Genomic DNA, 56,636 nt, shown 5'->3' with positions numbered 1-56,636 from the left:
GAATACCCCGGCGCTGCTGAGTACCGGACGGCGGGGTGGAAGGACGCCCAGGTCGAGGTGTACGGGGACGAGATTGCGTGCCCCGACCTTGCCGACCGCGAGCAGCCGTAGTGAACCGGCTGGGTCGGCGGCCTACAGCTTGCCGACCCAGCCGTCCACGGGCGGGCGCTCCCCGGCCTCGTGGGCGTAGCTGATGACGTCGCCGACCCGCTCGGCGTCCTCGTCCCGGCCCTGCTGCTCCAGGTCGTAGGTGAGCACGCCGAGGGCGGGGATGGTGTCCTCGGTGATCTCGCCGGTGGCGTATAGGCGGCTGATGGCGCCTCCATCACGGTGCTCGCGGAGGATCTCGCGGACCTGGGCGTCGTTCACAGCGGTCATGCGGTCAGCGTAGGGAAGGCCAGGACGCGCGGCGGGGGATTCGGTCAGACTGGTTTGCGTGAAGATGCCCCGAGTTGAGTGCGAGTTCTGCCGACGGCACATCGCGGCCGGGATAGTGGCTGGGCGGCCCACCAAGGGCCGTCTGTGGCGGCATGACCCGACCGAGCGGCCCGAGATATTCGGTGATGCCCTCGTGTCCTGCGCGGGCTCCCTGGCGATCGTGGACCTGCCCCGTCCCGGCGAGCAGCTCGAAATGTTCCTCGTCGAAACCGAGCAGGCCGCCGACGTCGAGGAAATGGCCCTGTTCTGAGCGTCCGGTCCCCGGCAGTGCTCCCTCCCGCCGGGGACCGGCTCAGCCCGCCGAGGTGTCGCCGAGCCGGATCTGCCTGCCCTGAGTCTTCCGCAGGATGGCGCCCTCGTAGGCGCGCGAGACGCCTTGAAATCCGGGCAGAGTGACAGCGAGCGAGGCCGCCCTTGCGAGTTCCTGGACGGCTTTCTCTATCGGGGTCGGCTGCGAGATCGGCATCTCCAGGGCCTTGAACTCGTCGTCGCTGAGCGCCCGGGGCGTGTCGTCGCGAAGCACGGTGAGGCGTGGTTCGTCGATGCTCGGCGTGAACAGGACCGACGTCGTCCAGGCACAGCCGCCCCAAGTGCTCGCTTTGCCCTGGACGTCGGCGAGGACGGCTCCGCCCAGGCTCCAACGCACGACGGCGGTGTACCACTCGTGATCACCGATGCGGTACGCCTGCATGCTTTCGATCTCGCCGAAGCGCACCTTGGACGTCGACCATCCGACCGCCGGGACAACCGCGTTCTCGCCTGCGAGCCCGGTTGAGACGGTGCACGGGAACGACCCGTCCAGGGGAAGGGCGAGGGTCTCGTGGGCCGCCTGAAAGACGGCTTCCGTCACGTTCCGGGACGTCAGGATGCGCACCGCGAGGGCCTCGTCCGGTGTGGCCGGCTCCGTGAACTGGTCGGCCACCTCGTCCATGCTGATCAAGTGCACGAACCGCCCCTCCAGACCGGCGAGGTCCTCGTCCATAGGGGACGGGTAGGGGGCGCCCTTGCCGAAGTCGTTCGTGTTGGCGCTGACGAAGTAGACCGTCACGTCCGGGTGTTCACGCGCGTACTCCACGGCGGACAGCCAGATCGCCGCGTCCCGGAAACCTGTCTTGAAGCCCTTCGCGGTCTTGCACGGGGCAAGATTGTTCGCCTCGCGGACTGCCGCCTCCCGCAACACCTGCTCGCTCGTCTTGACCTCGTCCACGACCTCCCTCCACTTATTCCGCCAGTGGATGCGTACCTCGTCCGCCTCACAAGGGCCGAGCGGCACCTCCAGCGGCAGCGGATAGACCTGCCTGAGAGCTTCAACGGCCTGGGCCGCCGCGTCGTACTTCTCGCGGTACTTGATGGCCTGCTGAGCGGTCAGTTCCTCCAGCACCATCCACGGGACCGCGACCTGCTCGGCTTCGAGAGCCCGGATCGCGCGCAGGAGGTCGGCGCTGCTGCTCTCCGGGCTGAAGGATCGGAGGATACTGGTGTCCAGAATGATCAACGCTCGGCTCCCCGTCTCTCGGCGCTGCGAGATCAAGGATTCCAGGAGCCCGTGCACGCATGCACCGGCTTTCTCGTACGACGTGCGGACTACGCCAGGGCTCCCGCGTCGACGCGGGAGAGGAGCAGGTCGGTCATCTCGGTGACGGGCTTCCGCCAGCGCACCGCGGGCGTCGGCCGGCGCATCGCGGCCGGGTAGCTCTCGGCGGCGTAGTCGTTGGCGAGCCAGTAGACGTGGAAGCCGTGCTCACGCAGCGGTCCGAGGACGTCATCAACCGTACGGTCCTGCTTGGCCAAGAGCCGGGGCGTGACCTCGATGATCAGCTCGGCGTCCCGTAGCCGAGGCAGCAGCGGGATGAGCCTTACCCCTACGGTCCGGGAATGGCGTCGTCGGCCTGCGACTGAACGCCTGCGACTCTGACCCACATCTCAGCCAGACCGATCGCCTGCTGGACGTCTATGCCCTCCGCGTCGAGGTGGTCCAGCAGCCATCGCTGCCACTCGCTGACCGAATCCGGCTCGCGGTTGCTGCGCTGCCGGGCCGCCTCCCGCTCCTTCAACGCGATCTTCAGGCCACCGGCGACCCTCGCCCAGTTGTACGCCTGGTACGTGGCGTACGTGCTGCGGCCAGCGGAACTCTGCACGGTTCTTCCTCCTCAGCGGCTATTTGGCGAGCAACCTACCGAAGAGCCTGCTGCCCCATGAGGGCGGGGACGTGCTCTTGACGATGGCGCTGACCAGGTTGAGAAGCCCCGTCCAGAGCCGATGCCCGTCGGTGGAAATCGCGAAGCGGTGCGAGCGCAGCAGGGAAGCCGACTGGACAAGGAGGGCTGAGAACTCCGTGCCGCCGGTCGGCGCGATACCGGGGCCGGCGGTCCGCAAAGCGTCGAGGATCGCGTCCGCGCGGGCCGTGTGGGGGTGTGCGGTCAGGATGACGGCGGCGGCCGTCCGTTCGGGAGCGCTCGGCGTCCACGTACCGCTCTCCAGTTCCTGTTGGAGAGTTCGCAAGCGTACGGTCGCCTCCCTGAGCGTGCTCGTCATACCTGCGGAGCCTAATTCAGCCAGCACGCATACCTTCGGCCACCCCTTGGCATGTCGGTGTCACTCCTGCGCGTAGCGTGACCCGTGCGACGGAAGGGGAGTCAAGTCATGATCGAGCCAGGCACGTTGGCGATAGTCGCGGCTGTAGTGATCGCTGTGGCTGGGGCCGTCGCTACATGGGCCGGCTGGTGCCGGTGCCAGCGCTTCAAGTTGGCGACATGGTTCGCGGCCGTGGTCACCGGGGTGACGTGGAATTGGGCCTGGGCCCTGGCGACCCTCTTCTTCGTAGCCGGGGGATGGCTCGTGCCGTGCCGGCACATGAGGCGGCGCAGGGTGGTGGAGGAATGAGCGGCGTCCGTCGCGTGCTCGTCACTCATGGGGGAAGGTAGCGGGAAAGTCCCGACGGCGGAGCACCGTTGCTGTCCGGCCCCGCCGCCACGGGATCTCATTCCCGCTCCCCGCCTTGACGCCCGGGACTCGACAGCACGGGCCGTCCCGGACCGCCGGGAACACCGCTGTGGTGCCTAGCCGCCGCTGCGGTCCAGCCAGCGGTTCATCGCTTCGTCGAACTGCTGGTGCCCGCGCAGGACGTTGGCGGCGTGCCGCTTGTTTACCGGCAGGAGCCGGACCCCGTGGCGGCCGAACGGCACGCCCCGCCACGCCTGCGAGGGGGACCACAGCCAGCCCCGGCGGTGGGCGAACCGACGCAGCGCCATTTCGAGGCGCTCGCGCCGGGGCTGCCGCCATGGGGGCCTGCGCGTGTCGTACCACCAGTTGAATGGCGACCAGCCGCCGCGGGGGCAGGGCCGCTTCATGCCGCCGATCCCCTCGTCGTCTTCCTCGCGCATCCGCCAGGCGCGGACTGCGCCCCACTCGACCATGCCGTGCGGGCGGCACGTCTCGCAGTCGGCGACCTTGCAGGCCACGGCATTCACCGCCCTCCGCAAATGGGGGCGGGCCCCCGCGCTCGGGGTTGCGGGGGCCCGTGAGACGGAGAGACCGGGGAAGGTGGCACCGACGGCCGGGGGCATGCGCTAACCCCCGCCGTCCGGACGCATGGCTGCGGCATGACCGCCGGTGCCGTTCTCCCGGTCGCGCGCTTGCTCAGGGCGCGCGGGGCCGGACTGTAGCAGAACCGGCATTCCGTGCACCGGCGCACCAAGGAGATCAAATCCCTTCGCTGGGTGATCAGTTACGACGCACCCTTTGCACCAAATGACCTATAGTGCCCGCCGCACTGCAAGATCCTCTGCAAGGGGCCGGTCATGATCGATGCTCTGGAACTCGTCCTCCTGGCCCTCGCCGGGTACCGGGCAACCCAGCTCGCCATCCACGACACCATCCTCGACCCCGCCCGCGCGGTCGTGTTCGACTGGCACAGCCGCAACGTCGACAGCCCCGTCCGGACAGCGGCCGTCACGCTGATCTCCTGCCCGTACTGCATCGGCTGGTGGATCTCCGGCGCTCTCCTCGCCACCTGGCTCCTCGTCACCGGCCAGTTCGACCAGGCCCCGCTCCTCGTCCACGGCATCGAATGGTTCGCCGTCGCGGGCGCGGCCGTCCTCCTCAACCGCTGGGACGACTCCCGCAAGGACGCGGAATGAGCCGCCCCGACTCCCCCGACCGAGACCTGTCCGCAGGCGGTAGGCGCATCCGCGTCAAGCGGGCCTGCAACGGCTGCGCCCGCTACATCGGCGACGCCACCGACGCCGAGATCGAAGCCTGCGTCACCGGCCGCCCCCTCCCAGACGTCCGACACGAATGCCCGCACTGCACGCCCGGAGGACAGCCGTGACGCGCCCCGACATCGCTGCCGCGGCCTCCCGCTACATCGACCGCAAGACGATTCGAGGGACCCGCAACGCCACCGCTAGCGACGGCAGGCAGGGCCTCGCCTGGCAGATGTACCACGCCACCCCCGAAGTCCGGTTCGCCGCGACCTACATGGCCAACGGCATGTCAGGCGCCACCCTGTACGCCGGCCGCCGCGCCGACGACGGCACGATCGAGCCCGCCCCCGACAACCACCGCGCCAGCGAGATCGTCCAGCAGATCGCAGGCGGCCCCGACGGACAGTCCAAGCTCCTCGGCGCGTTCGGCAAGCACCTCACCGTCCCCGGCGAGGGCTGGATCATCGTCCGCCCCAACAGCGACATCCTGAACCCGCTCGCCCCAGAAGACGGCCACGACTGGCGCGTGCTGTCCACCAAGGAAGTCCGCCAGCAGTCCGGCAAGCTCACCGTCGCCATCGACGGCGAGGACGTCGAGATCCCGGCCGGCGACCCCGAGAACCTCGACCCGGACGCCCCGGTCGCCATCCGCGTGTGGGAGCCGGACCCCGAGGACTCCATGCTGGCCGACTCGCCGGTCTTGTCCTCCTTGGAACTGCTCGAAGAACTCCGGCTGCTGAACGCCGCAGTCAAGGCCATTGCCCGCTCCCGCCTCACCGGCCGGGGCATCCTCCTTGTCCCCAAGGGTGTCCGGTTCCCCACCCGGCCAGGCCAGGGTGAAGCCGAAGACGACCTCATTGAGGTCCTGATGATGATCGCCGAGACGGCGATCCGTGAACCCGAGAGCGCGGCGGCCACCGTGCCGATCGTGCTGGAAGTCCCCGCCGACAGCATCAGCGACTTCAAGCTCCTGACGTTCGAGTCCAACTTCGACGAGCTGGCCATCCGCCTCCGAGAGGAAGCGATCAAGCGGTTCGCCACGGGCTTGGAGATCCCTGCGGAATTGTTGCTGGGACTCCAGGACACGAATCACTGGGGCGCCTGGATGCTTTCGTCCGAGGCCATCCGCATGGGAATCGAGCCGAAGCTCGCCACGGTCTCCTACGCCCTCACACAGCAGTGGCTGCGCCCCCTCCTCCAGGCCGAGAACGTCGAGGACTGGCATCGCTGGCTCGTCTGGTACGACACCGCCGGCCTGCGCGTGCGCACCAACCGCTCCGAGACCGCTCTGCAGGCGTACGACCGCAAGGTCATCTCCGCCAAGGCGCTGCGCCGCGAGACCGGCTTCGAGGAGTCCGACGCCCCCGGCGCCGACGAGGAAGCCGCCCGCAGCCAGACCGACACGGAGGGCCAGGACGAGGAGCAGGCGCCGCCCACCAAGCCGGACCTGCCGGTCGACGAGACGCAGGACGAGCCCGACACCCTGCCCGCCTCCGCCCGCCCCGCCGCTGGCGAGGGACTCCTCGCGGCAGCGGACGGCCTGATCTGGGCCGCCCTGTCCACCGCGGGCGACAAGCTGCTCCGCACACCGGTCTGCCCCCGGCCCGAGCGCGCCAAGGCCCGCGAGATCCAGGCCGCAGCCCTGCACACCGCGCTGAAGGTGGAGCCGGGGCAGGTCGAGCAGTACCGCCTCCTTGATGGCGCCTGGGCGCGCGTCCCGGAGATCGCCAAGCGGTACGGCCTGGACCCCACATGCCTGACGGCCGCGCTCGACGGCTACACCCGCGAGCTGATCGCCGCGGGCATCGAGCACTCCTACGACGTCGTGCCCGCCGTCGTCACCTCCTGCGTGGGACTGGCGGCATGACCCGCCGGCGAGGGAGCAGCACCGTGGCCGAACCACCGTCCCTGACCGTCCACGTCATCCCCGGCCCGGCCCGCGAGGACTGGTGCCCCGCCTGCAAAGCCTGGACGCGGTTCACCGGCGACATCCTGATGCTGACCCCGGACGGCGTGGCCGTGGTCGGCACCTGGACGGCGTGCGAGATCTGCGACGACCTCGACGACCAGGAGGCCACCCGTGGCTGACCTCATGCGGGCGGCGCCCCTCGGCCATTCGATCCCGTCGCATCGCGTGCACGGCTTCTGCTCGCTGTGCCAGGGCCGGACCGTCGCGGAGGAGCTGGCCGCCTGGCAGGTCCGCGAGCAGGAACGCTACGAGGCCGCCGACGACCCGGACGGCCAGGGCGACGTCTCCATGCCGTTGATGGGCGACGTCAGCACCCGCACGTATGCCTGCCCGACGTGCGGCAGCGACGACGCGGTCCTCGACGCGACCTTCCTCGTGACGACCAAGGCCGCCGTGCACCAGGTCGGCCGGTTCGCATTCTGCTTCGCCTGCGAGAAGCCCCAGGAGACCACCCGTGCCTGACTGCCGCCATGACCTCGACCTGTGCCCGGACTGCGGCGGGCTGCGCGTGATCGAGATGACCCGCCTCGACGTCACCGGCATCCGCTTCGACGGCCCGGCCGGTTCCCTCATCCCCGCCGGCCCGGCCACCGTCCACATCGGCCCCGTCCCCGGGTGCCCCAACGTGAGTAACGAGGAGACCGACCGTGTGCGAAGCGACTGACGAGCTGACGATCCAGGAGCCGCCGAAGCAGCACGTCGCTCCGCCCGGTCACTCCCGGGCCGGACACCGCGTGCACGGCTGGTGCTCCCGCTGCCCCGGCCGCGAGCTGTGGGAGGAACTCCTCGCCTGGCGTACGCGCGAGAACCAGCTGCACGACGACGCGGGCACCCAGAGCCCGGACCGTGTGCCGCATCCCAGCCGGGAGGGGGAGGAGGCGAGCAGCTGTGGACGATGAGGAGCTGCTGGCGCTGCTGGAGCAGGCCGAGGAAGACGTAGCCGAGGAGGTTTCGGCCGTTCTGCGGGAGGTCGCCGACGAGTTCGCCCAGGAGCTGGCCGACGCCACCGAGATCGTCGCGGCTCGCTTCTCGGTGTCCCGGATCGCCCGCATGTGGACCAGCAGGATGCCGCGCATCGTGCGGCGGCTGCTGCGGGTGTCGGAGCAGGCCGCCGAGCACACCGCCCAAGCAGCGGACGCGGAACTGCCCCCGGAGTGGGAAGACCTCCCCGGCAGGCACGAGGACGGCCGCGACCTCCCCCCGGCCGTGAGCGAGTACGTCACCGTCACGGAGCACCTGCTGCGCGCAGTCGGTGACCGCCTGGCGGAAGCGGCCCGCGAGGAGTTGGCCGAGGGTGTCGACGCCGGTGAAGACATGGAGCAGCTGAGGGCTCGGCTGCGGGCACGGTTCGACCGCGAGGGCGCCCAGCTCGGCGAGGTCCGCGAGGAGCGCATCGCCCGCACGGAAGCCGGCCGGGCCTGGAACACGGCCACTCTCGGCGCAGCGCGGGACGCGACGGGGCAGCCGGCTCCGATCGTGAAGCAGTGGATCACCCGCCGCGATGACCGTGTCCGCGAAGACCACGCCGACGTCAACGGCACGATCCGGCTCCTGGACGAGCAGTTCACCGTGGGCGGCTTCAAGATGGACGCCCCCCACGACCCGACCGCCCCGGCGTCGCAGGTCGTGAACTGCCGCTGCATCTTGAAGGTGCACCCCGAAACCCGAGCATCGTCCTTCGATTCTCAGGTGGCGTCGCCGACCGGATTTTCAGAAGCAAGGCCCGATGGCCGTACGGCCGCAGCGAACGGGAGCCACCTCATGGGCGGAATGATCGCCCTCATGCCCACCGAGGCCGACGCGGCCCGCCTCGCCCTCGATGGCGGCGAAGCAGCCGAGGAACTGCACCTGACGATGTACTTCCTCGGCGACGACGGCGAGGCTTGGACCGAGGACCAGCGCAACGAGCTGATCGGCAATGTCCGTGCCGCGCTCGCCAACCTTCCCGGCCCGCTCACGGCCCGCGCGTTCGGCGTGAACCACTGGAACCCCCAGTCCGACAGCCCGTCATGGGTGTGGGCCGTCGGCGACGACCGCGACCGCCCCGACACCGCCCCGGCCCTGGAAGAAGTCCGCCAGCTCATCACCGGCGCCCTGGAAGACACCCACGAGCGGCCCGACCTACCTGTGCAGCACTCCCCGTGGAGCCCTCACGTCTGCTCGGTCTACGACGGCGACACATGGCCACTGGAGCAGATGATCGAGCGGCTGGGGCCGATCACCTTCGACCGCGTCCGCCTCGCCTTCGCCGGCGACCACACCGACATCCCCCTCGGCCCCCAGCAGGAGGAGACCATGCCCACCGAAGACGTTGAAGCAGCCGCCGACGTAGCCCAGGACTTCATCCCGCTGACGGTGCGCGGCTGGTCAACCCCCGAACCGTGGGCGATCGCCTACGAAGACGAGGAGACCGGCGACGGCCGGGTCTTCGCGAAGGGCGCCCTGAAGTGGGACCGCCAGCCCAAGGCGCTCCAGCACGCCGACGAGATGCTGATGGGCCACCAGGGCGCCCGCCTCGCCGGTGCCATGCAGAAGGTCAAGCGGGTCGGCAACCGCATCACCGCCTCCGGCGTGCTCTACCTCAACCAGCCGGCCGGCCTGGACGCCGTCCTGCTCCTCGACGAGGGCGCCCCGCTCGGCATCAGCGTCGACCTGGACGACGTCGACGTGGAGTTCGTCGACAAGACCCTCAGCCCGGAAGACGCCGAGTGGCTGTTCGCGTCCGCCCACCTGCCGCAGGCCAGCCTCATGCGGATGGAAGACGGCTCCGTGATGCTGACCGCCTCCACCGCAGCCGAGTGGACCGCCTCCGGTAGTTCCCTGGCCCGCTCCCGCTACGACCTCCAGCTCATCACCGGCCCCAACGGCGCCGTCGCCGCGTCCGCCCTCACACAGGCATTCGCCGGGACCGGCGTGCTCACCGCTGCCGCCGGCGACGCCGACGACCCCGAGACCGGCCTCGTCGTCCACTCGCAGAAGTCCGGCGAGTTCCTGCTGCGCATCACCCGCGCCCGGCTGCGCGGCGCAACGCTGGTCGCGATGCCCGCCTTCAAGGACGCGAAGATCGTCCTTGATCCGATCGACGAGACTGCGGCGGCCGTCCAGCCGTCCATCACCGCGGCGGGGGAGACCCGCGAGCGGGTCATCACCTATGTGTGCACCTCCCCGGCCGCTGTCGGCGCTCGGGACGTCTCCACCGCGATCGGTATCGCCATGAGTACGGCTCGCGGGCACCTCAATGCTGCCGTGAAGGACGGCCGGATCATCCGCCTCGCGCCTGGCCTGTTCTGCGGCCCGTCCACCATGCCCGAAGGCCACGAGGGCGACGTCACGGCGGCGATGTCTGGGAAGCTCGACCTGCCGGTGCACGCTGACCGAGACGCCGACTGGGACGGCGACAAGGCCAGTTCCCGCATCCTGGCGTGGGCCACCGACGACGAGGACAACGTCGACCCGGACAAGCTCGGCTCCGCCTTCCTGTGGCGTGACCCCGACGCTGACCCCGCCACGGCCGCCGCGTACAAGCTGCCGTTCGCTGACGTCTTCGACAGCAACGACGGGCCACGCCTGGAGATCGTCGCGAACGCCGTCTACGCGATCGCCTCCGTTCTGCAGGGCGGCATGGGCGGCGTCGACGTCCCCGACAGCGAGATGGATGACCTGCGGCGCCGTGTCGAGAAGCTCTACGCCCGCCTCGCCGACGCCTTCGACGACGACTCGATCACCCCGCCGTGGGAGGACGAGGAGGAGATCGAGGCCGCGCTGCTCGCCGACCTGGAGGCGTCCGCGTGGCGGGCCATGCAGGACATGCCGCCGATGCCCGCCGAGTGGTTCAGGGAGCCGACCGAGGAGGAACTGCCGCCCGGCTCGGGCGGCGTCCACTACAAGAACGGCCGGGTCTACGGCTGGGTGGCCCAGGCCGGTGTGCCGCACGCGGGATACCCGGGCAAGAAGCTGACCATCGAGAAGCTCGCCCGCGAGGGCCTTGACCTCTCGCACTTTCTGCGGGCGAAGTTCCAGCTCGATGACGGCAGCGAGGTCCGTGTCGGCGCTATGACGATGAACGTGGGCCACCACCGCGACGGCGCCCAATGCGAGAACGCTGCTTGCCAGTTCGACAACAGCGGCACCGTCGGTGCGATCGTCACCGTCGGCATGAACGCCGGCGGCATGTGGTTCGCCGGTGCCGGGGCTCCGTGGCTGTCCGACTGGGACAAGGCCGTCTTCCGGGCCTGCCAGCCCAGCTACCACCTGCGCCCGCGCCAGGGCGGCGGCTGGGAGCTGCGGGCCGTCCTCGACGTGCCCGTACCCGGACACTCCTCGCCGCTCGTCGCCGCGGTGATCGAGCGGTCCAACCTCGCGCTCGCCGCCTCGGCGGCCGGCCCCATGCCGGTCCTGGAGGACGCGTCAGGACAGGATCCGGACGGCGTCCGGACGCCATCCGCGAGCTCGGCGGACACCGCCCCTGACCTGCCCGGACAGCGTCCGGACGGTGCATCCGGGCAGCGTCCGGACGTTGTTGCCGCAGCGGTGGAGGAGATCCTCCTCAGCGATGCGCTAGTGGACCGCTTCCTGGACCGCGTAGCCGAACGCGAGGCCGCCCGGCGAGCTGAAGTCGCGTCCCTGCAAGCCTCCCTCGCGCTCACCCTCGAAGACGTCACCGCGAGCGCCGCACAGAACGGAGCCAGCTGACATGCCGTGCGCCTGCCAGAACAAGAAGAAGTTCGAGGTCGTCACGACCGTCACGGACCCGAAGACCCAGCAGCCGAAGGAGAAGATCGTGTTCTCCTCGCAGCACAAGACCGTCGCCGACAACGTCGCCAAGCGGTACCCCGGCAGCACCGTCCGCGAGTACGACCCGAAGAAGTAGACGCCGTGTACCCGGCCTCGTGGCAGGCCGGGTACGCCGCCCGCCGCACCATCGGCCCCGCCGACCGGAGCGGCAAGCTAATATCGGCAGAAATCGACACATATAGACGACGCTGCTGGTTTTGGGCCGAGCGACTCCAAGATCGATCTTTTGGAGCCCGGCCCCATGGAAGAGTTCTCCCTTCCCGAGGACATCACCGCCCTCAACGACGAAGAGCTGGACGACCTTCTCGACGGTGCCGTCAAGGCGTTCGACGCCAAGGCGGGCAGCAGCACCGTTACCAGCGACGACCTGGAAAGCCTCCGCAAGCTGGCCACCGCGGTCAACGACATCCGCGCGGAGAAGGCCGAGCGGATCGAGGCCGCCGAGAAGGCCGCCGCCGAGATCGAGCAGCTCGCCGCCGCCGTGCGCGGCGACGACGAAGAGGTCACCGCCTCCGACGAGCCCGAGGAGCCGGTCGCCGAGCCCGAGCCGGTTGCCGAGCCCGACCCCAAGCCGGTCACGGCCTCCACGGTCGTCAAGCAGCGCGCCCTCGACCTGTCCCGGGTCCGCGTGCACCAGCCGCGCGTGCTGCCCCCGGACCCGAACCCGCGCCCGGAGATCACCGCATCGGTCGACGTCCCCGGCTACCAGCCGGGCCAGCCCCTCGACATGGAAGGCGTCACCGAGGGCATCATCCGCCGCGCCAACGCGCTCAAGACGGCGGGCGGTGGCGTCGGCCTGTGCGCCTCGTACCGGCTGCCGTTCGACAACAGCCTCATCGTCAACGACAGCTCGTCGGGCACGGAGGGCACCCGCGCGGTCATCCTCGCCGCCGACCAGTCCCGCCTCCCGCAGGGCAACATCGTCGCCAGCGGCGGCTGGTGCGCCCCGTCCGAGACCGTCTACACGCTCACCGACATCGCATGCCCGGAAATGCTGTGGGACGCGCCGGAGATCCAGCTCGCCCGCGGTGGCCTGCGGTTCTTCAAGATCCCGTCCCTGGACGTCGGGTCGATGACGTTCGTCCACACCGAGGCGGACGACATCAGCGGCGCGGTCAAGCCCTGCTTCGTCATTCCCTGCCCGGAGCCGGAAGAGGTCCGCTGTGACGCGGTCGGCGTCTGCCTCCAGGCCGGAATCCTGACCCAGAGGCACTTCCCGGAACTCGTCGCGTGGTACCAGAGGAACACGATGGTCGCGCACGAACTGCGCGTCCGGCAGGTGCTGTTCGAGCAGGCCGTCGCCGCCTCCACTCCGGTCGCGATCGCCCCGACGTTCGGCGCCTTCTCCGCGATCTTCGCGGCGGTCGCTTTGCAGGCCGCCGACATGGTTGAGCGGCACAGCCTGTGCGACTCGATCAACATCGAGGTCGTCTTCCCCTGGTGGGCCCGCGCGATGTTCCTCGCGGACATCGCCCGCCGCAACGGCGTCGGCTGCGACGAGATCGACCCCGCCTGCATCATCAACGCCTTCGCGACGCTCGGAGTCCGTGTCCAGTGGGCGCGCGGCCTCGCCCCGAACGTCCCCGCCGAGATCGGCGGCCCGACCCCGGCCGTGGACTGGCCCCAGACCATCCCCTTCCTGATCCACCCGGCGGGCGCCTTCCAGATCGGGCGCGGCGGCGAGATCTCGCTGGGGGTCATCCACGACTCCACAAAGTTCGCGACGAACGACTACACCGCGGCCTTCTCCGAAGAGTGCGTGGCGCTGATCGATCGTGGCCCGGAGTCCCGCATCGTCACCGTGCCGGTCTGCCCCGACGGCCGCACCGGCGAGCAGCTCGGCATCACCTGCCCCATCGCCTGACCCACCGCCCACACCCAGCGCCGAGACCCGCCCCGGCGGGCTCGGCGCGACCACTATGAGGAGGTGGGCAGGTGCCACCCGCAGGCATGAGGCGCCGCGTAGAGGCCATCCCGGGCCGACCTCTCCCGTACGGCATCCTCGGCGGCTGTACCGACGTCATCGACGTCACCGACGAACACGAACTGCTCGGCGTCGAATGGATGGCACTCGGCTGCTCCCCGGTCCGCGACACGGACTGGTGCCCCGACGAGGAGTCACCGGGCGAAGAGTCCCCCGGATCCCTGCCGGGCCAGAAGGAGTTCTTCCCACCGATCCACGAAGAGGCCGACCCGGTCACTATCTACGCCGGCGTGCAGTGCTCCACCATCGGCTGGTCGTACCGAGAGGCCATCGAACACGTCCGCGCGTCCCTGAAACTGGGGGAGCAGCAGGCCGTCGAGTCCGCGTTCTGGCGGTACACCCTCGCCCCGCGCGCTATCGACCTCACCCCCGACGCAGGGCCGGTCTCGATCGCCCAGGGCGTCGCCGCACTGGAAGGCTGCCTCGCCGAGTCGTACGGCGGCGTCGGCACCCTCCACGTGCCGACCGGCGCCGCCGCCCTCCTCGGCTGCTGCAACATCGCCTACGTCGACGGCAATCGCCTATCCACGCTCGCCGGGAACTGCGTGATCGTCGGCTCCGGGTACAGCGCCGCGAACACCGGCCCGGACGGCACCCCGGCACCCCCCGGCACCGCCTGGCTCTACATCTCCGGGCCGGTCGTCGTCCGCCGAGGCCCCATCGACGTCATCCCCGACCGCGCCGGCGCCTCCATCGACATGCGCGTCAACGACAGGCGCGTCCTGGCCGAGCGCACCTACGTTCCCGCGACGACCTGCACCGTATGCGCGGTGCTCGTCACGACCTGCCCGTGAGGACCGCCATGCCCCCCGAGCTGATCCACGTCCGGCCCACCCCCGCCCTGCGCCGCGACTTCGCTATGTGGGCGGTCGCCCAGACCCCCAAGGTGCGCACCGTCTCCACGACCACCTTCGCCGTACCCGCCAAGCTGTTCACCGAGGTACCCGAACCACTGCTGATCGGCGCCACAGTAGACGGCCACCGGTTCGTGTCGCCCCTGGAGGACGAAGCCAACGGCACACCCCCACCGGGCGAACTCCTCGGCGTCGCCACCCCCGAGACGTTCACGGGCGCAGCGCTGCCGGAGAGGGAGGGGATCCCCGGCCAACCGCTGCCACCCGTCCCCGACGAGGCGTATCCGCCCGACGCCGAGCCGCTGCCGGAACCGGACTTCGCGCCGCTCGAAGACGCACCCGCCGACGGCGAGGGCAGCGACTCAAGCGACCGAACCGCCGAGCAGTCCGGCCCGTACTGCGCCGAATGCGACCGCCCCTTCAAGAGCGACCGAGCCCTCAACAGCCACCGCCGCCAGGCCCATCCGGAGGACTGACCCATGCCGGTCGAGCCTGTTCCCTGCCTGCCGGACGGTGGCGGTGGCACGCCCGGCGCGTGCAACTGCTCGCCGTCCATCGCCACCACCCCGATGTGCCGCGCGGACGGCTCGACTGTCCTCCTCGTCGTCCGCTCTCCATGCACCACGTGTGGCGCCACCGCCCAGGCCCCGGTTGCTATCGGCTGGATCGACCCACTGACCGGAGTGTTCACGCCGGGCACGGCCCCGGCCGACGCAGGCCCCTGCGAGGCGCCGGGCTGCCTGGACACGCTGTGCCGCCAGCGCTGCGACGACACCGACGGCGACGGCGCCCCCGACGCGACGTACAGCGAGCTGTGGTGCATCCACGCCGACGGCTCAGCTGAACTCGTCCTCACCTACCAGGACGACCCGTCGGTGCCCTACACGCCGGTCGCGCCGGTCGACTGCACCTACGGCTGCCCCGAGTCGGAGACGGTGACGCTATGCGACGACAGCGGGCCCTTCCTGCGCCGGTACACCTGGCTCGACGGAACCGCGACATACGTGGACGTCGCGCTCGACGGCACGACCCCACACGTCGTCACCGGCACCGTCGGCGTCTGCGATAGCGGCAATAGCACCCCCGGCGCCTCCTGCGCCGAGCAGACCACCCCCGCGGCCACCGTCGGCCTCTGCCTGGCCGACGGCACACCGATTGCGGTCGTCATCACCCGCGACTGCGACACCGACACCGTCACCCAGAACGGCTGGGTCAACCTCACCACCGGCACGTTCAGCGCGGGCGCCCCACCGGCCGGCGCCATGGCGTGCGGCGACTCCCGCGCGTTCGACCTCGCCGGGCTGCTGTGCGACGTCGACCCCGCTACGGACGAGGTCCTCGGCCTGGTCCTCGTCGAGTACGAGTACAACCCGGACGGCTCCCTCGCCTCGGTGCGCCTCGTCGACCCGGGCACAGGCACGACCTACACCCTGCAAGGCGAGCTGCGGTACTGCCCGGCCGGGAGCGAGCCGGCCGCCGACCTCGACCTGACCGTCCTGTGCGACGTCCAGGCCGACGGCACCGCCGTGCCGTTTCTGCGGGACTACCGGCGCGACCCGGCCACCGGGCAGATCAACGGGCACACGGACTACGGCCTCGACGGCACCCCGTACGTGGTGACCGGCACCGTCGACACCTGCACTGCGGAGGCCGAACCCTGCGGGCAGACCGAGCTGCTGACGCTGTGCGACACGGCGCTCGACGGCACCGCGACGCCGTTCCTACGGCGCCTGACGTACGACTGCGACGGCACGGTCATCGACTCGGCAGACACCGCCCTCGACGGAGCCACGCCGTACGCCATCACCGGCACCGTCGGACAGTGCACCCCGCCCTGCAGCAACACCACCAGCGTGCTCCTGTGCGACCTGCCCGAGGACGGCGACCCAGACCCGACGATCACGGACACCGACCCCACCCCGTACCACGACATCGCCGGGACATCGCCCGTCGCCGGGGGAGCAGCAACCCTGTGGGCGGGTGGCATCCTCAGCATCCCGCCGGACACCACGACCGCCCCGGACGGCTTCCCGCAGCGGGTGCGCTCCTTCGCCGCGCTCGTCCAGGCCCCCCGGCCGGGATGCGACACCGGCCTGGCGACGGTCACCGCGTCGATCCGTGTCCAGCGGACCGGCCCCGATGACGGCTGCGGCGGCACAGGCCGCTTCCAACTCCTGGCAGGCGGCACGTCCCTGGCCATCCAGGGCGTGAGCCCGTCGAGCGTGCCGGTGGGCACCGTGCAGACCCTCACGCTCTCCGCGCAGGTACCGGCCGCCGACCTCGCCGCCGGCGACGTCGCCCTCTTCGGCCTGCTGGAGACCTACCACCGCTCCCCGGCCTCCTGCCCAGGCGGCAGCAACCCTGACGGCGCCCGCATCGGCGGCTGGACCGTCGACGAGTTCACCGCCGACGTCGTGTACGACCAGACCGGATGCGACCCCCAGTTCATCCGCAGCCTGACGGTCGACTGTGAGACGGGGCAGGTCACCGCCGTCACGGACACCACCCTGGACGGCGCCCCGTACACGGTCACCGGCGAGCCGGGGCAGTGCATCCCGGCCAGCACCTCGCCCCCGTCCGAGCCATGCCGGAACTCCAGCTCGCTCCTGCTGTGCGACCTGCCCACCGGCGGCACACCCGATCCGACGGTCACCGACACCGACCCGACGCCCTACTACCCGTTCCCGGTCGCCGACCCGGTTGAAGGCGCCCAAGCCCTGTGGGACGGCAGCACGTTGGACCTACCGCCGGGGGTCTCTCCGCAGCCGGGCACGACCGGCCGCGTCAACAGCCTGGCCGCCATCATCCAGGCGCCGCGCCCGGACTGCGATACGGGCACCGCCCACGTCGCCGTCACCCTCAACGTGCAGCAGACAGGCCCGGACGACGGCTGCGGGCCCACCGGGCACCTGCGCATCTTCAACGGGACGACGCAGATCGCCCTGACTGCCCTGCCAGCCAACACCCCGGCCGGCTACTTCGGCACGCTCACCGTCGAAACCGACGTACCGGCCGCCGACCTCGCCGCGGGCAACATCGCCTTCGCGCTCGCGCTGGACGCCTACGACGACAGCGGAGGCACCTGCCCGGGGGCGCGTAGCACTGGCTGGCAGCTCTCCGCATTCACCGCAGCGGCCACGTACGACCAGGACGAATGCGACACGCAGTTCCTCCGCACGGTCACCGTCGACTGCGACACAGGCACCGTCGTCGCGGTCGAGGACACCACGCTCGACGGCGAGCCGTACACGCCCAGCGGAGAGGTCGGACAGTGCGCGGCGGCCGGCGGCGAGTGCTGCCCGCCCCAGGAGCCGTGCGGGGACACCGAGGTCGAGCAGCTCTGTGACCTGACGTACGACCCGCAGGCCCCCATTCCGACCCCGGCGAGGGACTTCGCCCTGACCGGGAACGTGGTGGCCGCCAACGACGGCACAACCCTGTGGTTCGCCCAGGCCAACCAAGAGGCCAATGGCGTAGCGGAGCTCATCGTCGGCGGGCTGCTCCCGACCGTGATGTACGAGTTCCGGTTCTCGTCCGCGTGGATCGGCGCGGGCAACCCCGACCCGGCCAACAACAACGCGATCTATCTCCTGGAGATCCTGGACGGCACCACGGTGCTCGCCAGCAGGACTCGCAACGTCTCCAACGGGTCCAACGTGTTCCCAGGCGGCGTGCTGACCGAAGACCTGCCGCCCGTGGCGTTCATCGCCCCCGCTACCGGCGCGGTCACGATCCGGTTCACCGACCAGACGACCGGCGGCCCGGTCAACGACCGTGACCTCTTCCTCATGCCCCTGGAGGTGCGGACAGCGGCGCTGACGATCACGCGCACGCCGTTCCTGCGGCGCTTCACCTTCGACTGCGACGGCGGCCTCACCTCGACCCAGGACCTGGGCCTGGACGGCGCCACGCCGTATGTCGTGCAGGGCGAGGTTGGCCAGTGCACAGCTGACGGCGCGACAACTGGGGCGATCACCCCATGCGACGTACAGAACGTCATCGAAGCGTGCCGGTGTGACGACGCCGACGGCGACGGCGTGCCCGAGGTCGGGTACGTCGAGCTGCTGGCCGTCGACTGCACCGGCACCCTCTCCAGCGTCGGCACGTACCTGCCGGACTACTCCGCCCCGTACACGCCGGTCGCGCCGATGGACTGCGACGCAGGCGAAGACCTCGGGGCCGAACCGGCATTCGGGGTCCAGGCCCACCGGACGGAACTCGCGTCCGGCGCCTCCTGGTCAGCGGACGCCTGGCCAACCCTCCAGTCCGTCACGGCCGTCGCCCACGGCGGGACCGGCCTCATCACCACCGCCGAAGGCGCCTCCACCCTGCATCCGGGCGAAGCCGCCACATGGAGCGTCGGCAGGGATACCGACGCCCGCCTCACCGGCCCGCTCGTCATCGCCGCGGACACCGGCACCGTCACGATCACCTACACCACAGGAGTCCAGCTGTGAGCGGATGCGGATGCGGACAGCCCATCATCACCAGCGCCCCGGCCGTGCCACGCGTCGACGTCGAAACGCTGCTCCTGTGCGACGTCCTCGCGGACGGCACGGTCGCCGGCCTGGTCCTGGTCGAGCCGGTCTACGACACCAGCAGTGGCGCCCGCGTCGCCACGCGTACGGTCGACCCGGCCACGGGCGCCGACTACACGGTGCAGGGCACGCTGACGGACTGCGCTGCCACGGATGGAGACTGCGACCAGTTCATCGGGGCGCTCTGCTATCAGGAGCCGACCACTCAGTACCCGTCGTTCACACTGCACAAGTTCAACGACGCCGACCCGAACCATCCCGGCTGCCTGGTCGGGCTCGACGCCCTGGACGGCGACCTGCCGTTCATCCAGTACAACGACCCGATCACCGCGTGGGAGGGCGTCTACACGTCGAACACCGGTACCGCGTCGAACGTTGAGGTATCCGCTCCGGAGCTTGGCGGGTTCATTGACTGGAGCACGTTCAGCCCGCCGATCCCATCGGTTCCCAACGCGGGCATTCCGGCCCCGTATACGGGCACCGCCGTCTTCAACGGGGTCACGGTCACGCTGGACGTCTTCACCGCGTCGGCGATCACCACCGGGTCCCAGTACCTGCGGATGGGCGGCACCGAGCATTTCAAGCTGTCGTTCTCGTCGCCAGTGACGATGAAGTTCGGCACCCAGGGCTTCGCTGACCCGGCGGCAGGCAACGACGAGCGGTTCTGCAACGTGACCGCGACCGGTGTCGTCACCGGGGCCGGTGAGATCCGGACGGCGTTTGGGCTCCGCGACTGCACGACCGGCGAGATGACATGGCGCGACCAGGTCACCGGCGACGAAGTAGACCTGACTCAGGCAGTGGTCGTTCCGTGCCCGCAGCAACAGGACTGCGCCTCTCCGACTGAGCCGACCGCCACGGTCGGCCTGTGCCTGGCGGACGGGACACCGATCGCGGTCACCGTGATCCGGGACTGTGCGGGCACCGTCACCTCCGAGGGCTGGCTGAACCTCACGACGGGCGCCTACAGCGCGGGAGCACCCCCGGCCGGGACCGTCGCCTGCGGCGACAGCCGCTCCATCCAGGTATCCGGCACGTTCTGCGACATCGACCCCGCCACCGGCGACGTCCTCGGCCTGGTCCTCATCGAGTACACCTACGACGACACCGGCGCCATCGCCTCCGTGCGCCTGGTCGACGCGGTCACCGGCGACACCTACACGCCCACCGGCACCGTCACCACCTGCCCGGCCGGCGTGGAGCAGCCCGAGCAGGACGCCGTGGTGCTGTGCGACACCGCCGCCGATGGCACGGTGACGCAGTTCCTGCGGGACTTCCGCCGGGACGAGAACGGCACGATCAGCGGGCACAGTGACTACCTCCTCGACGGCACCGCCTACACGCCGGCCGGCACCGTGGGCGTCTGCGCGCCGCCGTGCCTCAACTGCGAGACGGTCACCCTGTGCGACTCCACCGCCAACTGCGCCCCGGCCTCAGCCGCCGATGCCGACTGGTCGCCGCGCTACCTGACGGCCGCTGACACCGCCGCCCCGGGCGTGATCGCCCTGCGTAAGGACGTACCGGGCGGAGGCTCCGCATTCTGGAGCGGCGGCAGCACCGTCTTTCCGAACGTCGCCGCCGACCCGGACGGCGGGAACGACGGCGTCCACTACGGCATCGCCGGTGTCGTCACGGCCGCCGACTTCTGCCCGGAGTGCATCGGCCCGGACGACCAGGTCACCATCACGGCGTCCGGCCAGGCGCACAACGACGGCCCCGGCGGCGGCATCCTCACGGACGGCCGGTGGCGGATCCTCCGGGACGGCGGCGAGGCAAACGGCGCCGTGCCCCAGCTCGCGCAGACCACCGACTCCAACCGGCCGACCGGGTCCACCTGGTCGTTCACGGCGACGGCCACCGTGCCGTGGTCGGACGTCCTCGCCGGACGAATCGTCCTCACCCTGGACCTGGAGACCCGCAGCAACGGCGCCTACAAGCAGTGGACGGCCAGCGCCTTCGAACTGTGCATCACGCCGGTAACGCCCGCGGCCGGGTGCGGCAACACCTTCCGCCGTACCATCTGCCGGGACTGCTCCGGGGCGATCGTCTCCACCACCGACTACGAGACGGACGGGGTCACGCCGTACACGCCGGTCGGCGCGGTAGGTGAGTGCGTCGCCTGCACTCCGCCCGAGGTGGACGCATGCCAGCACTGCGAGACGGTCCTGCTGTGCGACGAGGGCGCGGACGACCCGGCCACGATCACGGGACAGGGCGTGTCGTCCGGCACGCTGTCCAACGGCATCACCTGGGCGAGCAAGATCACTTCGGCGGTCCCGTCTCGACTGACCAACGCCGACGGGGCGTGGTGGAACTCGACCTACGCGTTCCCGAACCCGAATATCGGCCCGCAGACGTGGACGTTCAACCGGCCGGTTGACGTCGAGTTCAGCGTGTACATCCAGTACGCGGGCACGGCCTTCCCGACGAACAACCAGGTGCAACTCCCGGCCGGGGTCGAGCCCGTGGCGCTGCCGACCGGCTTCACCTACGACGCGGCGACCCGAATCCTGACCGTGGACGGCACGGCGGACCAGACCTGCACCAACCTGACCGCCCCGCGCAAGGCGACGTCCGCGAGGTTCCGGACCGTCGACCCGGTCACCTCGCTCACGCTCCAGTTCCTGGGCATCCGGATCGCCAGTTGCGGCCAGTTCGGGAACTGGGCCTTCGGCGCGTTCGAGGTCGTCCCGCCCGGCCAGTTCCTCCGGACGATCTGCCGGGACTGCGACGGCACGGTCACGAGCGTCACGGACACCACCCTCGACGGGCAGACGCCGTACACGCTCGTAGGCAACCCGAAGCAGTGCCAGCCGCAGACGTGCGGCGGCTGCGAGACGCAGCAGCTCTGCGGCCCGGTTGAGCGGGTCGTCAACGGCAAGTTCGGGGGCGGCACGTCCGGCTGGACACTGACCGGGAACGTCGCCTACGACGGCACCGACCCTGACGCGAGCGGCGGCGCCGGATTCCTGGTGTACTCGCAGAGCGAGGCCACGCCGGACGGTGTCGCCTCGCAGACCGTCACCGCCACGGCGGGCAAGACGTACACCTTCTCTGCTCGGGTCGGCACTCGCGGCAGCGCGAACGCCGCGGCACTGCTCGTCGAGGTGCTGTCGGCTGGCGGGACGGTGCTGTACTCGCAGACGGTGACCCTGCCGGCCGGGTCGACGGCCTGGCCAGCCGCCGGGGTGGTCGGCCCCGTCGACGTCCGCGCCACGGACGGCACGCTCACCCTGCGGTTCACCGACAAGACCGTGAACACGGCCAGCACGGACGTCGCGCTCGACAACGTGTCGCTTCTGGAGACGGTGTCGTTCCTGCGGACGATGTGCCGCAACTGCGACGGCACGGTCACGAGCGTCACGGACACCAAGTTCGACGGCACCACGCCGGTCACCGTGGCGGGCGAGGCTCACACCTGTGCGCCCGACACCCGCCATTGCGAGACCCTCACCCTGTGCGATTTCACCCCTGGTACCGACCGGTGGGCGATGGTCGGCGCCGGGGAAAGCTCCCTGTGGGGGCCCGGTCCTAACTCGTCGTCGCGTACCGCCACACTCGACAACGGCATTGCGGTCACGGCCACCTCGGCGAGCGGCGGCATCCTGGCTGGGAACGTCTACCCGGACACCAACGGCATCAGCATGCTCGCCTCGACCGCCGGTGCTCGTGTGACGTTCTCCCCGTCGAAGCCCGCTCAGCTTCGGTTCGTGGCGTCGCTCAGGCCGAACGCCGCGTACACGCTGCCTGTTGGGGCGGTGATCGAGCGGCTCGGCACGAACCACACGTACGACCCGGCGACCCGCATTCTCGCCGCCAACGCGTCCGCCGACTGGGGCGGCGACCAGACCGCCAATGACCAGACGGCGAACAGCACTCAGGTGTACGTGCCGGTCACCACGGCTGCGGTTCCCGCAACGGTCACCAACGCCGGTCCCACCGGCTCGGGCATCCTGTTCGACAACCTTCAGGCGTCCCCGGCCGACGCGCAGACGTTCCTCCGCGTCATCTGCCGTGACGAGACCGGCAAGGTCCTTTCCGTCACCGATACGACGCTCGACGGCACCACCCCGTACGTGCCGCAGGGGCTCGTGGGGGACTGCTCAGGCGGTAACGACTGCTGCCAGCCCGAGCAGGTCTGCATCCAGCAGGACCCGCAGCAGCGGATCGAGTTCATCAGCAACGAGGGCCAGGTCTACGACGGCACCGTTGACCCGGTGTGGAAGTGGACCCCGGACACCAACGGGCTGCCGCTGAACGACCCGAACTTCGGCCCGGCGGTCAACGCGAGTTGGTACGACATGTACCGGCCGAGTTCGTACCCGACGACACGTTGGACGATCACCGACACCGACACGAACCGGCCCGCCGGATGGATCACGCCTCACCCGGACTCGGGTGTCGCGCAGTCGACGCCGCCGCGCCCCGGTGAGGGCCCGGCCGTCCCGGGCAACGCCGACTGGATCGGCCGAGCACAGTTCACCCTGCCAGCGGGCGCCGATCCGGACTCCATCCAGATTCAGGTCACGGTCCTCAACGCCGACCAGTACACCACCGGGTTCCGGCTGAACAGCGGCCCCTGGCAGGCGATCCCCGACGGCGGGTTCAACCCGACGGACCCGCCGAACAACGGCCTCGGCGTCCCGTACACCTTCGGGCCCGGCCAGATCCCCGGCGCGCAGCCCGGCGTCAACACGCTCTACATGCGCGTCCACGAGACGGTAGGCGGCGCCGCCGGCGTCATCGCCCACATGATCGCGACGTACACCATCGCCCGCCCCGAGCAGCGCTCCTGGACGCGCATGGTGTGCTGTGACGGATCGGTCTACTACCTCGACGAGGACGGCGCCGAGCAGGCGTCGCTCCCCGAAGGGTGGTCCGTCATCCCGTGCGGGGCGGTCACGTCCGCACCGGTCGTGCTGTGCGACGACAACGGGTCTTTCCTGCGGCACGTCTCGTACTTCCCCGACGGGACCATGAGCGTCCTGGACACCGACCTCCTCGGCGCCGCGTACAACCCGGCCGGCACTGTCCATGCGTGCGCGGGGACCACCGCCACGGTCGCGGACCAGCCGGTCATGACCGGCATCGCCCGGTACACCAACGACGGGAGCCTGGTGGACCTCAAGGGCACCTATCCCGGGTTGCAGTCGGTGACGCTCACCGTCCTGTCCGGGTTGGTCGCCACCGGCATGTCGAACACAGGCGCCTCCGGCGTGCCGATTCCGGCGGGCTTGACCATGACGTGGTCGGTGGGAGACGCCGACGACTCGTCCTTGGACAAGGCGCTGTTCCAGCAGCAGGGCAACGCCGACTACCTCCTGAACTGGACCTACAAGGGGACGGCGGCCGGCTGATGGCAGGTACGAACGCAACGCTCGCCCGGCCCAGGTTCCCGAGCGGGCAGGCGAGCGGAGTCGTGGGCCTCGACGGCAGTCCCGCGAACACGTGGGTGCCTGTCACCGGGGCCCAGCTGGTGCTGCCGGAGGCCGGTACCTACGAGGTCGTGGCGGACGTGCAGGGGTCCATCGCGTGGGGAGCCAGCGTCACCAACGCGATCATCGACGCGCAGATCTTCGACGTCACGGCCGGTGCCGCCGTCCCGCAGACCACGCGGCGGGTGATCCTGTTCACCGACCAGGACGCCACGGGCGTGAACGGCATCCAGGCCAACGCCTCGGCGGGTGCGCTGTACCAGGTGGCTGGCTCCAGCACGATCCGGGTGGAGGCGTCTTGGCGCACCGACTCCGGGACCAGCTCCCAGCGGGTCCTGTGGGCCAACAACTTCCGCTTCCACAAGGTGAGCGACTGATCAACGGAGGAGCATCCTCATGTCCGGAACCAGCGGCAGCGTCTCGGCAGCGGCGGCAGCCGACGCCGAGTACGAGATCCTGTGCGACGTCCAGGCGGACGGCACGAGCACGCCGTTCCTGCGGCACTACACCACCAGCGGCACCGGAGCTCCGTCCGTCTCGGACACCGCCCTCGACGGCACCACGCCGTACGCGCCGACGGGCACCGTCGTACGGTGCGGCGCCACCCCGAACCCGGAGATCGACAGCACGGCGCAGCGGCAGACCGGTGCGGGCACCGTCACGATCCCGGCCGGCGCCCGGTCCGTGACCCTGATCGTGTTCTCCGGATCGCCCACCGTGGCCATCGGCGGCGGCCCGGCGGTTGCCTTCCCGGCGGGCAGCTCCGGCACCTGGTCCGTCGACCAGGGAGGGAAGAACGGGGAGCGCCTGCAAGACGCGTTCGTATTCACCGGGGTCGCTGGAAGCGACTTCGCTGTCCTGTCCACGCGTGAGGTGTAGGCGTGAGCGGTACGAATGCCGGGATCTCCCTGGACTGCCCGGCCACGATCGCCTCCGAGTGCTGGAAGATCCCCGGGTACCGGTACGTCACCTACGACAACTCGGCGGCCACGCCGTGCGGCGTCTCGGCGGTCAACGGCGGCACGGCCGGCATCTGTGACCGGCCGAACGTGCGCGTGGACTCGTGGATCATCAACGGCGTCAACGTGGTCGCGGACCCGTTCAACGACGGGTGGAACGAGTGCGGTCAGCCGTTCCTCGCGGACCTCGCGGCCACCCTCAACACCTGGGACCCGTTCGCGGGCGGCTGGACGGTGGCCTTCTCGCAGACCTGCGCCGTACACGTCCGGTCCCGGGCGCTCCCGCCCACGGGCACGGAGTACGGCGTCCTGACGGCGGTGGACGTCGATACCGGCCAGACGCTCACTTTCACCCCGGCCCAGACCGCCGTACCGGACCAGTTCTTTCGGCGGATCACAGAGGTCGACTGCGAGGGCCAGACGACGCAACGGTGGCTCGACGTCGCCGGGAATCCTGTCGCAGCACCGGACCCGGACCGTATCGTCGAGTGCTCGGTCCAAGTCACGCCCGGCGCGCAGCCCGTGCCCACCTCGCGGGTACGGCCACGTATCAAGCGGTACACAGGAGCGGTCAGTTCCACGAACCTCAACACCCTCGGCTCTGTCGTCCAGTCCATGACGCTCACCGTCCTCGCGGGGGCTGTCCGGGTGCGGGCGGCAGGTTCCGGGGCGACGAGCACCACGCCGCCGACCACCTACGACGACGACGTGGTTGTCCCGGCCGGGGTGACGCTTACCTGGGGCGTCGATGGCGACTCCTACGATCTCGCCCTCGACGGCAGCCTGTTGTTCACCGGCACGAGCGCGGGCGCCGACTTCCTCGTCCACTGGACCGAGCACACCTACACGGACGCCGACTGATGGGCACCTCCAGCAGCATCCGCATCAGCGAGCGGGGGTTCCTCGAACTCCCCGCCATGGTCGACCTCACCGCCACCGGCACCGGAGTGTGGGTGAACACCGGCCTACAGGTCACGCTCCCGGTCGCCGGCACCTACCACCTCGACGCCAACGTCCGTGGCGTGCTGAACGCCACCGACGGCACCAACTGTTGGATCGGCGCCCGACTGTGGGACGTCACCGCGGGCGCCCTCGTCCCCGACAGCGAGGTACTGGTCCAGCAGATCGCCTTGAGCGTCTCGACCGCTACGCCAGTGGTCAACCAGGCGGAGAACCAGCACGCGCCGATCCTCGTCCCGTACACGATCCCCGGCTCGCGCCTGGTCCGCCTCCAGATCGTGAAGCACTACAGCGGTCCCAACCCGTCCGCCGCACGCGTCCAGTCCGACGCCAACGGACGCACCACGCTCAGGTGGGAGCGCATCGGGTGAGCACCCGCGGCGACTACCAGGCACCGGCACCCCGCATCGAACGGGCGACCGGCGTGACCGACGGCGCGGGAAACGTGACGTTCAACTGGCCGGTCGGAGCGTTCACCGCGCCGCCGGTCGTCACCGTTGCCCTCCAGGCCGCGGACGGCTTCCGCTCCGTCCGCATCAGCGCGAACAGTGCGACCGCGACCACGGTCAACGTGCTCGCCTCGGCCGGAGTCACGATCCTCGGCATCGGCGTCCTCGCTGCCGGTACGCCCGCCTCCGGGGTGACCGTGCACGCGCATGCCGTCGCCCCGTAGCGGCGGCCCGACAGACCTAGACTCAAACGTGACGCCGCTGGTTGTGGGCCGGGCGACTCCTCCCCTCTCTTGTTCGAGGAGCCCCCTCATGGCCAACTGCTGTGGCGCGAAGCGCTGCACCTGCACTGTCACCGCCGGGCCTGGCGTCACTGTCGACGGCGACGGCTCGTCCGCAAGTCCGTATGTGGTCAGCGCCGACGCTGCCACGCCTACGGCGCTCGGCGTGACCGACTCGGCAACCGTCGACCTCACCCTCACTGGCACCGGAACCGCCGGGGATCCGTACGACATCGCGGCGGACGTCATCCTCGACGCTGCCCCGCCCGGCGGCGGAACGAATCTGCTCCACGAGGGGCCGGACGGGCTGTTCGTGGAGTGCGCCGACGTACGCGGCTGCCTGTCGGCTGGGGACGGCATCGCCTACGACCCGGCCACGGGCGAGATCGCCGCGCGGCCGTCGGCCGACGCGGGCAACACGGTCGCCTTCGGCAGCGACGGCGGCCTGTACTCGGCCGGGGGCGGGGCTGGTACACCGACCGACGTCCAGGGCGGGGACACCCCGACTGCGAGCACGACGGTCACCGGCACCGGCGCGGCCGGCGACCCGTACATCGTCACGACCGACGTCACCCTCGACCCGGCCCCGCCCGGCGGCGGTACCAACCTCCTCCACGAAAGCCCGGACGGGCTGTTCGTGGAGTGCGCCGACGTACGCGGCTGCCTGTCGGCTGGCGACGGCATCGCCTACGACCCGGCCACGGGCGAGATCGCCGCCCGGCCGTCGGCCGATGCGGGCAACGCGGTGACATTCGGCGCCGATGGCGGCCTGTACGCCCCGGCCGGGGGAACAGCGGCCGTGGAGACCGCGTGCGGCCTCACCGGCGACGGCTCCTTGGCGACGCCCCTCGCCGCCGCGGTCGTCGCCTGGCCGTACCCGTGCGATGTCGACGCCAACGCCGGCGGCGTCTACTGCGACAGCACCGGGCAGCTCCGAGCCGAGCCGCGCGGCCAGGCAAGCTACCTATCCGACCAGCAGGTGCTCAACCCTGCCGATCTGCCGGTACCCGCAGCGGAGGACACCGAGGTCGCCACCCACACCCTCACGATCACCAACCCGGACGCCTGCCGTCCCGCCTTCGCGATGGTCGAGGGCGAGGTCGACGCGGACTTCAACCTGCCGCCCGGGGCCGGGGCCGCGCTCGGCATCTCCACAGACGAGATGAGCTACCTGCGAAACAGCGGTTCCAGCCCGATCCTCGACACCCATATCCAGGGCACGAAGGTCGTCTCTCCCACGGCCACCCCCGTGGCCATGATCCCGCCCGGCGGCTCGATCAACTTCGTCCTGAGCATCCGCATGGGGCGCGGCTCGGGCGGCGCCACTTACAACCGGGTCCAGAGCTTCGTGCGGGCCTTCATCTTCGTCCTGTAAGGAGGGCCAACCCATGGCCGACGCAACGCTGCACTACCGCACAGCCGACGGGGTCCTGGCATCCCGGATGGTGACCGGCGAGCAGGCGGAGCCACCCGCCCTCCCCGAAGGGGCCACGGCGCTCACTGAAGCCGAGTACGCCGACGCCCTCGCCGACGTCCAGGCGCAGCACGAGGAGTACGGACAGCAGCTCGTGCAGGAGGCAGAGGCGAACCAGCAAGCCGACTACGAGGCGCTGCGGGCGGCCGGCATCCCCGAGGCGACCGCGCGCCGCCTGTCCGGCTACAGCGGCCCCGACGGCGGCTGACCGCCCTCACGAGACGGAGCATCCTCATGGCTAACTGCTGCGGCGCGACGCGCTGCACCTGCCGCGTCACCGCGGGCCCCGGCGTCACCGTCGACGGCAACGGCTCGCCCGGCGCCCCGTACGTCATCAGCAGCAACGGCGGCACGTCGGAGCCCACCGCCATCGAGGCCGTCGACACGCCCAGCGTGGACGTCACCGTGGGCGGCACCGGGACCGCGGCCGACCCGTACGAGGTGAGCGCGGCCGTCATCCTCGACGCGACCCCGCCCGGCGGCGGCAGCAACCTGCTGCACGAAGGCCCGGACGGGTTGTTCGTGGAGTGCGCGGACGTGCGCGGCTGCCTGTCGGGCGGGGACGGCATCGACTACGACCCGGCAACCGGCATCGTCGCCGTGACCATCTCCGGTGACGCCGGGAACCAGACGGTCATCGGCGTCGACGGCGGGATCTACACGCCGTCGGCTGCGACGGCACTCGAGGCCGTCGATACCCCGACCGTGGACGTCGCCGTGGACGGCACCGGCACGGTCGGCGACCCGTACCAGGTGAGCGCGGCCGTCATCGTCGACCCGACCCCGCCCGGCGGCGGCAGCAACCTCCTCCAGGCGGGGCCGGACGGGTTGTTCGTGGAGTGCGCGGACGTGCGCGGCTGCCTGTCGGCCGGGGACGGCATCGACTATGACCCGGCGACGGGCGTCATCGCTGCGGACATCTCGGCGGATGCCGGGAACACCACGGTGATCGGCAGCGATGGCGGGATCTACACCCCGCCCTCGGCGACCGCCCTGCAAGAGGCCGACACCCCGACCGTGGACGTCACGATCACGGGCACGGGCGCGGCCGGTGACCCGTACCAGGTGGCCGCCGCGGTGATCCTCGACCCCGCGCCGCCCGGCGGCGGCAGCAACCTGCTGCAGGAGGGCCCGGACGGGCTGTTCGTGGAGTGCGCGGACGTTCGCGGTTGCATCACGGCCGGCGACGGCGCGGCCTACACGGCGGGCACGGGCGAGGTCGAGGCGCGGCTGTCTACGGATGCGGGCAACCAGGTCGCCTTCGGTACGGACGGCGGCCTGTTCGTGCCGCCCGACGCGCCGCTGGAGGTCGGCTGTGGCCTTCAGGGAGACGGCACGGCCGCAACGCCGCTCGCCGCGTTCCCCATCGCCGGATCGCAGCCGTGGACGGACGACTGGGACTGTGACCCGGCCGCGAACTCGACACTGAAGTGCGACCCGGACTCGGGCGCGCTGTGGACCCCACCCGAGCACACCAGCGCGGCCGTCACCTTCCAGCAGAACCACCCGGTCACCTCGCCCAGCTTCACGGGCACCGGCGGCTTCGTCCTGCTCGACCCCAACGCCTGGTCCGAGGGGACCTACACGGCCGACAGCCTGAGCGCTTGCCGCGGCATCAGCTTCTCCACCGAGTTCAACGCCCACGTCGAGGTGACCTACACCGCGAACGCGGTCTTCGACCTCGGGTATGCGGTCCAGATCGACGGGGGCGCCCTCGCGGTACGGATCGGGCACAGCTGGCTGCAGAACCCGGCGGCGGCCGGCCACGAGCGGGTGTCCTTCGAGGTATCGCAGGCGGCCGTGCTGCCCCCGCACACCGGCCAAGCGGTGCGGGTCTGGCCGGCGATCCGCGTCACAAACGGCACCGTCACGGTGAACCAGTGGATCACCGACACCCACCTGATCGCGATGACCCGATAGGAGAGGCGCAGCGTGAGGTACTTCGTGAACGACAACGGCGGCTGGATGTCGGTCAGTGGTGACGCGGATGTATTCGCGGTCATTCCGGACGGCTACCGCGAGGTGTCCGAGGCGGAATTCAACGAGGCTTCCGGCGCCGTCATCATCGCCCCGCCGCAGCAGCAGTAAGTGAGCAGCGTTGCGGCACTGCCCCCTAGCTATGCTGTGGGGGTAGCGCCGCTGGTTTTGGGCCGGGCCTCCTGATCGACCGGGAGGTATTGACGCCCATGCCATGTCCGCTCATCTCGAACCTGGACACGGTCCGGGTGACCAGGCTCGACGCCTGTGGTCGCCCGGTCTGTGGTGAGGACAATGGGTTCACCTTTGACTGTCTGGCGAGCATCGCCATGAACCCCAACGTCGACGAGGGTGACGACGTCAACTACCGCGCCGCAAATGGGCGGCAGTGCGGCTTCAAGCGCGGTTGTCCAACGTTCAACGGCTATGACGTCGAGATCAACTTCTTCTCGGTGTCGCCGGAGTTCATCGAGATCACCACCGGCAACCCGGTGGTCTTCGGGTTCGACGGACAGCCCATCGGCTACGACGACTGCTCCGTGCAGTGCCGCACCGGATTTGCCCTCGAATTCTGGGCGGAAGCCTTGGGCGAAGACGTCTGCGAGGCCGAGGGCACGGGTGGGGCCTGGCTCTACTACTTGCTGCCCTGGGTCACCAACGGGCTCCTCGGTGACCTGGAGATCGGCAGCGAGGCGGTCACGCTCCAGCTCACCGGCGCGACCCGGGCCGGCGGCGGCTGGGGGACCGGCCCGTACGACGTCATGCCGGTCGACGCGGCGGGAACAGCAGGCCCGATGCTCACTCCAGTCGGAGCGAACTGCCACAGGCGCTACTTCCTCACCTCCGTGCCGCCGCCCGAGCCGGTCTGCGACTACGTCCCGGTCACGGGCGGCCTCTGCCTGGCGTCCTGACCGTGACGGACCTCGACCTGGTCGTGCCGGTGCGGGAGGCCCCCGCCAACCAGCAACTCCGCTACGCGCTGAGGAGCTGGCAGGCGAACCTCCCGCACCGGCACGTGTGGATCGTCGGCTACAAGCCGGCATGGCTGGGCGGAGTCCGGCACATCCCCACCCGGCAGCCGGGCACGAAGTACCAGAACACCACCGTGGCGGTACGGGCTGCCTGCGAGCACCCGGAGATCAGCGAGACGTTCCTGTACGCCAACGACGACATGTTCGTCATGGAGCGGCTCGATGCCCTGCCGGTGCTGCACCGCGGGCCCATCCGTGACGTAGAGGCGCACTACGCGGCCCGCGCCTCCGGCTCGTACCTGCGGGGGATGCGGGAGACCCGTGACCTCCTGGTCGACCAGGGGTTCGCGGACCCACTGTCGTACGAGCTGCACGTCCCGCTGCCCGTGACCAAGACCGGGATGCTGAAGGCGCTCGACGCGGGCCGCCACCTGGATGTGCTGCACAAGCGGACTGCGTACGGCGTCCTCAACGAGGTTGGCGGGGAGCGGATCGAGGACGTGAAGGTGCTGCATCGCGGGCCGCGCTTCGACCGGTCGACGCCGTTCCTGTCGACGATGCCGGACAGCTTCGCGCACGGCGAGGTCGGCCGCGTCATCCGCTCCTGCTTCCCCACGCCCTCCTCCTACGAGCAGCGGAGGCGCTGATGCCCATCGAGACCGGGCCTTGTGACGCCTGGCCTGTTGAGCTGTGCTGCGACGTCGAGAACGTCGAGCAAGAGGACCTGGACCGGTGGACGCTGGTGGCGTCACAGATCCTGTGGGCGCTGTCCGGCCGCCGGATCGGGCCGTGCCCGGTCACCGTGCGGCCGTGCAGGCGGGCCTGTCTGGAGTCCTCGCCGTTCATCAGCTTCCAGTACGGCGGCGTGGGCCCGTGGATCCCGTACATCAGCATTGACGGCCTGTGGCGCAACGCGAGCGTGTGCGGCTGCCGGTCGGACTGCTCGTGCGGCGAGCTGTGCGAGGTGTACCTGCCGGGCCCGGTCTACGACATCACCGAGGTGAACATCGACGGCCAGGTCCTCGCGCCCGAGCAGTACAGGGTGGACGCGGCCGGCCGACTGGTGCGGGTCGGCGGCGGCTGCTGGCCGGACTGCCAGGACATGGCCGCCGCGCCAGGCGAGCCCGGCACGTTCACCGTGACGTACCGGATCGGCCTGCCCGTCGACGAGGCCGCAGTCGCCGCGGTGTCCGAGCTGACCTGCCATCTGCTGCGCGGCTGCGGTGGTAGCGGGAGCTGCGGCTGCAAGGCGAACCGCAACCTGACCCGGCTCGTCCGTCAGGGCGTTGAGATGGAGCTCGCGGACCCGACGCTCATCTACAGCGAAGGCCGCACCGGTCTGCCGCTCGTCGACCTGTGGCTGAGCGTCGTCAACCCGTACCGGCTGACCAGCCCGAGCCGCGTCTACAGCCCGGACTTCCGGCAGCCGAGGGTCCAGCAATGGCCCTGAGCCCGCTCGTGATCCACGAGACCGCCGAGCTGCTCCTGGGCTGTGTGTGCGCGGAGCTGACGATGGTGGCTGCCCGGGTCGAGGGGCAGCCCGGGTGCCCGTGCCGGTCGTGCGTTGTTCCGGGCACCCCGGCCTGGGACGACTGCGCGGGCGACTGCGTGCGCGCGGAGACGCCCGGCCAGCTCACGGTGCACTACAACGGCATGGTGTCGACGTCGAACTTCCCGGCGGAGACCCGCGACGTGATGGGCAGTAAGAACTGTCTGCCGGTCAAACCCGCCGCCGAGTTCGTCATCACGCTGCTGCGGTGCGCGCCGACGTACGACCAGCAGGGATGCCCGCCCACTTGCGAGGAGCTGGCCGAGGCCGCCCGCGTCCTGGCCGTGGACGCGACGTCGGTGTGGAACGCCCTCCAGTGCTGCTTCCCGGGCACGAGCGACGCCCGGCGCGGGCAGACGTTCGTCCTCGGTCAGCAGCGCACCGTGGGGCCCGAGGGGCAGTGCGTGGGTATCGAGCAGAAGGTCACCGTCGCTCTGCCGTCGTGCCGCTGCCCGGAAGGAGAGACGTCGTGAGTGTTGAGGTGCGGCTCGACCAGGGCCGGCTGTCGCGGTTCCTGCGGCTGCGCGGCGGGATCGTCGAACGGCGCCTTGCCCGGCGTACGGCGCGGGTGGCGGACATTGCCCGCGATGAGGCGCCCGGACGGATGGGCCAGTTCGTGGACTGGCACATCGAGGAGGGCTCGAACGGCCTCCAGGGGGTCATCACCTGCGATCACCCGGCGACCCGGTTTGTGCTGGACGGCACCCGGCCGCACATCATCCGGCCGCGACGGGCGAAGGCGCTCCGCTTCGACGCGGGCGGGCAGGTCGTGTTCGCCGCGTACGCCAGACATCCGGGAACACGGCCGAACAACTTCATGGCCAGGGCGTTGCGCATCGGCAGGTGATCGCGGGCGGTGCGATAGTTGCAGTGCGCGGTCTGACCTGGGTGGGTCTGGACCTTGAAGAGGCCCCGGGACGCTGGTCCCCAGGGCCTCTTCCCATGCGGCCGGTCAGTAGCTGTCGCAGCTCGACGAGCTGCTGGAGCTGGACGAGTCCGGGCACGACGACGAGAGGCTGTGGTGGCTGCCGCCGGGCGAGGTGTCGGCGACGGTGAACGGAGTCGGGTCGAAACGGGGCGGCTGGCTCGTCGACGAGGCCGCGGGCGGGGTACTGGGAGGGACGGGCTTCCTGCGAAGCCGGTCACGGATGCTCATGCCCGCAGCATTCCGCACCCACCGACCGCTTCACCCTGATTTGAGGTAGATCAGTGGTTCCGCCCGTTCCGCTACTATCGCCCGGCACGCCGCTGGTGTTAGGCCGGGCGTAGCGCGCGGTAGATAGGGGCGCACCCGTGGCAACGAAAGATTTCGCTGTCCGCACCGAGAACCACGTCGCCAACCTCACCGGCCTGGGCAAGCTGGAGTTCGTGCCCGAGGTGTTCGGTGACGAGTTCCTCGACGGCTACCACCGCGTCCAGGAGGCGCAGCAGGCCATCGGCGGCGAGGAAGACCTGACCAAGATGGACCCGGCGACGCTGCGCGAGGTCTACGGCTCCATGCGGGAGTTCCTCGGCAGCCTGATGACGCCCGAGTCCGCCGAAAGGTGGCTGCGGTTCGAGGTCATCAAGGGCGGCAAGCTCGTCGACCACTACCGCAGCCGCGCGAAGGCCGAGGAGAAGGCAGCCGAGGTGAACGGCAGGGTCGAGGACAAGAGCATGCGCGTCCCCGACCGTGTGCTGCTGGAGCTGCTGGAGTGGACGGTCGAGCTGTACGGGGGCGGCAACGACCGCCCTACTACACCGTCCAGCGGATCCTCGCGAGCATCGCGGAGGGCTGGGACACCTGGGAAGGGCAGCTCGCCCTCCAAGGCGTCGACCCGCACCGCTGGACGCTCCGCACGCTAGTCAACGCCGCCGAGCAGGCGATCTATCAGTCCGCCGAGGACGACGCCGCGCGGCGACGGCTGGAAGCGAAGCTGTACGCCCCGCCGGTGACGCGCCGCCGGCCCCGCGCGCAGCGCACGGCACAGCGGCCCGCCGAGAAGCCGCGTGGCGCGCTGACGGTGCAGGACGCGAAGTCGCTGATGGCTCAGCTGGCGGCCCAGGACGCCCAGCTCGGGCTGGGATGAACCGGATAATCTGGGATCGCCGCTGGTGCTAGGCCGGGCAACCGCACTCGTTCGTGAGGTTGCCGATGGCCGAGGACGACGTCGATTACGGTCGCGCGACCATCACGATCGACATCAACGCCGGCAGTGCCGACGCTGATGGTCGCGCGGCAGGTATCCGGATCCAGCGGGCGCTGCTGAACGCGACGCGCCGCATCGGCGAGCAGATGCGCCGCCAGATCCAGCGCGGCCTGCTCGCCCAGACGCTCAGGGTTCGCATCGAGCCGGACCTCAGCCGGTTCGACAGCCAGCTCCTCACCGGGCTGCGGTCGCTGGACTCGATCAACATCCCGGTCGCGCCGGACGTCACCGGTTTTGTGGAGCGGCTGCGCGCCCTCCTCGCCGACGTCGAGATCCCCATCCGGGTCATCCCGGACATGGACGGGTTCGACGCCCGTATTCGGGCGCACCGGGCTCCCGACGTCAACGTCAACGTCAACCCGGACGCCAACCGGTTCCAGCGGGCGCTGGCCGGCCTGGGCCGTATCGCGGCCCGGGTCGGCGGGGCGCTGGCCGGTCTCCTCCAGTTCGGTGCGGTCGGTATCGCCGCCGCGGGGGCCGCCGCGGGGGTCGGCGCGTTCCTGGCGGCGCTCGCCCCAGCCGCGGGCATCATCGCCGCCCTCCCGGCGGCCATCGCCGGCTTCCAGGCGGCGGCAGGAACGTTGCGCCTGGCCCTGATGGGAGTCGGGGACGCCTTCAAGTCGGCGCTGACCGACGACGCCAAGGCGTTCGAGAAGACCCTCGAAAACCTCTCGCCGGCAGCGCAGGCGGCGGCCCGCGAGGTCCGGGCCCTGAAGCCCGCGTTCGAGGAGCTGCGGGACTCGGTGCAGAACGCCCTCTTCGAGCAGCTTGAGGGCCAGATCACCAAGACCGCTGCGGCGCTGGGCGGGCCCTTGCAGAAGGGCATGACCGCCATCTCGAAGAACTTCGGGCAGGCGGCCAGGAGCGTCCTGCTGTTCCTGCAGAGCGCCGACGGCATCAAGGCCGTCACGCAGGTCCTGAACGGCACGGAGGCGGCCACCAACGGGCTCGCTGCCGGTACCGGGCCGCTGGCGGCCGGGCTGCTGCGCGTGGCCGGTGCGGTCTCGGCCGCGTTCGGTGACCGGCTTGGTGCCGCGCTGCAGATCGCCGGCGAGCGGCTCGGGACGTTCCTCACCGACGCCGCCGACTCCGGGCGCGCGGTCCAGTGGGTGGAGGACGCGGTCGCGCTGTTCCAGCAGCTCGGCCGGATCGTCGGGAACGTCGGCGGCATCATCCGGGGCATCTTCTCGGCCGGCGACTCGGTCGGCGCCGGGCTCCTGAACAACATCGAGCTGATCACCAGCAAGATCGAGGAGTTCGTCAAGTCCGATCCGGGCCAGTCGGCGCTGTCGAACATCTTCGCCACGATCGGGACCGTAGCGGCGCAGGTCGCGCCGATCTTGTCCGCCCTGGTCACACAAGTCGGGGCTATCGCGCCAAGTTTGGCCTCAATTTTCACGGCGCTCGGCCCAGCACTCGTCAACCTGATCAATGCGCTCGGGCCCGCGCTGGCCACGATCGCTCCAGCTCTGGCGACCGTAGGAACCGCCCTCGCTGACGCGCTGGCCGCGCTCGCGTCGGGCGGCGCGCTGACCGCCGTCGGCGAGGTCATCGGCAGCCTCCTCTCAGGGCTCGCCCCCCTGTTGCCGCTGGTCGGAGCCCTGGCGAACACCGTCCTGCAGATCCTCGCCCCTGCCTTTCAGGCCGTCCTCGCCGTCCTGAATCCGGTGATCGCCGCCTTGGTTGGCGCGCTCATGCCAATCCTGCCGCCGCTGACCCAGGCGTTCCAGATGATCTTGGCGGCGCTGATCCCGCTCGGTGTCGCACTCGGTCAAGCCTTGGCCCAAGCTGTTGCCGGGCTTACCCCACTTCTCACCCAATTGGCCGGGGTTGTCGCTCAGGTCGTAATTGCGATTACCCCGCTGGTCACCCAGATCGTCGCCGCCCTCCTGCCAGCCCTGCCGCCCCTCGTGGCCGCCTTCAACGCCGTGATCGCGGCCCTCCTGCCCCTCCTGCCGCCCGTCCTGGGCCTGGTCCAAGCGCTCGTCCCGCTCGCCTCGACGATCATCCGGCTCGCCGCGCCGATCCTCCAGGTCGCGGCGGCCCTCGTGGGCTGGGTGGCGATCAAGGTCGTCGTACCGATCATTAGCGGGATCGTCTCCGCGCTCGGCGGACTGATCAACATCATCACCAGGGTCGTCGGCATCGTCACCGGCTTCGTCGACGCGGTGATCGCCGGCTTCAAGTACCTGTACAACCTGCTGGTCGGCAACAGCATCATCCCCGACCTCATCAACGGCATCGTCAGCTGGTTCCGGCGCCTGCCCGGCATGGCCCGAAGCGCCCTCGCCGCCATCGTCTCCGCCGTCCTCGGCCCGATTCGCAGCGCCGCCTCCTCCGCCCTCAGCGCCGCCCGAAAGTTCGTCAGCGACGCCGTGGCCGCCGTGCGGGCCCTGCCCGGCCGGGCGAGGTCCGCCCTGGGCGGCCTGACGAGCACGCTCGTCAGCGCGGGCCGCGACCTGATCCGAGGCATGATCAGCGGCATCAAGGCGATGGCGGGCAACCTCGTCTCCGCAGCCAAGGGCGTGGTGAAAGGCGCCGTCGACGGGGCGAAGAGCCTCCTCGGCATCAGCTCGCCGTCGAAGGTGTTCGCGCAGATCGGCCGGGACACCGGCGCCGGTTTCATCAAGGGCCTGACCGGCACCGCGGCCGACATCAAGCGGACCACCGAGAAGATCGCCAAGCAGATCACCGACGCGTTCCGGGGCCGCGCGACCCGGGTCGACGACCGGCTCGTGTCGATGCTCCAGTCCGGGAACAAGCGGCTCCAGTCCCTGGCCGCGCAGCGCGACAAGCTCGTCCAGCGGATCGCCGACGCGCAGAAGTTCGCGGCCGACACGAGCAAGGCCGCCCTCGATGCGTTCTCGCTGCAGAACCTCATCCAGGGCGAGGAGGCCGTCACCACGAGGGGCCTGCAGACCGGTCTGCAGGACGCCATCGACCGCGTCCGCAAGTTCACCGCGCAGATCAACAACCTGGCCAAGCGGGGCCTCCGCAAGGACCTGTTGCAGCAGATCATCGGCCTCGGGTCCGAGCAGGGCGCCGAGATCGCCACTGTGCTGTCGCAGTCGACGAAGGACAGCCTGAAGCGGCTCAACTCCCTCCAGTCTCAGCTGACGAAGGCCACCGGCACCCTCGGCACGACGAGCGCCGATGTGCTGTTCGACGCGGGCACCCAGGCGGGCAAGGGCTTCCTCGCAGGCTTGAAGGCGCAGCGCAAGAGCATCGAGAAGCTGATGTTGGACATCGCGAAGTCGATGCAGACGGCGATCCGGCGGGCGCTGCGGATCAAGTCGCCGTCGGTCGTGATGCGCAAGCTCGGCGAGATGACCGGCCTGGGCCTCCAGGTCGGCCTGGCTCGGCAGATCGCCGCGCTGGAAGCGACGTCGCGGCAGGCGGCGCAGGCCCTCGTGCGCGGGGTGTCCTCGCAGGTGGCCGGGCTCGCCGACGTCACCCCGGGCATGGGCGGCCAGGTGATCCCGCTGACCCGCACCCAGCGCATGCGGCAGGCCGGAACCGACCCTGCGGCCCTGGCCGGGCGCGGCCGGGGCCGCGGCGGTGACGTGATCCACAACCACCACTGGGAGATCCGGGAGGTGGGCAACGCGCGGGTCACCGCTCAGCGGGTCCTCAACCGGTTCGTGCTCACGGCAGGAGTGTCTGGCTGATGGCGACCGATTGGTTCATGTCGTACGGCGGCGTGGAGGTGGTCAACCACTCCCGCCTGGCGGCCTACCTGGAAACCGTCGGGTCGCCGCTGACCGACTGGAGCGGCTGCGGCTGCCCGACCTTCGGCGCGGAGGTCCTCGAGGAGCTGCCGTACACCACACCGGACGACGAGGACAGCCCGGCGCCCTGGTACGACCCGGACGTGCCCGAGTCGACCGAGTTCGCCGGGATCATGGTCCTCGACGTCGACGGGCTCGACGACTACCCGGTGGAGCGCACCGTCACGGGAGGGATCGCCGGGGGCGGCGCCATCGGCCCGGCGCGGGCTCTGCCGCGCACGATCACGGTCACGGCGCTCGTCCTCGGCTCGACGTGCTGCGGCGTCGACTACGGGCGGCACTGGCTGGAGCAGGTCCTCCAGGGCTGCGGCGGCGGAGAGTGCGACGGCGACTGCCTCACCCTGTACAACTGCTGCCCCGGCGAGACGCTGGACGCGGCCACCTTCAACGAGCGGCACCGGCGCACCCTGCGCCGCGTGGCCCTGGTGGAGGGGCCGCGGGTCACCGCGCGGGCCGGCGACGGCTGCGGTACCGGCGAATGCCAGTCGGGGGCGGACATCCTCACCGTGGAGTGGGTGATGACCGCCGCGGTGCCGTGGCTGTGGACCGACCCCATGCCAGTGCTGGAGGTCACCCCGCCGATGGACCTGGACGGCTCGTGCGTCGACTGGTGCGTGCACCCGACGGGCGCGGACTGCCCCGGCGGCTGCCGGTTCGCCACCTGCCCGGACCCGACGGCCGCGTGCGCGGACCCCCGCTGCTCCCCGGAGACGCCGCCACTGCCGGGCGCCCCGCTGTCCACCTGCTTCTGCCTGCCACTGGCAGCCGAGCGGGCCTGCTACGAGATGGACCTGACGGGCCGTCCCAACTGGAGCTCGGACGTGCCGATCGTCACCGTCCGGTCCGGGTCGTCGGACCTGCGGAACATCACGATCGAGATCTACGAGCACAGCGACCAGACCCTGACGTGCGAGGAGACCGCCGACGCGGGCCGCTGTAACCCGCAGAACTACTGGCACATCAGCTTCGTGCCCGCCGGTGGGGCAGTGACGCTGGACGGCCAGACCGGCCGTGCCACCGTCGAGTGCGGCGGCGTCTGCGAGTCCAGCCCGGACGTCTACGGCCGCGACGGCATGCCGCCGACGTACGAGCTGCTGGAGTGCGCCGAGTACTGCGTGTGCATCAGCTCGGACATCGAGAGCCCCCCGGCGATCGACGCGATGGTCACGCTCAACGTGTCGGGAAGGGGCCGGTAATGGCGGTAGCCGGCTGCGGTACGCACACCGCGACCATCCTCGACCGCAACGGCGCCACCGTGACCACCGCCCAGGTGCTCACCGAAGTGGAGTGGAACCGCGTGCTGGACGGCACCAGTTCGGCGCGGGCCCTGATCCAGCCGGACGGCGACTGCTGCAACCGGCTCGGCCGCATCGGCTCCTGGCGCTCAAGGCTGGTCATCTTCCGCGACGGTCAGTACGTGTGGGACGGGCCGGTCACCGACGTCATCTGGTCCCTTGGCGAGGTCGAGGTGATCGCCGAGGACGTCAGCGTGTGGCTCGACAACCGGGTGCCGCACGCCAACCGGGCGTTCACGAACACGGACCTCTCCGAGATCGCCCAGTGGCTGATCGAGGACGGCTTCGCGCCGGACGACCCCGGGCACACCGTCGAGATCGTCGGCAAGGCCGGTGTCGTCGGCTCCCGCTCCTACAGTGCGGGCATCGGGCAGACCGGCGATCACCTGCGGCAGCTCGCCGAGGCGGGCATCGACTACACGGTCATCGGCTCGAAGATCCTGCTGCTCCCGGAGACGTTCCTCGTGCCCGTCGGCCGCCTGTCGGACGCCGACATGCCGGAGGGCCTGGAGGTCAGCGAGGACGGCAAGTCCCTCGTCACGCGGTGGATCGTGGCGGGCAGCGAGGAGAGCGGCGCGATCGGCTCCGACGGCGGCACCGACCCGTACTACGGCCTGCACGAGCGGTACGTAGAGATGTCGGAGATCACGGACAACGCGTCGGCGACGGAGGCCGCGAAGGCGCGGCGCCGGGTGTCGTCCACGGTGCCGGTGTTCATCGACACTCAGCAGGTGACGATCTCGCCGCTGGCGAACATCAGCGTGCCGAGCCTCGTGCCCGGGTGGGCGCTGGACATCACCAGCGCCAGCACCTGCCGGAAGATCACCCAGCGGCTGAAGATCACCGGCGTGCGGGTGCAGGAATCGGCCGGCGACGGCGACAACCCCGGCACGGAGAGCGTGCAGGTCCAGGTGGCGGCGACAGCGGCGGAGGCGGCGTAGATGGCGATCCGTGGAACCCCGGCCCGGCGGGTTGTCGGCGCACCGCTGGTGGGCGTGCTGCGCAGTCTCGACCAGCGGGCCCGCATCGCCGGCCGGACGCGCACGAGCAGCGCTCCGCGCGAGCAGGACCCGAGGCCGGTGGAGCCGACCCGTACGGCGCCCCAGGCGGGCTTGGGCGGGCCTGTGGCGGCCGTGGTGGAGACGGGGGAGGACGGGCGGGCTACGTGGACGTTCCCGGCCTCCTACAGCGGCCGTCCGGTCGTCACGGCGACTGCCGTGGACCCCGAGCCCGACGACGACGAGCGGACGGTGTGGGCGACGCTGGAGGAGGTCACCGCCTGGTGCGTGGTGGTGCGGGTGTGGCGCAGCCGTCCCCGCCGCGGTGCCGGTGTCGCCGAGCCGGCCGGGTCTGGGCTGCGCGTGCACCTGATGGCGCTCCCGCCGACGCCCTGACCCGGGCGGTTACCCTGCTTGCGCGCCGCTGGTTGTGGGCCGGGCCGCTGAATCTGCCCTGACGGAGTGCCCATGGCCAGCGTGTGTGTCGATGACGAGTTCTTCCAGGTCGGCGACGACGGTCGGCTGACGATCGTGCCCGGGTCGATGAACCTGCGGGACATCCTGTACTTCAAGGACCCCGGCACCCACGAGTTCAACAAGGCCGACTATCCATGGCTGTCGCGGATCTGGGTCCAGGTGCAGGCGGGCGGCGGGGGCGCGGCCGGTGCGCGGGCGAACGCCGGGCAGCTCGTAGCGCACCCGGGCGGCACGGGCGGCGGGTATGCGGAGCGGCTGATCGAAGCCTCCGCGCTCGGCGCCACGGAGACGATCGTGGTCGGCGAGGGCGGGACCGCGGGTACCCCGACGGTCGACGGTGGGAACGGCGGCAACAGCTCCTTCGGGGGTGTGTGCACCGCGAACGGCGGCTTCGGCGGGCAGGTCGTCATGTCGTCGGGCACTGGCATGATCTGCTACTCCGGCGTGGCTGGGCCGCTGGCCGGGGCCGGTGATATGGCGCAGGGCGGCGGGGCCAGTGGTGGCCCGATCCGCCTCAGCGGCGACCAGGGGCAGTCCGGGCCGGGCGGAGAGTCGAGGCTTGGTCACGGGGGCTGGCAGCGCGCATCCAGTGGGGGAGGCGGCGCCGGGCGCGGCTACGGCGGAGGCGCGGCCGGGGCCCTCGCCAGGGACGGCGACAGCGTCAACGGCACTGCGGGCAGCGGCGGCATCGTGATCGTCTGGCTGTACGCCTGACCCCGACGTCCGGACGACATCCGGACGCCACGTCCGGACGGCATCCGGCCAGGTCGGCGCCTCGCGTCCGCGTCCGTCCGGGTGCCGTCCGGACGGCACCCGTGGACGCGTCCGGACGGCGTCCAGACGGGCCGTCGATACACTCGACGGTGCGCCGCTGGTGCTAGGCCGGGCCGCAGAACGACCTCGCGAGGAGCGTGGAACTGTGGCGCGATGTGGATGCGGCGGGGGCCTGTGCAACTGCACCGTGCAGGCCGGCGAGAACATCACCGTCAGCGGATCGGGTAGCGACGCGAACCCGTACGTCATCTCTGCCGAGGTCCCCTGCGATGTAGTCCGCTCGTGCCTGTCGGCCGGCGACGGCATCGACTACGACACGGCGACCGGCGTCATCTCCGCCCTGCTGTCCGGGCAGGCCGGGAACAACGTCAGCATCGGCCCCGACGGCGGGCTCCTCGTCCCCACGGCCGGGGGCGCGGTCCTCACCGGCTGCGGTCTCGACGGCGACGGCACCGCCAGTGCGCCCCTCGCGGCGGCCACCGTGCCGTGGCCGTACCCGTGCCCGGTCGACGCGAACGCGAGCGGCGTCTACTGCGACAGCAACGGCGTGCTGCGCTCCGACCCGCGCCCGCGCATGACGTTCACCTCGTACTTCGACGAGCACGACCACCCTGACGTGCCGGTCCCGGCGGCCAGCAACACCGTCATCGACTCGTTCACCGTCAACGTCACCAACCCGGACCCGTGCCGCCCGGCGCAGGTCTACACCGAGCGCGAGGTCGACGTGCGCGTGGTGCTCCCAGCCGGGGCCGGAGCGGGCACCGGACACGGCTCGGACGAGATGTTCTACATGCGGAACACCGGCACCGGCACGATCGTCGGCGCGCACGCCCAGGCCACCAAGTTCCTGCCCGAGACGTTCACGCTCGGCCCCGGCGCGACGGCCCCGGTCACCCTGAACGCAACGGCCGGCCGGGGCTCGGGCGGCGCCTACTACTACCTCGTGAACTTCGTCCTGCGGGCCCTGATCATCAGTCTGTGAGGAGCACATCCATGCTCGATGTCCCCGGTCTGCCGCTGCCCGACCAGGTCACGAAAACGCTGTACGTCCTCTTCCCGGACGGCATGCTCGGGCGGATCACCGCGAGCGCCGTCGCCGAGCCCGCGCTGCCCGAGGGCGCGAAGCTGGTGACACAGGAGCGCTACGAGGAGCTGCGCGCCCAGATGCGGGAGCGGCACGAGGCCCGCGTCCGCGAGCTGCTGGCCGCCGAGAAGGAGTCGCGGCGCCAGCAGTACGAGGAGCTGCTGGCGGTGCCTGGGATCTCCGAGGCGACGGCGCGGGCCCTATCCGGCCACGGCGGGCCGCTCGACGACGACAGCGGCCCCGTCGGCGGCGGTAGTTAGACTCCAATCGGTAGCCGCTGGTTCTGGGCCGGGCATCGACTCTCCGTGTTGGGAGTGATCGCCGTGGCGGACCCCGCTACCCCAGCCCAGTGGCGCGCAGCGTTCCGCGCCGAAGGCGTCCCGTTCATCGAGCTCGACGGGTGGACGACGCGCGGCCGTGACGCGGCGACCGGCAAGATCTTCGGGCCGGTGCACGGCATCCTCAACCACCACACGGCGGGCGTCGACAGCCTCGCCGTAATCGCCTACCGGGGCGTCGGTGCGGGCCTGCCGCCCCCGCTGGCCCACGGCCTGCTCCGCAAGGACGGCGTGGTGGTCCTGGTGGCTGACGGCCGCGCCAACCACGCGGGCCTGGTCGCCGAGAACGTCTTCAAGGCCATCGTTGCCGAGCAGCCGCTGCCGAAGCAGGACAAGTCCCGCACGGTCGACGGCAACGACTCGCTGTACGGGCTGGAAGTCGAAAACCGCGGGGATGGGCAAGACGTCTACACGCGGGCCCAGTACGACACATGGGTGCGGTTCAACGCCGCGCTGTGCCGCCTGCACCGCTGGACTGAGGGCAGCGTTGCCGGGCACCTGGAGACGTCCGTCGAGGGCAAGCCCGACCCCGCCGGCCCCGTCGCCGGATACGGCCGCCGAGGCCGGTTCGCCTTCACCATGGCCCAGCTCCGCCGGGACGTCGCCGAGCGACTGTCGCACCAGGCGAACTGGAGCCCTCCCACCACACAGGAGACGGTCACCGTGTTCCCCGAGTACGTCAATCTGGGCCTCGTCCACGGCTACCAGCTCGCGCCGGACCTGTGGGACGACATCGAGTTCACCACCGAGTGGAACGACGAGCCCGACGGCCACGCCCTGAACGGCCCGACGTTCGTGAAGGGGGCCGCCCGGTTCACCGGCTCGGTCGGCTTGCGCTTCGAGGGCCTGGGCGTCGGTGAGGTCGTGCAGGTCCGCATGAGCGAGTACGACGACGCGGGCACGCTCAAGCAGAACCACCCGATCCACGAGGTCATCGGCACGCCCGGCGGAACCTTCGCCGTCGTGCCGCTGACGAAGCGTCTGGCGGCCGGCCGGAACATGCGGGTGCGGCTGCTGAACCTCGGCGCTGAGGGCATCGAAGTGGCCAGCGCGGTCCTGACGGTCCTTGTGTGGGGGGAGTGAGCGCGGTGGACATCACCACGGGTGTGCCCGCTCTTGACGCGGTGCTGGTGTGGGGCGCAGCCATATCGCTGCTCGTCGGCGGCGGTACCGCTGTGTGGCGGGTCGTGCGGGCGGCCTCGCATCTGTTCAACCGGACGAGTCAGTTCCTCGACGACTGGTATGGGGAGGAGGGCCGTCCGGGCGTCCCGGCCCGGCCGGGCGTGATGGAGCGCGTGGCCGGGATGGAGGAGCGTCTTGGCCGGGTCTACCACGAGGTGTATCCCAACGGCGGCGACAGCCTGCGGGACGCGGTGAACCAGGCGAACGCCCGCCTGGCCTTGCTCTGTCCCGCCGACGTCGACCCGTGCGCCCCTCAGCCGCCCGAGCCGCCGGCTCTGCCGTCGCAGCCGGACCCGCCTGACGAACCGTCTGGCCCCTGACCGGACGCCTGCCCTATGCGCCGGGGCGGGCGTCCACCTTTTCGGTCGTTTGAGGCGCGACTGTTGACCAATTTCGCTCCTGTGTCGGCACCCTGTCTTGAGAGAGGCTGGTTTCACGTGCCAGACGCATAGCCAGGGGAGACATGATCGGGTCGCGGAGGAGCCTCGTTCGGGAATCGGCCAACCTCGGCCATTTGAGGGCGATGTGAGTCGCCGTCACGCAAACGCAGTAAGGTTGTCACGCGCAGGCGGATCCATGACGCAGCGCTGTTCGGCACCCGTTGGAACGAGAAGCAGCGTTCGAGAGAACGCCGGATAAGCCTCGGCCCGGGTGGCGCAATTGGCAGACGCAACCCGCTTAAAACGGGAAGAGTGTGGGTTCGAATCCCGCCCCGGGCACCAGACGCGCCTTGCGGAGGCGGCCGTCCTGTTTGTGGCATCCTGTCCGCCGCACGAGACGGAGGACAGCGTGAGCGCCGACACTGACCTTGACGGCCTGGCCGCCCTGCTGCCGAAGCTGTCGTTCCGCGAAACGTTCGCGGAACTCGAGGCCGCCCGCCGCGCGGCGGAGCAGGCCCCGCCGCAGACCACGATCATCCCGATGCCCGAGTTCCCCTACTCGTGGCGGCACCCCAACAGCGGCACCGTCCGGTTTCCCTGCACCCTCAGCTGCGGGTGGGTACACGACGAGGACGCGTACGCCCTGGACGCCGACCCGATCAGCATCCCGCTGAGCGCCAGCACGGAGGAAATCAGCCGGATCTTCGACGAGCGGGCCGAACGGCGGGCGACCAAGCTGCGCGCCCGCGTCGAGCAGGCGATCCGGGACCACTTCGCCCAAGCGCATCCCGGTCAGGAGCCTCCCGAGCGGAGGGTGGCGTGACGGCCGGCCAGTGCCTGGTGTGCTGGCACCCTGTCGACGCGCACGCCGTCGAGGCCGGGCACCGGGTGTGCACGCGCGGCTATGGCCGCGTCGCGTGCCGGGAGTGCGCGCACGGCCAGGCGAATCTGGCGGCGGAGCGGTACGGGTCGAACGTAGCCGAGTGCCTCGCCGCGGACCTGCGGCGCGGGCAGAGCCTGCGGCTGCCGCGCAGCTATGCGCTGGCCCGGCCTGTCGTCGCCGGGTGGTCCGCTTCGGGAGGTATGTTCGGATCGTCCATAAGCTGAGCGTGCTACTCGGAACTCCGGACAATGAGGCCCCACCCGCCACGGCCCGGCACGGGTGGGGCTTCGTCATGCCGCCGGTTTGACGTCGTCTTGAGACACGTCTGCCCACAGCACGAGGAGGCGCTCGTATTCAGCGGTGCGCTTCTTGCTGGCGGGCTTCCCCATGAGGCGTCGGATGAGCCTGTTGACCTGGTCGCGAGCAGGGGACACCTGGCCGTCAGGCCGAGGAGAGTCGGGCATACCCACACCGTACGGGCCGCCACTGACATTCACGGATCGTTCTATTCTGTTCGAGGCGGCTGCCCGCCTGACCAGAACGGACACACACGATGACAACCTCCACCGAGATCCAGCTCACGGACACCTACCCGGCCCTCACCTGGACGAGCACCGATGAGGGGTTGTGTGCGGGCTGCTCGGAGAAGTGCAAGAGGTACGGCAGCGGGGCCAACCCGCTGTGCCGACAGTGCTTCGCGGAGCGCGCAGCCATGTGGGGGCCAGGTGTGAGGCAGAAGGGGTTCAACGCCTGACCACTCGGGCCTGACGGCCTACTCCCCCTTGGGCTCGCCTGCCGCCAGCCGTGGACCGATCCTGGCGCAGCGCGCTGCGTACGCCGGCAGATGCAGCTTCTCGAACTCGGCCGGATCCCAATTCTCCGGCCGCACTTCTCCACCGGGCCAGACGTACGCCAACCCGCGGTGTCCGGTCGAGAGAGCCACCTCCCGCAGGTCGTAGCAGTCGTCTTCGAACGCGTCGAGAACGCCCCATTCCTTGTCGGTCAGGTCGGTGAGCAACAGCCCGCCCGCGGAGGCGCCGGGCGCGGCTACGAGCCCGGGATACACCCGACCCTCCAGGGCGGCAGCGCGCCAATCCGGCGCAGCGGTAGGAATGCGGGCGGGTACCCGCCCCAGCAGCCCCTTGAGGACGGCGTCGAACTGGAGCGTGCCGTAGACCAGGAGCGAGCTAGGAGCTCCACGGAGACGGTCTCGGCGGTTCGCAGGATGGAACGGGGACATGACAGGGACCTTATCGGCGCAGGTTCCAGCAGCGGCCCTGTTGAATCACAAACAGCCAACCGTACCGCCCAGCGGTAACAACCCGGACAGAACTGTGCCCCCGAGGCTCCGGGAAGCGCCAGGGGCACGGTTCGGCGTACCGTTCTGGGTGTCGAGGCCAAGAACGGAGCACCAGTATGCCCCTCAGCAGCGATGAGCACATCGGCACGCGCGTACGGATTGCGCGCAATGCGGCTGGTTTGACCCAGGTCGAGCTGGCGGACTTCCTTGCCAAGACGGAAGGCTGGCTCGCGAATGTCGAGAGTGGCCGTCAGCCGCTCGACCGATACTCCGTCATTACGGAGATCGCGGATAGGTGTGATGTCGATGTCGTCTGGCTCCTGGGCCAGCCCTACCGGCTTCAGGGCACCGGCGGTTCGCTCGCCCACTCCCACATCCCGGCACTGCGTTACGGCCTGCGCCGGGCCGGCCTGATCCTGTCCGGTCACCCCGGCTTGAGCCCGCAGGGCGCCCCGGTGGACCTGCCGGGGATGCGGCGCCGTTCCCGGCAGGCCAACTCTGCTCGGCAGGCCGCGAATCTTCCGGAGGTCGCGACCCTGCTGCCCCCCATGATCGAGGACCTCAACACGCTTCTGCTGGCCACCGAAGGCGCGGACCGCGAAGAGGCGTTGAAGCTCATGGTCGACGCGGCACGCACAGCTCGGATGTGTCTGAACCAGTTGGGCTACCCGGACCTGGCTTGGGTCGCGGCCGAGGCCGCCGCTGGCGCGGCGACGCAGCTCGACGACCCGGTGGTCAAGGCGGCCGTTGCGTGGGACCGGTGCGGGGCGCTGCTGCACCAGGCGTCGCTGAAAGAGACCGTCGCGGTCGCTGACGCTGCCCTCCAAGATCTCGAACCGTACGCCACGGGGCGAGCCGCGCAGGATGAGGCGGTCTCGCTGCGGGGTGCGCTGCACCTGCGGTGCGCGATCGCGCACGCGCGGGGGAGCCAGGCCAGCGATGCGTGGGCGCGGATCGACGCGGCACTCGGTGACGCCGACCGGCTCGGCCCGCAGTGGTACGACATCGATCAGCACACAGTTTTTGGCAGGGGCACCGTCGCGGTGCACGCGGCCGAGGCCGGGGTGGAGGTCGACCAGCCGGACACTGGGCTGGAGAAGGTGACCGAGGTGGACATCAGCGAGGTGCCGAGCAAGGAGCGCCGGACGCACTACGCCATCGACGAGGCGAGGGCGCTGCACCGCATGGGCAAGAGCCCGTCGGCCGTCGTGAAGCTCCGCGAAGCTGCCGAGGCGGCGCCGTACTACGTGTACGCGGACCCGATGAGCAGGGCCTTGGTCTCGGACATGGCCCGCGTGGGCGTGCCGTCTCAGGCTGCTGCTCTGTCCGGCCTGATCCGGGCCATGGAGCTCGCCAGTTGACGATATGTCCGTGATTGCCCCCAGGTGACCGAAATCCACCCCTAAATTTTCTAGGGGGCGCCGGTGCATTCGCGCACAAGACTGGTGTCACAACCAGTACTTGAGCGATCACCTGGGGGTATCAGCGATGCTGCCCATCGACACTCGCGATCCGGCTGCTGCCGCCCGCGCCTATCTCCGGCTGGAGTGGCCGCTCTCGTTGGGGCACCGCTACCGGCCTCGGCAGGGGTGCACGTGCGACGACGCTGACTGCCCCACCCCCGGCGCGCACCCGTTACCGGAGGCGTGGCCCCTGCACTGCGAGGACGCCATCGATCGCGCCCTGGACACGATGCCGGGCGCCGCGCTCATCGCGGCCACAGAACGCTTCGACGCCTTGATCCTGCCGCACCGCATCGGCATGGCGGCCATGATCCAGCTCGATCGCATCACGCCGGTGCCCTGCCTCTTCTACGGGCGGTGCGCCGCCCTGCTGGTGATGCCGGCCACTGGCCGGTACGCGGCCGTGCGTGAGGACGTGGAGGTGCGCACCGGGCGTGACGCTTGGATCGCGCTCCCTCCGAGTCATGACATCCGCTGGGACACCCCGCCGTGGATCGAGCCGACGGAGAAGCCGCGCCCGCTCATGCATGGCCGTGACGTCGGAGAGAAGATCGCGGAGGTCTTCGACTACTCGGCTGGCTACCGCAACGATCGAGCGGAGGCCGTGAGATGAGCACCATGCAACGCAGGGCCCTCACGGCCAGCTCGGACGGACAGGAGCAGAACGCAGGCGAAGCATGCGAAGGCCACGTCGTAACAGCTCCCGAGCGGCGCCTCGCCGTTGAGCACTGGCTTCTGTCCGCAACCAGGGACAGGGCCAGGGCCCGTGCGGACTGGGAGCGCGATGGCATGACGTACCTGTCGTGCGGGACGCTGCTCACCGCTGTCCGCATCCCCGGCCTCTTCGTCCATGCGGCTGCCCAGAGCAACGCGCCGGGGGAGGTGGACGCCTTCCTGGCCCAGGCCCTGGAGGGCGGCCCGGTCATCGCTTCGGTCGGCCTCAGCCGCTACTACGTGCTCGTGCCGCCCATCGCCGCCATGAAACGGCTGGGCCATGACACGGAGTGCCTGCCCGCCGGCCATGAACTGGGAGTGCCCCCGCTGACGCTGGCCACCTACCAGGAGGGAGTGTCGTACTGGGCAGTTCCCCCCGACAGCGCCGGTGACCTCTGCGACGTCGACCTGGCGGAAAAACTGGCCCGTTACGGCCAGCTGAAGTGGTCCGAGCGGTGATTGCGATGGCTGCCACTCTCGATGTGCAGTCCCGCGTTCTACCGCGAGAGGCTGAATCCTCACCGGTCGCCCGCCACTTCGTGCGTCAGGTCCTCAAGGACTGGGACATGACCCACGTTGAGGACGACGCCGCGCTGGTCGTGACGGAGCTCGTCAACAACGCCATCCAGCACACCAGGACACCGTCCATCCGGGTCTCCGTACGTCGCGTGTCCCAGAAGTTGATCAGGGTCGCAGTCACAGACAAGGACCGCCAAGCACCCCAGTGGCGGGATGCGCGCCCGTCGGACACCGGCGGACGCGGCCTGACACTCGTCGATTCGCTGTCGCAGTCGTGGGGCTACACCCGATGGCCCTGGGCGAAACGCGTCTGGGCCAACCTGGAGGTGCCCGATGTCGCGTGAGCCGCACCACGAGCAGTGGCAGCCGGACGAGGTCCCGATATGGAACACCCGCCTGGCGCAGGCCACTTACGTCGTAGCTCTCCTGACCGTGATGGGCGCCCTCGTCTACGGGATTGCATACCGATGACCGGGCGGCCTCGGACTCTCCTCCTCGACTGGATTGCAGGTGACTGCTGGAGGTGCGACCGCAGCGGCCTTCCCGTGACGTGGGTGGGGCCCGCCCAGTGGGAAGGCCAGCACGCCCCCATCTATCTGTGCAGGAGCTGCCTGGCCACCGTCCAGCGCCGAACCCGCCGCTACTTCCTGGAGCATCACGCAGGCCCTCCGCCCTTCACCTTCGTCGGCCCCTTCACCCCGGATCTCCCCCCAGAAAGGATTCCCATGGAACGCCCTCGCGAGGACGGCCAAGCCATCCAGCTCGTCTCTATCTCCCTGCGTGGGTTCGGTATCCGCGCACACGCCAACGGGCGCACCGGGCTGGCGGCCTGGCGGATCATCCGCAAGCAGTACCCGAGGGTCGCGTGGGCGGCTGGTGCGTACGCGCTGCTGCTCGGCGGTGTCGTCGCCGCCGCGGTGATCCGCCTGATGCCCTGACCCGCCCAGACGCCCGCCCCCGGCCGGTTCTGGTGGCATGACCGGCTCTCCGTGTCGCCCGACCGCCGCATCCGTCGCGGTGGTCCTGGCCGGGGGTGGGATACGCGTCCCGGCTGACCCTCCGTGAGGGAGGACGGCATGTCGGGACAGGGCCCCGGTCGCCCGTGTGGCCGGGGCCGACATCCCTCCAGCACGCGAATGCATCCCTACCGGGGGCTCCCTTGACGCGACAACCGATCACGCGACACCGCCGCCCAGCCGTGGAAGTACGGTCCGCCGACTGGCGGGACGAGTGGGAAGCGTCCTGGTATCGGGAGCGGCTGCGGGACCCCACGCTCATTGACGCCGGCCTTGTGGTCGTCGTCGATGGCACCGGGTTCCTGGCGGTGCCGGTCGGCGGCCAGCGGCGCGGCGGGTACATCAGCGCCGATGACGCCGAGACCGTCCCGAGCCTGCACGACGCGTTGATGGGCCGCCCTGGCTTTCCCCGGCTGCGGGTGCGCTGGTCGACATGCCCCAGCACGTGCCACGTCGTCGAATGGGGCGAGGACGCCCCGGATGACGACGACACAGCCCGAGGCAGGTTCTACGGCTACAGCGAGCAGGCCATCGGCGCCTTCGTGGACGAGGTGACTTGGCTCGGCCTGTGACCGCCCTCCCCTGTGACACCCAGAACACCGGCGAACAACGCCCTTCCCCCTCATCACGCCCTACGGGCTCGGACCGCCCTTGTGCACACCGGACCGCGGCGCACCTACTCCAGCGGAGGAACCGTTGACAGCTCGAACACTCATCACGGCCGAACAAGCCACGTCGTGCTACTTCCGTACGACGGTGGAGGAGCCCCACCGGAAGGCGCTGGTGCAGCTCACCGAGCGGTGCAACGAGATTTGCAAGCACTGCTTCGTCAGCGCTACCAAGCGCGGCGACGACATGGACTGGGATGCTGTGAGGGACCGGCTGATCCCCCAGCTCCTCGACTCCCGCGTCACCCGGGTCACGATCACCGGCGGCGAGCCCTTCGTGCACCCCGAGCTTATCCCCATCGTCGACGACTTCCGCGAGGCCGGCATGGCCGTCGGCATCTGCACGAACGCGACGATGGTTACGGACAAGCAGATCGCCACACTGGCTCAGCTCGATGTCCACATGAACGTGTCCCTTGACGGCTTCTCGGCGGACTCGCACGGCGTCTTCCGTGGCCGCCCCGAGGGGTTCGCCGAGACCGTCGACACCGTCAAGCGGTTCGCCGAGGCCGGGATCCTGCAAGGGCTCCTGTGCACCCCGAACAACCTGGCCCAGGACGAGGAGTACGCCGAGCTGTGCGCCTTCGCGAAGGAGCAGGGCGCCCGGTACGTCCTGATGAACCCGCTCGGCGAGATGGGCCGTGGTGCCGCGAAGGGGGCACAGAAGCTCCGCCGGCCCGACGACCACATGCGGCACATCGAGCACCTGACCATGCCGTTCGAAGACGACGACCTCGACGTGGTGCACATCCGCTTTCCCAACGAGGACAAGCCCCTCAGCAACTGCGAGGCGGGCCGGATCATCTACGTCTTCACCAAGGGTGAGGTCACGGTATGCCCCTACCTGGTCTTCGCGGCCCGGACGAGGGTGAGCCAACACCCGGACACCGACTTCATCGTCGGCAACGTGTGGGAGCACGACGACATCGCCGCACGGCTGGACGCCTACGACTTCCATAAGCGGTGGAAGGTGGGGGACAACCCGACCTGCGGCGGATGTTCGATGAACACCTCATGCGGCAAGGGCTGTCCGGCCGCCGTCGTCGCCTCCGGCCAGCGTATCGGTGCAGTCGACAGCGAGCTGTGCCCCGTCGTCCCCAAGCAGTCCCGCGTCCTGCCCCTGGTCGGTGTCTCGTGAACAGGGAGCCGGGGATGCTGGTCACCGTCGAAGGACCCGGCGGCGTCGGCAAGTCCACCGTCACCGCGGCCCTGGTCGCCGTACTCCGCGAGGAGTTCGGGGCGAAGGTGTGCGCGACACGCGAGCCCACCGACACGCCGCTCGGAACGATCGCACGCCAAGGCACCGACCTCTACCGGGGCCGAGCCATGGCCCACCTCATCGCCGCCGACCGCTACCAGCATCTCGAAGAGCAGATCCGGCCGGCCATGGAGCGCGGCGAGATCGTCGTCTGTGACCGGTACGTCGCCTCGTCCCTGGTCCTTCAGGTGATGGACGGCGTCGACCGCGAGACCGTGTGGCAGATGAACGAGGCCGCCGACCCCCCGGACCTGGCCGTGTTCCTCACCGCGCACCCCGACGTGATCGCCTATCGGCTCGCTTGCCGTGGCGCGCACAGCCGGTATGAGCGTGAGCCCGGCAGCAGCCTTACCGAGTACGGACTGTTCGCCGAAGCCGCTAAGTTCCTCGCTGACCGCGGTGTGCCGGTCGTGGAGCTCGACGCGACCGCCACCGACCCCGACACGCTCGCTCGCGGCATCGCGGGCGACGTACTCACCATGCGGAGCCAGAAGTCTCATGACCCTGGACGTGCTCACGTTCAATCTCAACAACCCATCCCGGGAGCGAGCGGAGCGACAGCTCTGGTACCTGGCCTCTCGGCCGGAACACGTCCTGGTCCTGACGGAGACGGCGGCTAGTGCGGGCTGCGATTTCCTCGCCCAGCAGTTCACCGCGGCCGGGTGCGAAGTGGCCTTCCCCCGGCCGGGCAAGGGCGAGCGTGGCGTGATGGTCGTCTCCCGGCTCGCCACCCGGCCCGGCCCGGTCGAGGTGGGCTACCTGCCGCACCGCTGCGTGTCCGTCACAGTCGACACCGACGAGGGGCCGCTCGACGTCACCGGCCTGTACGTGCCTTCGCGGGACGCCACCGAGGCAAAGACGCTCAGGAAGCAGACGTTCCTCGACGCGTGCAGCGCGAGCATCCCGCAAGGCTGGGGCGTCCCGCTGCGCTTGGTGATCGGTGACTTCAACATCCTGGAGCCGACCCACGTGCCTCGCTACCGGTTCTTCCAGCCGTTCGAGTACGGCTTCTACGAGTGGCTGCGGGCGGCCGGCTATCAGGATGCCTTCCGCACGCTGCACCCGGAGGCCCTGGAGTACTCGTGGGTCGGCCGCACCGGCGACGGCTACCGCTACGACCACGCGCACGCCTCCCAGGCCCTGGCGACCGCGCTGCACGCCTGCACATACGTGCACGACGTACGGACCAGCGAGGACCGGCTGACGGACCATTCGGCACTGTCGGTGTCGCTGGGCGTCCGCCCGGAGGCGCCGCTCGAAGTGACCATCCCCGAGCGGGCTGCCGACCTGGCGCCCGCACTGTTCTGACGATCGAGCGAGGAGAACCTCATGGGAGACCAGCGCATCTGGGAGCAGGTTGACCGCCTGGTGGAGTGGCTGGACGACGAGGCTGAGGCGAACACGCCGGCCGATGTCCGGCTGCTGCGCGTACTGAAGATCGGCGAGGAGTACGGCGAGGTTGCCGAGGCCCTGCACGGGGCGCTCGGCGCCAACCCGAGGAAGGGCCGCTCCCATACGTGGAACGACGTACAGACCGAACTGGCGGACGTCATCGTGACGTCCATGGTGGCTCTGGCCACGGTGGCGCCGGACGCCCGCCATGTGCTCCAGGAGCGCCTGGACGTGCTCCTGAACCGCGTGTTGCCCAACCAGGAAGCCTGACTGGGGTCGAGGGACTGGCATCGCTCGGCTTCGTCAACCGGAAGGCTGTGTCAGCGCACGGACGTACGAATGCGTGTGCATGAAATGCTACGGGTACGCGCCTGTTACCCAGGGGAACCGCTTTCCATTGGGCGCACTGGTGTGTGCAAGATAGTTGTCCGTGGAAACCGGCCGTGGCTGGTGAATGACTCGCCGTGCCCGTATGGGTCGGTGGGGCGGCTCTGGGCCCTTGCTCCGCAAGCAGGTCCCCGGAGTCGCTGAGCGAGTCCGGCACCCTTGCTCCGCGGTGAGGCGCCGGACTCGCGGGTGGGCCCGACAGACTTGCTGTCGGGCCCATCCTCTTTTCGGTGCCGACTGTCCTCCGGGTGGGCCTCGGCGTCAATCTGGCCAAGATCGTTCCCTGTGTGTCCGAATCGCGCTCGAACGTTCTCGATGGCCGTTCTGGCAGGTCGTCAGGGGTGCGCCAGAGCGTGCGCCAGTTGGCGCACCAGCCCGGCGCCAGTCGTGCGGATGCGTGCCGATGCGTGAAGATGCGGGGGCATTTGACGAGGTGACAGCATCGCCGCAGGTCAGAGGGGTTGCCGGGTCAGGTTCGAGTCCGGCTCTGGGCACTTCCACCCTTGTGGTGGTCCCACCATTGACAGCCCGTGACGGTGCGCGCAGACTCGCCGGAAGTCGGTGAAGAAAACTTCACTGTGCGAACACTCTGCGAACAGCGAAGGGAACGCCCGATGCGTACCACCGTCGGCATCATCGGCGCCGGTCCGGCCGGCCTCCTCCTCGCCCGCCTCCTCCACCGCGCCGGCATCGACTCCGTCGTCCTGGAGAGCCGCGACCGGGCCTACGTCGAACAGCGCCAGCGCGCCGGGATCCTGGAGCAGGGCACGGCGGACCTGCTGCGCGCGGTCGGCGCCGGGGAGCGCATGGACCGCGAGGGGCTGCGCCACGACGGCATCGAGCTGCGGTTCGACGCCCGGCGCCACCGCGTCGACTTCCCCGCGCTCACCGGCGGCCGGTCGGTGACCGTCTACGCCCAGACCGAGGTGTGCAAGGACCTCATCGCCCTCCAGCTGAAGGACGGCGGCCCGTTGCTGTTCGAGGCCGAGGCGCTGGCGGTGGAGGGCGCCGAGACCGACCGCCCGCGCGTCCGCTTCCGCCACGAGGACACCGAGGACGTCCTGGAGTGCGCGTACGTCGTCGGCTGCGACGGCTTCTGGGGCGTGTCACGCACGGCGTTCCCCGCCGGGTCGACCCGGGTCTTCGAACGGACGTACCCCTACAGCTGGCTCGGCATCCTCGCCGACGTACCGCCGTCCCACGACGAGCTGGTCTACGCCCGCCACGACCGCGGCTTCGCCCTGCTGTCCATGCGGTCCCCGTCCGTCTCCCGCCTCTACCTCCAGGTCCCCGCCGGCACCGACGCCGAGGCGTGGAGCGACGACGAGATCTGGGCGGAGCTGGAGCGCCGCTTCGAGACCACCGACGGCTGGCGCCTGGAGCGCGGGCCCATCACCCAGAAGTCGGTCACCCCCATGCGGTCGTACGTCCATGAGCCCATGCGCCACGGCCGCCTCTTCCTCGCCGGTGACGCCGCCCACATCGTGCCGCCGACCGGCGCCAAGGGGCTGAACCTGGCCGTGGGGGACGTGGCGACCTTCGCGCGGGCGCTGACGCACCAGCAGCGGACGGGGTCTCCCGAGCTCCTCGACGCCTACGCACAGACCTGTCTGCGCCGGGTGTGGCAGGCCGAGCGGTTCTCCTACGACATGACGACGCTGCTGCACCGCGCCCCCGACGCCACGCCCTTCGAG

General features: G+C 70.3%; 63 protein-coding genes and 1 tRNA gene (2 of these 64 cut by a window edge). 56 read left to right on the top strand and 8 right to left on the bottom strand.

Annotated features, from left to right (window positions below; translation table 11 throughout):
* A protein-coding gene (locus ACH5AC_RS25115; protein ID WP_398864390.1) for a DUF6292 family protein crosses the window boundary here: on the top strand, positions 1-111 show its final stretch. Its footprint begins 633 nt before the window's first position; the window shows 111 of its 744 coding nt (coding positions 634-744); its start codon lies beyond the left edge, outside the window; its stop codon occupies positions 109-111.
* A gap of 21 nt (positions 112-132) precedes the next feature.
* Here the strand turns inward: ACH5AC_RS25115 and ACH5AC_RS25110 are convergent, their stop codons facing one another.
* Positions 133-378, bottom strand: a complete 246-nt coding sequence (locus ACH5AC_RS25110; protein ID WP_398864388.1) for a hypothetical protein — start codon at positions 376-378, stop codon at positions 133-135.
* Between the two features lie 58 nt (positions 379-436).
* Between ACH5AC_RS25110 and ACH5AC_RS25105 the strand changes: the two genes are divergently transcribed.
* Positions 437-688, top strand: coding sequence for a hypothetical protein (locus tag ACH5AC_RS25105; RefSeq protein WP_398864386.1), 252 nt, complete (start codon positions 437-439; stop codon positions 686-688).
* Positions 689-730: 42 nt separating this feature from the next.
* On the opposite strand, the gene ACH5AC_RS25100 is transcribed toward ACH5AC_RS25105, so the two are convergent.
* From ACH5AC_RS25100 to ACH5AC_RS25080, 5 genes are all read right to left on the bottom strand, one after another.
* Positions 731-1,933 carry a PIN domain-containing protein gene (locus ACH5AC_RS25100; RefSeq protein WP_398864384.1) on the bottom strand — a complete coding sequence of 401 codons (1,203 nt, stop codon included), beginning with the start codon at positions 1,931-1,933 and terminating at the stop codon, positions 731-733.
* An 89-nt stretch (positions 1,934-2,022) separates the two neighbouring features.
* Positions 2,023-2,229 (bottom strand): hypothetical protein, encoded by a 207-nt coding sequence (locus ACH5AC_RS25095; protein WP_398864382.1) that lies wholly within the window; start codon positions 2,227-2,229, stop codon positions 2,023-2,025.
* Between the two features lie 71 nt (positions 2,230-2,300).
* The gene (locus ACH5AC_RS25090) at positions 2,301-2,576 is read right to left on the bottom strand and encodes a hypothetical protein (protein ID WP_398864380.1); all 276 of its coding nucleotides are present in this window, start codon (positions 2,574-2,576) and stop codon (positions 2,301-2,303) included.
* A gap of 19 nt (positions 2,577-2,595) precedes the next feature.
* Positions 2,596-2,940, bottom strand: coding sequence for a hypothetical protein (locus tag ACH5AC_RS25085; RefSeq protein ID WP_398864379.1), 345 nt, complete (start codon positions 2,938-2,940; stop codon positions 2,596-2,598).
* Between the two features lie 557 nt (positions 2,941-3,497).
* On the bottom strand, positions 3,498-3,899 hold the full coding sequence (locus ACH5AC_RS25080; protein WP_398864376.1) for a hypothetical protein: 402 nt from the start codon (positions 3,897-3,899) through the stop codon (positions 3,498-3,500).
* Positions 3,900-4,238: 339 nt separating this feature from the next.
* Between ACH5AC_RS25080 and ACH5AC_RS25075 the strand changes: the two genes are divergently transcribed.
* From ACH5AC_RS25075 to ACH5AC_RS24940, 28 genes are all read left to right on the top strand, one after another.
* Positions 4,239-4,577, top strand: coding sequence for a DUF1360 domain-containing protein (locus tag ACH5AC_RS25075; protein WP_398864375.1), 339 nt, complete (start codon positions 4,239-4,241; stop codon positions 4,575-4,577).
* On the top strand, positions 4,574-4,768 hold the full coding sequence (locus tag ACH5AC_RS25070) for a hypothetical protein (RefSeq protein ID WP_398864374.1): 195 nt from the start codon (positions 4,574-4,576) through the stop codon (positions 4,766-4,768). Before ACH5AC_RS25075 ends, ACH5AC_RS25070 begins: the two co-directional genes overlap by 4 nt.
* Entirely contained in the window at positions 4,765-6,510 is a 1,746-nt protein-coding gene (locus ACH5AC_RS25065) for a hypothetical protein (protein ID WP_398864373.1), read from the top strand. Before ACH5AC_RS25070 ends, ACH5AC_RS25065 begins: the two co-directional genes overlap by 4 nt.
* Before the next feature lie 23 nt (positions 6,511-6,533).
* Positions 6,534-6,731 (top strand): hypothetical protein, encoded by a 198-nt coding sequence (locus ACH5AC_RS25060; protein ID WP_398864371.1) that lies wholly within the window; start codon positions 6,534-6,536, stop codon positions 6,729-6,731.
* Positions 6,724-7,074: a hypothetical protein gene (locus tag ACH5AC_RS25055; protein WP_398864370.1), complete on the top strand. Its 351-nt coding sequence runs from the start codon at positions 6,724-6,726 to the stop codon at positions 7,072-7,074. The genes ACH5AC_RS25060 and ACH5AC_RS25055 overlap by 8 nt, the downstream gene beginning before the upstream one ends.
* Positions 7,067-7,276 (top strand): hypothetical protein, encoded by a 210-nt coding sequence (locus ACH5AC_RS25050; RefSeq protein WP_398864369.1) that lies wholly within the window; start codon positions 7,067-7,069, stop codon positions 7,274-7,276. Before ACH5AC_RS25055 ends, ACH5AC_RS25050 begins: the two co-directional genes overlap by 8 nt.
* On the top strand, positions 7,260-7,511 hold the full coding sequence (locus tag ACH5AC_RS25045; RefSeq protein WP_398864368.1) for a hypothetical protein: 252 nt from the start codon (positions 7,260-7,262) through the stop codon (positions 7,509-7,511). Before ACH5AC_RS25050 ends, ACH5AC_RS25045 begins: the two co-directional genes overlap by 17 nt.
* On the top strand, positions 7,501-11,304 hold the full coding sequence (locus ACH5AC_RS25040; RefSeq protein ID WP_398864367.1) for a phage minor head protein: 3,804 nt from the start codon (positions 7,501-7,503) through the stop codon (positions 11,302-11,304). The genes ACH5AC_RS25045 and ACH5AC_RS25040 overlap by 11 nt, the downstream gene beginning before the upstream one ends.
* A gap of 1 nt (position 11,305) precedes the next feature.
* Complete coding sequence (locus ACH5AC_RS25035) at positions 11,306-11,482, top strand: hypothetical protein (protein WP_398864365.1); 177 nt, start codon at positions 11,306-11,308, stop codon at positions 11,480-11,482.
* Positions 11,483-11,647: 165 nt separating this feature from the next.
* Positions 11,648-13,270, top strand: coding sequence for a major capsid protein (locus ACH5AC_RS25030; RefSeq protein WP_398864364.1), 1,623 nt, complete (start codon positions 11,648-11,650; stop codon positions 13,268-13,270).
* A gap of 86 nt (positions 13,271-13,356) precedes the next feature.
* Positions 13,357-14,184 (top strand): cupin, encoded by an 828-nt coding sequence (locus ACH5AC_RS25025; protein ID WP_398864362.1) that lies wholly within the window; start codon positions 13,357-13,359, stop codon positions 14,182-14,184.
* 8 nt (positions 14,185-14,192) lie between these two features.
* Complete coding sequence (locus tag ACH5AC_RS25020; protein ID WP_398864361.1) at positions 14,193-14,720, top strand: C2H2-type zinc finger protein; 528 nt, start codon at positions 14,193-14,195, stop codon at positions 14,718-14,720.
* Between the two features lie 3 nt (positions 14,721-14,723).
* Positions 14,724-18,701, top strand: coding sequence for a hypothetical protein (locus ACH5AC_RS25015; protein WP_398864359.1), 3,978 nt, complete (start codon positions 14,724-14,726; stop codon positions 18,699-18,701).
* Positions 18,698-24,139, top strand: a complete 5,442-nt coding sequence (locus tag ACH5AC_RS25010) for a hypothetical protein (RefSeq protein ID WP_398864357.1) — start codon at positions 18,698-18,700, stop codon at positions 24,137-24,139. The genes ACH5AC_RS25015 and ACH5AC_RS25010 overlap by 4 nt, the downstream gene beginning before the upstream one ends.
* Complete coding sequence (locus ACH5AC_RS25005; protein ID WP_398864356.1) at positions 24,139-24,594, top strand: hypothetical protein; 456 nt, start codon at positions 24,139-24,141, stop codon at positions 24,592-24,594. Before ACH5AC_RS25010 ends, ACH5AC_RS25005 begins: the two co-directional genes overlap by 1 nt.
* 19 nt (positions 24,595-24,613) lie before the next feature.
* The gene (locus tag ACH5AC_RS25000) at positions 24,614-25,096 is read left to right on the top strand and encodes a hypothetical protein (RefSeq protein WP_398864355.1); all 483 of its coding nucleotides are present in this window, start codon (positions 24,614-24,616) and stop codon (positions 25,094-25,096) included.
* A gap of 2 nt (positions 25,097-25,098) precedes the next feature.
* Positions 25,099-26,037 carry a hypothetical protein gene (locus tag ACH5AC_RS24995; RefSeq protein WP_398864353.1) on the top strand — a complete coding sequence of 313 codons (939 nt, stop codon included), beginning with the start codon at positions 25,099-25,101 and terminating at the stop codon, positions 26,035-26,037.
* A complete protein-coding gene (locus ACH5AC_RS24990) occupies positions 26,037-26,507 on the top strand; it encodes a hypothetical protein (RefSeq protein ID WP_398864352.1) in 471 nt (156 codons plus the stop codon). The genes ACH5AC_RS24995 and ACH5AC_RS24990 overlap by 1 nt, the downstream gene beginning before the upstream one ends.
* Positions 26,504-26,809, top strand: coding sequence for a hypothetical protein (locus ACH5AC_RS24985; protein WP_398864350.1), 306 nt, complete (start codon positions 26,504-26,506; stop codon positions 26,807-26,809). Before ACH5AC_RS24990 ends, ACH5AC_RS24985 begins: the two co-directional genes overlap by 4 nt.
* A 223-nt stretch (positions 26,810-27,032) precedes the next feature.
* Positions 27,033-28,241 carry a hypothetical protein gene (locus ACH5AC_RS24980; protein WP_398864349.1) on the top strand — a complete coding sequence of 403 codons (1,209 nt, stop codon included), beginning with the start codon at positions 27,033-27,035 and terminating at the stop codon, positions 28,239-28,241.
* Between the two features lie 13 nt (positions 28,242-28,254).
* The gene (locus tag ACH5AC_RS24975) at positions 28,255-28,548 is read left to right on the top strand and encodes a hypothetical protein (RefSeq protein WP_398864348.1); all 294 of its coding nucleotides are present in this window, start codon (positions 28,255-28,257) and stop codon (positions 28,546-28,548) included.
* 26 nt (positions 28,549-28,574) lie between these two features.
* On the top strand, positions 28,575-30,260 hold the full coding sequence (locus ACH5AC_RS24970; RefSeq protein ID WP_398864346.1) for a hypothetical protein: 1,686 nt from the start codon (positions 28,575-28,577) through the stop codon (positions 30,258-30,260).
* Positions 30,261-30,272: 12 nt separating this feature from the next.
* Positions 30,273-30,428, top strand: coding sequence for a hypothetical protein (locus ACH5AC_RS24965; RefSeq protein WP_398864345.1), 156 nt, complete (start codon positions 30,273-30,275; stop codon positions 30,426-30,428).
* A gap of 218 nt (positions 30,429-30,646) precedes the next feature.
* Positions 30,647-31,228: a hypothetical protein gene (locus ACH5AC_RS24960; protein ID WP_398864344.1), complete on the top strand. Its 582-nt coding sequence runs from the start codon at positions 30,647-30,649 to the stop codon at positions 31,226-31,228.
* Between the two features lie 2 nt (positions 31,229-31,230).
* Positions 31,231-31,935 carry a hypothetical protein gene (locus ACH5AC_RS24955; RefSeq protein ID WP_398864343.1) on the top strand — a complete coding sequence of 235 codons (705 nt, stop codon included), beginning with the start codon at positions 31,231-31,233 and terminating at the stop codon, positions 31,933-31,935.
* Complete coding sequence (locus ACH5AC_RS24950) at positions 31,935-32,738, top strand: hypothetical protein (RefSeq protein WP_398864342.1); 804 nt, start codon at positions 31,935-31,937, stop codon at positions 32,736-32,738. The genes ACH5AC_RS24955 and ACH5AC_RS24950 overlap by 1 nt, the downstream gene beginning before the upstream one ends.
* Positions 32,729-33,310: a hypothetical protein gene (locus ACH5AC_RS24945; protein WP_398864341.1), complete on the top strand. Its 582-nt coding sequence runs from the start codon at positions 32,729-32,731 to the stop codon at positions 33,308-33,310. The genes ACH5AC_RS24950 and ACH5AC_RS24945 overlap by 10 nt, the downstream gene beginning before the upstream one ends.
* Positions 33,307-33,684, top strand: a complete 378-nt coding sequence (locus ACH5AC_RS24940; RefSeq protein WP_398864340.1) for a hypothetical protein — start codon at positions 33,307-33,309, stop codon at positions 33,682-33,684. Before ACH5AC_RS24945 ends, ACH5AC_RS24940 begins: the two co-directional genes overlap by 4 nt.
* Before the next feature lie 105 nt (positions 33,685-33,789).
* Here the strand turns inward: ACH5AC_RS24940 and ACH5AC_RS24935 are convergent, their stop codons facing one another.
* A complete protein-coding gene (locus tag ACH5AC_RS24935) occupies positions 33,790-33,993 on the bottom strand; it encodes a hypothetical protein (protein ID WP_398864339.1) in 204 nt (67 codons plus the stop codon).
* A gap of 137 nt (positions 33,994-34,130) precedes the next feature.
* On the opposite strand from ACH5AC_RS24935, the gene ACH5AC_RS24930 reads away from it, so the two are divergent.
* The 14 genes from ACH5AC_RS24930 (at position 34,131) to ACH5AC_RS24865 (ending at position 46,979) form a co-directional block, all read left to right on the top strand.
* On the top strand, positions 34,131-34,682 hold the full coding sequence (locus ACH5AC_RS24930; RefSeq protein ID WP_398864338.1) for a hypothetical protein: 552 nt from the start codon (positions 34,131-34,133) through the stop codon (positions 34,680-34,682).
* 289 nt (positions 34,683-34,971) lie between these two features.
* Positions 34,972-38,694: a hypothetical protein gene (locus tag ACH5AC_RS24925; RefSeq protein ID WP_398864336.1), complete on the top strand. Its 3,723-nt coding sequence runs from the start codon at positions 34,972-34,974 to the stop codon at positions 38,692-38,694.
* Complete coding sequence (locus ACH5AC_RS24920; RefSeq protein WP_398864335.1) at positions 38,694-40,010, top strand: hypothetical protein; 1,317 nt, start codon at positions 38,694-38,696, stop codon at positions 40,008-40,010. Before ACH5AC_RS24925 ends, ACH5AC_RS24920 begins: the two co-directional genes overlap by 1 nt.
* Positions 40,010-41,050, top strand: coding sequence for a hypothetical protein (locus ACH5AC_RS24915; RefSeq protein WP_398864334.1), 1,041 nt, complete (start codon positions 40,010-40,012; stop codon positions 41,048-41,050). Before ACH5AC_RS24920 ends, ACH5AC_RS24915 begins: the two co-directional genes overlap by 1 nt.
* On the top strand, positions 41,051-41,503 hold the full coding sequence (locus ACH5AC_RS24910) for a hypothetical protein (RefSeq protein ID WP_398864332.1): 453 nt from the start codon (positions 41,051-41,053) through the stop codon (positions 41,501-41,503). It begins immediately after the preceding gene.
* Positions 41,504-41,575: 72 nt separating this feature from the next.
* Complete coding sequence (locus tag ACH5AC_RS24905) at positions 41,576-42,298, top strand: hypothetical protein (protein WP_398864331.1); 723 nt, start codon at positions 41,576-41,578, stop codon at positions 42,296-42,298.
* A 205-nt stretch (positions 42,299-42,503) separates the two neighbouring features.
* Positions 42,504-43,340, top strand: a complete 837-nt coding sequence (locus ACH5AC_RS24900) for a hypothetical protein (protein ID WP_398864330.1) — start codon at positions 42,504-42,506, stop codon at positions 43,338-43,340.
* An 11-nt stretch (positions 43,341-43,351) separates the two neighbouring features.
* Complete coding sequence (locus tag ACH5AC_RS24895; RefSeq protein ID WP_398864329.1) at positions 43,352-43,702, top strand: hypothetical protein; 351 nt, start codon at positions 43,352-43,354, stop codon at positions 43,700-43,702.
* 63 nt (positions 43,703-43,765) lie between these two features.
* Entirely contained in the window at positions 43,766-44,863 is a 1,098-nt protein-coding gene (locus ACH5AC_RS24890; RefSeq protein ID WP_398864328.1) for an N-acetylmuramoyl-L-alanine amidase, read from the top strand.
* A 5-nt stretch (positions 44,864-44,868) separates the two neighbouring features.
* Entirely contained in the window at positions 44,869-45,282 is a 414-nt protein-coding gene (locus tag ACH5AC_RS24885; protein WP_398864327.1) for a hypothetical protein, read from the top strand.
* A gap of 325 nt (positions 45,283-45,607) precedes the next feature.
* A tRNA-Leu gene (locus ACH5AC_RS24880) sits at positions 45,608-45,684 on the top strand.
* A gap of 67 nt (positions 45,685-45,751) precedes the next feature.
* Positions 45,752-46,165 carry a hypothetical protein gene (locus ACH5AC_RS24875; protein ID WP_398864326.1) on the top strand — a complete coding sequence of 138 codons (414 nt, stop codon included), beginning with the start codon at positions 45,752-45,754 and terminating at the stop codon, positions 46,163-46,165.
* Positions 46,162-46,449 carry a hypothetical protein gene (locus tag ACH5AC_RS24870; protein WP_398864324.1) on the top strand — a complete coding sequence of 96 codons (288 nt, stop codon included), beginning with the start codon at positions 46,162-46,164 and terminating at the stop codon, positions 46,447-46,449. The genes ACH5AC_RS24875 and ACH5AC_RS24870 overlap by 4 nt, the downstream gene beginning before the upstream one ends.
* 329 nt (positions 46,450-46,778) lie before the next feature.
* A complete protein-coding gene (locus ACH5AC_RS24865) occupies positions 46,779-46,979 on the top strand; it encodes a hypothetical protein (protein ID WP_398864323.1) in 201 nt (66 codons plus the stop codon).
* 18 nt (positions 46,980-46,997) lie between these two features.
* On the opposite strand, the gene ACH5AC_RS24860 is transcribed toward ACH5AC_RS24865, so the two are convergent.
* Positions 46,998-47,465: a gamma-glutamylcyclotransferase family protein gene (locus ACH5AC_RS24860; RefSeq protein WP_398864322.1), complete on the bottom strand. Its 468-nt coding sequence runs from the start codon at positions 47,463-47,465 to the stop codon at positions 46,998-47,000.
* A gap of 176 nt (positions 47,466-47,641) precedes the next feature.
* Between ACH5AC_RS24860 and ACH5AC_RS24855 the strand changes: the two genes are divergently transcribed.
* The 12 genes from ACH5AC_RS24855 to ACH5AC_RS24800 all read left to right on the top strand — a co-directional run.
* Complete coding sequence (locus ACH5AC_RS24855; protein ID WP_398864321.1) at positions 47,642-48,886, top strand: helix-turn-helix domain-containing protein; 1,245 nt, start codon at positions 47,642-47,644, stop codon at positions 48,884-48,886.
* A gap of 127 nt (positions 48,887-49,013) precedes the next feature.
* Positions 49,014-49,601, top strand: a complete 588-nt coding sequence (locus tag ACH5AC_RS24850; protein WP_398864320.1) for a hypothetical protein — start codon at positions 49,014-49,016, stop codon at positions 49,599-49,601.
* A 176-nt stretch (positions 49,602-49,777) separates the two neighbouring features.
* Entirely contained in the window at positions 49,778-50,161 is a 384-nt protein-coding gene (locus tag ACH5AC_RS24845; protein WP_398864319.1) for a hypothetical protein, read from the top strand.
* A gap of 5 nt (positions 50,162-50,166) precedes the next feature.
* The gene (locus tag ACH5AC_RS24840) at positions 50,167-50,565 is read left to right on the top strand and encodes an ATP-binding protein (RefSeq protein ID WP_398864318.1); all 399 of its coding nucleotides are present in this window, start codon (positions 50,167-50,169) and stop codon (positions 50,563-50,565) included.
* Positions 50,555-50,692, top strand: coding sequence for a hypothetical protein (locus ACH5AC_RS24835; protein ID WP_398864317.1), 138 nt, complete (start codon positions 50,555-50,557; stop codon positions 50,690-50,692). The genes ACH5AC_RS24840 and ACH5AC_RS24835 overlap by 11 nt, the downstream gene beginning before the upstream one ends.
* Before the next feature lie 254 nt (positions 50,693-50,946).
* Complete coding sequence (locus tag ACH5AC_RS24830; protein ID WP_398864315.1) at positions 50,947-51,159, top strand: hypothetical protein; 213 nt, start codon at positions 50,947-50,949, stop codon at positions 51,157-51,159.
* Between the two features lie 260 nt (positions 51,160-51,419).
* Positions 51,420-51,809 (top strand): DUF6302 family protein, encoded by a 390-nt coding sequence (locus tag ACH5AC_RS24825; protein WP_398864314.1) that lies wholly within the window; start codon positions 51,420-51,422, stop codon positions 51,807-51,809.
* A gap of 124 nt (positions 51,810-51,933) precedes the next feature.
* Positions 51,934-53,043, top strand: a complete 1,110-nt coding sequence (locus ACH5AC_RS24820) for a radical SAM protein (protein ID WP_398864312.1) — start codon at positions 51,934-51,936, stop codon at positions 53,041-53,043.
* Between the two features lie 14 nt (positions 53,044-53,057).
* Positions 53,058-53,783 carry a dTMP kinase gene (tmk, locus tag ACH5AC_RS24815; protein WP_398864310.1) on the top strand — a complete coding sequence of 242 codons (726 nt, stop codon included), beginning with the start codon at positions 53,058-53,060 and terminating at the stop codon, positions 53,781-53,783.
* Positions 53,668-54,471, top strand: coding sequence for an endonuclease/exonuclease/phosphatase (locus tag ACH5AC_RS24810; RefSeq protein WP_398864612.1), 804 nt, complete (start codon positions 53,668-53,670; stop codon positions 54,469-54,471). Before tmk ends, ACH5AC_RS24810 begins: the two co-directional genes overlap by 116 nt.
* A 21-nt stretch (positions 54,472-54,492) precedes the next feature.
* Entirely contained in the window at positions 54,493-54,825 is a 333-nt protein-coding gene (locus ACH5AC_RS24805) for a MazG-like family protein (protein WP_398864308.1), read from the top strand.
* Positions 54,826-55,556: 731 nt separating this feature from the next.
* Positions 55,557-56,636 carry the 5' portion of a 4-hydroxybenzoate 3-monooxygenase gene (locus ACH5AC_RS24800; RefSeq protein WP_398864306.1) on the top strand. Its footprint extends 102 nt past the window's final position, so 1,080 of the gene's 1,182 nt are visible here — the first part of the coding sequence; it begins with the start codon at positions 55,557-55,559; its stop codon lies off the right edge, out of view.

It is taken from the genome of Streptomyces sp. NPDC018693, assembly GCF_044391385.1.
GTDB lineage: Bacteria > Actinomycetota > Actinomycetes > Streptomycetales > Streptomycetaceae > Streptomyces.
This window is presented reverse-complemented; position numbering and strand designations above follow the sequence as displayed.

Bases quoted from the DNA above. Each gene is read 5' to 3' on its own strand.
- ACH5AC_RS25110 (WP_398864388.1), bottom strand. From the start codon at position 378: ATGACCGCTGTGAACGACGCCCAGGTCCGCGAGATCCTCCGCGAGCAC.
- ACH5AC_RS25075 (WP_398864375.1), top strand. From the start codon at position 4,239: ATGATCGATGCTCTGGAACTCGTCCTCCTGGCCCTCGCCGGGTACCGG.
- ACH5AC_RS25070 (WP_398864374.1), top strand. From the start codon at position 4,574: ATGAGCCGCCCCGACTCCCCCGACCGAGACCTGTCCGCAGGCGGTAGG.
- ACH5AC_RS25035 (WP_398864365.1), top strand. From the start codon at position 11,306: ATGCCGTGCGCCTGCCAGAACAAGAAGAAGTTCGAGGTCGTCACGACC.
- ACH5AC_RS25030 (WP_398864364.1), top strand. From the start codon at position 11,648: ATGGAAGAGTTCTCCCTTCCCGAGGACATCACCGCCCTCAACGACGAA.
- ACH5AC_RS25025 (WP_398864362.1), top strand. From the start codon at position 13,357: ATGAGGCGCCGCGTAGAGGCCATCCCGGGCCGACCTCTCCCGTACGGC.
- ACH5AC_RS25020 (WP_398864361.1), top strand. From the start codon at position 14,193: ATGCCCCCCGAGCTGATCCACGTCCGGCCCACCCCCGCCCTGCGCCGC.
- ACH5AC_RS25015 (WP_398864359.1), top strand. From the start codon at position 14,724: ATGCCGGTCGAGCCTGTTCCCTGCCTGCCGGACGGTGGCGGTGGCACG.
- ACH5AC_RS25005 (WP_398864356.1), top strand. From the start codon at position 24,139: ATGGCAGGTACGAACGCAACGCTCGCCCGGCCCAGGTTCCCGAGCGGG.
- ACH5AC_RS25000 (WP_398864355.1), top strand. From the start codon at position 24,614: ATGTCCGGAACCAGCGGCAGCGTCTCGGCAGCGGCGGCAGCCGACGCC.
- ACH5AC_RS24990 (WP_398864352.1), top strand. From the start codon at position 26,037: ATGGGCACCTCCAGCAGCATCCGCATCAGCGAGCGGGGGTTCCTCGAA.
- ACH5AC_RS24975 (WP_398864348.1), top strand. From the start codon at position 28,255: ATGGCCGACGCAACGCTGCACTACCGCACAGCCGACGGGGTCCTGGCA.
- ACH5AC_RS24970 (WP_398864346.1), top strand. From the start codon at position 28,575: ATGGCTAACTGCTGCGGCGCGACGCGCTGCACCTGCCGCGTCACCGCG.
- ACH5AC_RS24960 (WP_398864344.1), top strand. From the start codon at position 30,647: ATGAACCCCAACGTCGACGAGGGTGACGACGTCAACTACCGCGCCGCA.
- ACH5AC_RS24950 (WP_398864342.1), top strand. From the start codon at position 31,935: ATGCCCATCGAGACCGGGCCTTGTGACGCCTGGCCTGTTGAGCTGTGC.
- ACH5AC_RS24945 (WP_398864341.1), top strand. From the start codon at position 32,729: ATGGCCCTGAGCCCGCTCGTGATCCACGAGACCGCCGAGCTGCTCCTG.
- ACH5AC_RS24935 (WP_398864339.1), bottom strand. From the start codon at position 33,993: ATGAGCATCCGTGACCGGCTTCGCAGGAAGCCCGTCCCTCCCAGTACC.
- ACH5AC_RS24925 (WP_398864336.1), top strand. From the start codon at position 34,972: ATGGCCGAGGACGACGTCGATTACGGTCGCGCGACCATCACGATCGAC.
- ACH5AC_RS24920 (WP_398864335.1), top strand. From the start codon at position 38,694: ATGGCGACCGATTGGTTCATGTCGTACGGCGGCGTGGAGGTGGTCAAC.
- ACH5AC_RS24915 (WP_398864334.1), top strand. From the start codon at position 40,010: ATGGCGGTAGCCGGCTGCGGTACGCACACCGCGACCATCCTCGACCGC.
- ACH5AC_RS24910 (WP_398864332.1), top strand. From the start codon at position 41,051: ATGGCGATCCGTGGAACCCCGGCCCGGCGGGTTGTCGGCGCACCGCTG.
- ACH5AC_RS24905 (WP_398864331.1), top strand. From the start codon at position 41,576: ATGGCCAGCGTGTGTGTCGATGACGAGTTCTTCCAGGTCGGCGACGAC.
- ACH5AC_RS24895 (WP_398864329.1), top strand. From the start codon at position 43,352: ATGCTCGATGTCCCCGGTCTGCCGCTGCCCGACCAGGTCACGAAAACG.
- ACH5AC_RS24865 (WP_398864323.1), top strand. From the start codon at position 46,779: ATGACAACCTCCACCGAGATCCAGCTCACGGACACCTACCCGGCCCTC.
- ACH5AC_RS24860 (WP_398864322.1), bottom strand. From the start codon at position 47,465: ATGTCCCCGTTCCATCCTGCGAACCGCCGAGACCGTCTCCGTGGAGCT.
- ACH5AC_RS24855 (WP_398864321.1), top strand. From the start codon at position 47,642: ATGCCCCTCAGCAGCGATGAGCACATCGGCACGCGCGTACGGATTGCG.
- ACH5AC_RS24850 (WP_398864320.1), top strand. From the start codon at position 49,014: ATGCTGCCCATCGACACTCGCGATCCGGCTGCTGCCGCCCGCGCCTAT.
- ACH5AC_RS24845 (WP_398864319.1), top strand. From the start codon at position 49,778: ATGACGTACCTGTCGTGCGGGACGCTGCTCACCGCTGTCCGCATCCCC.
- ACH5AC_RS24840 (WP_398864318.1), top strand. From the start codon at position 50,167: ATGGCTGCCACTCTCGATGTGCAGTCCCGCGTTCTACCGCGAGAGGCT.
- ACH5AC_RS24835 (WP_398864317.1), top strand. From the start codon at position 50,555: ATGTCGCGTGAGCCGCACCACGAGCAGTGGCAGCCGGACGAGGTCCCG.
- ACH5AC_RS24830 (WP_398864315.1), top strand. From the start codon at position 50,947: ATGGAACGCCCTCGCGAGGACGGCCAAGCCATCCAGCTCGTCTCTATC.
- tmk (WP_398864310.1), top strand. From the start codon at position 53,058: ATGCTGGTCACCGTCGAAGGACCCGGCGGCGTCGGCAAGTCCACCGTC.
- ACH5AC_RS24805 (WP_398864308.1), top strand. From the start codon at position 54,493: ATGGGAGACCAGCGCATCTGGGAGCAGGTTGACCGCCTGGTGGAGTGG.